A 56,131-nucleotide genomic window follows, 5' to 3' on the forward strand; every position below is an offset into this window, starting at 1 on the left:
GCAGGCGAGGTGCTTGCTGACCGTGGACTGGGCCAGGTGCAGGTGGTCGACCAGATCCCGCACCCGGTGCTCGCCGGTGGAGAGGTGCTGGAGCAGGGTGAGCCGGGTCGGCTCGGCCAGCGCGTGGAAGAGCGCGGCCTGGGACTCGTCCACGTCGAAGAGCGGGGGAGAGGATTCCATCGGCATCGCCATGCGGCGATCATATCGTCAAATGGCGATGAAAGGGAGGGGTGGGTGACGATGGAGACGCGCGGCGAACACCCCTTCCCTAATACCCCCTAGGGGTATACCGTCGAGGCATGAGTACCCATCATGAGGGCCACGTCGACCACCGGGATCATCACGGCCAGGACGAGCACCACGAACAGGGTGAACACCACGACCAGGGTGAGCACCACGAACAAGGCCACCACGAGCATGGTCACAGCGGTCACAGCGGTCACAGCGGTCACAGCGGTCACAGCGGTCACGGTGATCATGTCGCCCAGTTCCGCCGGCTGTTCTGGATCATGCTGGTGTTCGCGGTGCCGGTCGTCGGGCTCTCGCCGATGTTCGCGGACCTGATCGGCTACACGATCCCGGACGTGCCGGGCCTCGGCTGGATCGCACCGATCCTCGGCACCGTCATGTACGTCTGGGGCGGGAAGCCGTTCCTCAGCGGCGGGCTCTCCGAGCTCCGCTCCCGCGCACCGGGGATGATGCTGCTGATCAGCCTCGGCATCACCGTCGCGTTCCTCGCCTCCTGGGGCTCCCGGCTGGGACTGCTCGATCGCGAGCTCGAGTTCTGGTGGGAGCTCGCGCTGCTGATCGTGATCATGCTGCTGGGGCACTGGATCGAGATGCGTTCGCTCGCGCAGACCTCCTCCGCGCTGGACTCGCTGGCCGCGCTGCTGCCCGATGAGGCCGAGCGGATCGAGGGGGACCAGCTGGTCACCGTCGCCCCCGCGGACCTGCGCGCCGGAGACCTCGTGCTGGTGCGCCCCGGCGCCTCCGTCCCCGCGGACGGCACCATCGTGGAGGGCAGCGCGGACGTCGACGAGTCGATGATCACCGGCGAGTCCCGCCCCGTGACCCGCAGCGCGGATGACCGCGTGGTCGCCGGCACCGTCGCGACCGATTCGAGCCTGCGCGTCGAGGTCACCGCCACCGGGGAGGAGACCGCGCTCGCCGGGATCCAGCGCCTGGTCTCGGACGCCCAGAGCTCCTCCTCCCGCGCTCAGCGGATCGCCGACCGCGCCGCCGCCTGGCTGTTCTGGTTCGCTCTCGGCGCCGCGGTGCTCACCGCTCTGGTCTGGACGCTGCTGGGCATGCCCGACCAGGCCGTGGTCCGCACCGTGACCGTGCTGGTCATCGCCTGCCCCCACGCACTGGGGCTGGCGATCCCGCTGGTCGTCTCGATCGCGACCGAGCGCGCGGCCCGGGCCGGGGTGCTGGTCACCGACCGTCTCGCGCTCGAGGGCATGCGCACCGTGGACACCGTGCTGCTGGACAAGACCGGCACCCTCACCCGCGGCGAGCCGGAGCTCTCGCAGCTCGAGGTCGCCCCGGGCGCAGGTATCGGGGAGCAGGAGCTGCTGGGCCTCGCCGCCGCCGCGGAGTCCGAGAGCGAGCACCCTCTGGCCGGCGCGATCCGTCGGCGAGCGGAGGCCGACGGCGTGGACGTGCCCGGCGCCTCCGAGGTCTCCTCCTCCCCGGCGCTCGGCGTCAGCGCCCAGGTGGACGGCCGCGAGATCCGGGTGGGCGGGCCCCGCCTGCTCGAGGAGAGCGGGGCGGACGAGCTCGAGCAGGCCGCGACCTGGCGCGACGAGGGCGCGATCGTGCTGCACGTGCTGCGCGACGGCGAGGCCGTCGGCGTGCTGAAGCTGGCCGACGCCGTGCGGGAGGAGTCCCGCGAGGCGATCGACGCGATGCACGCGCGCGGCCTCCAGGTCGTCATGATCACCGGCGACGCGCAGAACGTCGCCGACCACGTCGCCGCCGAGCTCGGCATCGACCGGGTCTTCGCGCAAGTCCGTCCCGAGGACAAGTCCGCCCGAGTGGCCGATCTGCAGCAGGAGGGTCGACGGGTCGCGATGGTGGGTGACGGCGTCAACGACGCCCCCGCCCTCGCCCAGGCCGACGTGGGCCTCGCGATCGGCGCCGGCACCGACGTCGCGATCGGCTCCGCCGGCGTGGTGCTCGCTTCCTCGGATCCCCGCTCCGTGCTCTCGGTGATCGACCTCTCCCATGCCGCGTACCGCAAGATGCGGCAGAACCTGGGGTGGGCGGCCGGCTACAACCTGCTCTCCGTCCCGCTCGCGGCGGGCGTGCTCGCCCCGATCGGGTTCGTGATGCCGATGAGCGTGGGGGCGCTGCTGATGAGCGCCTCCACCGTGGTGGTGGCGCTGAACGCGCAGCTGCTGCGCCGCCTGGATCTGCGGCCGGAGGCGAGCGGCGACCGGCGCTGAGCCCTCGGTGCGCTCAGGCCCCCAGCTGCATCGTGGTGAGGCAGGTGGGGGCCTCCGCGTCGGTGCGCAGGGTCGTGGTCGCCTCGCCCGCCGTACCGGCCAGGCGGAGGGTGAGCTCCTCGTCCCGCGGCAGCCACAGGCCCAGGAACCCGTTCGGGGCGGTGGTGCGGGCTTCGTCGATCAGCACGGTGCCGGAGGCGTCCTCGACCCGCACCTCGAGCTCCTCGTCCGCCAGCTCGCCCCGGCACGTGGTGAGGCTGTGGAAGAAGCACTCGTGGGTGCCGGTCACGAAGGGCGCGACCGAGACGTACAGCTCCTCCGCGGGCAGCTCGAGGCTCGCCTCGCGCCCGGAGGCGTCGGTGAGGGTAAGCACCTCGGTGCCCACGGAGGCGAGCAGCTCCTGAGGCCGCTGCGCGAGCGGCAGTGCCTCGAGCGCGTCGATCACCTCGCGGGCCGAGCCGGCGGGCTGGCCGTGAGCGGCCAGCATCTCCTCCGCGGCCGCGGAGGGCCGGGAGCAGCCGGTGAGGACCAGCGGGGTCGCGGCGAGCGCGGCGAGAAGGGCGCGGCGCGGAAGGGCGGAGGGCATGAGGATCCTTCGGGACGACGGCGGGGCCGCCCCGACCGTACCCCAGCGGGGTATGCAGGGCCCGGGACAGGAGTCCCGGGCGGACCCTCCGGCCGCGGAGCGCGGGCACCGCGTCCGGGAGCCCGTGCGGCGGCGTAGTCTCTGCGCGTTCCCCACGTCCCGGGAGGCCCCGATGCAGATCCTCGACGCGACCGCGCAGCACGCCGGCGGCATCGCCGCGATCTACAACCACGCCGTCGAGCACACCACCGCGATCTGGAACGAGCGTCTCGTCGACGCCGCCGACCGCGCCGCCTGGCTCGCCGAGCGGCAGGGGAGCGGCTTCCCGGTGCTGGTCGCCCTCGAGGCCGACGGCACCGTGCTCGGCTACGCGACCTACGGCCCTTGGCGGCCGCACGACGGCTACCGCCACACCGTCGAGCACTCTCTCTATGTGCGCGAGGGACTGCGCGGCCGCGGCACCGGCTCGGCACTGCTCACTGCCCTGCTCGAGCGCGCCCGCGCGCAGGGGATCCACGTGATGGTCGCCGGGATCGACGCGAGCAACGAGGGGTCCGTGCGCCTGCACGAGCGGTTCGGCTTCACCCGTGTGGGCGTCCTGCCGCAGGTGGGCACCAAGTTCGGTCGCTGGCTCGACCTCGCCTTCCTCCAGCTGGTCCTCGATCAGGCCCCGCCCGCGGAGGAGGGCTCCGCCGGCCGCTGACGGTGGTCCGGGCCGGTGCGCCCCGGCCCGGACCCCGTCGGCCGATTCGCCGCCGGCCCGGTCACCGCAGGAGCACGAGCGCCTCGCCCTGCCCGCCTCCGCCGCAGAGGCCCACGGCGGCCGTGCCGGTGCCGCGTCGGGCCAGCTCATGTGCCATGTGCACCACGAGACGGGCTCCGGAGGCGCCGATCGGGTGGCCGAGCGCGATCCCGCCGCCGTGGACGTTCACGATCTCCTCGGAGACGCCGAGCGCGCGCTGCGAATGGGCGACGACGGCGCCGAAGGCCTCGTTGATCTCGACGACGTCGAGCTCCGCGGCGGTGATCTGCTGCTTCGTCAGCGCCCGGGCGATCGCGTCGGCCGGCTGGGCCTGCAGGGAGCTGTCCGGTCCCGCGGTCTGCCCGTTCGCGCCGATCCGGGCCATGACCTGCCATCCCTCCGCATCGGCTCGGGCCGAGGTGGTGAGCACGAGGGCGGCCGCGCCGTCGGAGATCTGCGAGGAGCTCCCGGCCGTGATCGTGCCGCCCTCGGCGAAGGCGGGGCGCAGGCGGGCGAGGGACTCCTCGGTGGTGTCGGGGCGGATGCCCTCGTCGGCCGTGACCTCGACCGACACCCCGCGGCGCTGCGGCGCCGAGACCGGCACGATCTCCTCTGCCAGCAGCTCGGCCGCGGCGGCCGCGCGCTGATGGGACAGCGCCGCGACCCGGTCCTGGTCCTCGCGCGTGACCTCGAAGCGCGGGTTGTGCCGCTCGGTGGATTCGCCCATGCTCACCTGGTCGTGGGCATCGGTGAGGCCGTCGTGCGCCATATGGTCCAGCGCCTCGACCGCCCCGTACTTCCACCCCGCGCGGGAGCCCATCAGCAGGTGCGGCGCCTGGGACATCGACTCCATGCCGCCGGCCACCACGACCTCCGCGTCCCCGGAGGCGATCATCCGCGACGCGTCGATCACGGCGGTCAGGCCCGAGAGGCACACCTTGTTCACGCTGCTGGCGGGGGTGGACCACGGGATGCCCGCGCCGAGCGCTGCCTGTCGGGCGGGGTTCTGGCCGGAGCCAGCCGGCAGCACCTGCCCCATGACCACGGCGTCGACCGCGGCGGGTTCCACGCCTCCGCGCTCGAGCGCCCCGGCGATCGCGGCGGAGCCGAGCTCCGGGGCGGAGAAGGAGGACAGCGCCCCCTGGAGCCGGCCCTGCGCGGTGCGGGCGGCGGCGACGATGACGATCTCGGACATGGGGTGCCTCCCGGCGGCGACGACGGTGTCTGCCGTCATTGTGTCGCACCGCACCGCACCGCACCGTGCCGCACCGCGTCGCGCGTCAGGGCCAGGGGGCTGTGAGGCGTCGCGCCTGCACGAGCACGCGCCCGGCGGGAATCGCGGAGACCGCGTCGATCAGGGGCCGTCGAGCCGGTCGGTGACCCGTTCGAGCAGGCCGGCCAGGGTGGTCAGCTCCTCGTCGGAGAGGTCGCCGAGGATCGTGTCGCGGGCGAGCGCGATGTGCGGAGGGGTGGCGCGGAGATAGGTGCGCAGTCCCTCGCGCGTGAGGCGGACGTTGATGGCGCGACCGTCGCCCGCGCAGGAGGTCCGTTCGACGAGTCCGCGCTTCTGCAGCCGCGTGACGGCCTTGGAGGTCCGGGGGGTGGACGACGACGCCCCGTCGGCGAGGGCTCCCATGCGCAGCGTCGAGTCCGGGGCGGCGGCGAGGGCGCCGAGGATCGCGTACTCGATGTTGATGATCCCGGCGTCGTCCGTGAGCTGGGCGTCGAGCCGGGCGGGGAGCTGCTGGCCGACGGTCACCAGCGCCCGCCACGCACGGGCGTGCACGGGATCCATCCGGGGGACGCGGGGTGCTGCGGATTCGTCGGCGGACATGCCTCCATCCTAGGGGTTGTTTCCCAGGCAACTATGTGTGTATGATGTAGTTGAACGGGCAACAAGATCGGTGTCCCGCCCACCACGACCGCAAGGAGAACCCCATGAGCACCACCGTCACCGTCATCGGATCCGGCAACGTCGGCTCCGCCGTCGCCGCGCTCGCCGCCAAGGGTGGGGCGCAGGTCCAGGTCCTGGGCCGCGACCAGGACAAGGCCGCCGCGCTCGCCGCCGAGGTCTCCGGCACCGCCGGCGCCATCGGCGAGGCGATCACCGGCGAGATCGTCGTCCTCGCCGTCCCGGTCACCGCCTTCGACGAGCTCGTCGCCGCCTACGGCGCTCAGCTCGAGGGCAAGGTCGTCGTCGACGTCACCAACCCCGTCGACTTCGCGACCTTCGACTCCCTCACCGTCCCCGCGGACTCCTCCGCCGCCGCCGAGCTGCAGGCGAAGCTCCCCGGCGCCAAGGTCGTCAAGGCCTTCAACACGCTGTTCGCAGGCGTCCTCGCCGCGGGTCAGGTGGGCGGCGACGTCCCCGCCGTCGTGCTGGTCGCCGGCGACGACGAGTCCGCGAAGTCCGCACTCATCGAGCTGGTCACCGCCGGCGGCGTGAAGGGCGTCGACGCGGGCTCCCTCAAGCGCGCCCGCGAGATGGAGGCCGTCGGCTTCCTGCAGATGACCCTCGCCGCCCGCGAGATCATCGGCTGGACCGGCGGGTTCGCGCTGCGCGGGTGACGCAGGCCTGAGCAGCCGGCCGCCTCGGCCGTGCCGAGATCTCGACGCTGCCCGGGTCCCCGTGTGGGGAGCCGGGCAGTGCCGCGTCAGGACCGGACCGGGCGCCGCTGCCCTCCTGTCGCCGCGTAGAGCAGCGACATCACCGCGAGGAACCCGACGCCCACCAGCAGGGCCGTGTGGTACTCGGACTGCCACACCATGATCCCGAAGGTGAACAGGATGAACGCGATCGCGAACGCCTGCCCGTAGGGCCAGAAGGGGACCGGGAACTGCAGCGCGTCCCGCTCCTGCCGGCTCATCCCGCGGCGGGAGGCGACCTGCGCGAGCAGGATCATCAGCCACACGAAGACGGTCGCGAAGGTCGCCAGCGACGCGACGATCGTGAACACCTCGTCCGGCAGGATCCAGTTCACCGCCACGCCGACGACGAGCACGCCCAGCATCGCGAGCGTGGTCACGACCGGCACCCCGCGCAGGGTGCGGGACAGGGCCGACGGGGCCAGGCGCTGACGGGCCATGCCGGCGACGACGCGGCCGGCGCCGAAGAGGTCGGCGTTGATCGCGGAGAGCGCCGCGGTGATCACCACGATGTTCAGCAGCGCCGCCGCCCAGTTCACGCCGAGGGTGTCGAAGATCTGCACGAAGGGGGACTCTTCGCCGGTGATCTGCTGCCACGGGGTGAGCAGCAGGATCACGCCGATCGCGAGGACGTAGAACAGCAGGATCCGCACCGGGACCGTGTTCACGGCCTTCGGGATGGCCTGGGCGGGATCGTCTGCCTCGGTGCCGGCCACGCCGATGATCTCGGTGCCGCCGAAGGCGAAGAGCACCAGGATGAACGCGCTGATCATCCCGCCGGGCCCGTTGGGGAAGAAGCCCCCGTCGGCCGTGAGGTTCGCGGGTCCCGTCGGCGTCGTGGGATCCCCGAGCCCGAAGGCGAGGATCGCCGCGCCGCCGACGATCATCGCGACCACCGCGGCGACCTTCACGATCGTGAAGACGAACTCGAGCTCGCCGAACCAGCGCACGCTGGCGAGGTTCGCGGCGCCCACGATCAGCAGCGTGAGGGCCACCCAGATCCACTGGGCGGTGTCCGGGAACCAGAAGCGCATGTAGATCGCGATCGCGGTGAGGTCCGCGAGGCACACGATCAGCATCTCGAAGGCGAACATCCAGCCGGTGATGTACCCGGCCCAGGGGCCCAGGAAGCGTCGCGTGTACTCGGCGAAGGAGCCGGAGATCGGCATCCGCACCGCCATCTCGCCGAGCGCGCGGAGCATGAAGTACACGACCGCGCCGCCGAGGAGGTACACCAGCAGCACCGAGGGCCCCGCGGCCTGGATCGCGCCGGCCGAGCCGTAGAACAGGCCCGTCCCGATCGCGGAGCCGAGGGCGATGAAGTGGAGGTGTCGCGCCGAGAGCCCGGGGCGGCGACGCGTGGTCGCGGGGGTGTCGGTCGGCTGCGTGGACGTGCTGATCGAGGGGTGGCTCCGAGGGGGCGGGGAGGGAGGCGGCGCAGGCGGGCAGGCGCTTCTTGTGCTTCTGACACGGTACGGGGCGGGGTGGCGCGCGGCCACGTGTGTCCGGCCACGTCCGGCGGAGTGCGGGGCCGGACGACGGGGGTGCCACCGCGGCCGGCCGGGGAGCTGCGCGCCCGGTGTCGGCCCGGTCGGTCATGCTGTCCTGATGACCACCGATGCCCGCCTGCAGCTCGACCCTCCCCGGGAGAGCGACCTCGAGGACCTCCACCGGATCTACTCCGACGCCCGCACGTGGACGCACCTGCCCAGCGCCTGGTCTTCGCTGACCGCGCCCTGAGCGAGTCGGAGCTCGCCGCGACCATGCGGTGAGGACTGCTCAGGAGGCGGCGACCGAGGCGACCTCGGGGTCGACGAGCTCGTCCTCCACCGCGTCGGCCGTCGGCGTCGGGAGCGGGCGGCGCAGACCCCAGGCGACGGTCGCGAGGCACAGCACGCACACCGCCGCGACGATCACGAGACCTCCCGTGTAGGGCAGGACCGGGGTGAGGGCGGCGAGGATCGTCGGCAGCAGGAACCCGAGATAGGCGAGGGAGTAGTACACGCCGGTCATCCCGGCGAGCTCCCGCGGGGAGGCGAGGGACTGCGCGATGACGAGGCCCGCCACCACGCACACCCCGTAGGACGCGCCGAGCAGTGCCGCGACGCCTACAACCAGCACCGGGCGGCGCAGATCCGCGGCGACGGCGGCGAGGATCATCCCCGCGCTCATGCCGCTCAGGCCCACGACCAGCGCGCGGCCGCGGGTGAGGCGGTCGATCAGGCCCACGGTGCCCTGGGTGATCGCGCCGACGCCCAGGGTGAGCACCGTCAGGCCCGTCGCGTAGATCGTCGCGGAGTCCCCGATCTGCGCCTCGACCGTCGCAGGCAGGATGGCGTAGGCGACCCCGGCGGCGGCGAACACCCACGGCGCGGCCGGCAGCACGATCCGCGCGAAGACGGGATGCCTTACCGAGGAGACCCTCAGGTCATCGCGCAGCGCGCCGCGGGCCCGCAGCTCGCGCGGCAGGCTCTCCGGCGCCGCGAGCAGCGCGATCCCGGCCAGCAGGCACAGCCCGAGATGGACGAGGAAGGGAAGCTGCCCCGGCAGCGGCGCCCACTGGGCGAGCGAGCCCGTCGCGCCCGCGCCGAGCGCGAAGCCGAGGGTGAGGATCATCGAGGAGCGTCGCGCCCCGGCGGTCGGCGTCGCGCGCGGGTCGTGCGGGGCGGAGGAGAGCTCCTTGATCCAGGTCGAGCAGACCGACATGCCGACCCCCACGCCGATCCCGGCGAGGACGCGGCCGGCGCACAGCAGCACGAAGCTCGACATGCTCGCTCCGAGCACCACGCTGCCGAGCGCCCCGGCGAGCAGGCCCGCGATCGCGATCGGCCGACGGCCGTGATGGTCCGAGAGCCCTGCGGCCAGCAGCATCCCGGGGACGAGGCCGGCGACGTACATCCCCAGCAGCAGGTTCGCCTGCCAGGGCGCATAGCCGCCGACGGTCTCGTACACGTGCAGCAGCGGCGTGAAGTGGTTGCCGCCCCAGGCGAGGAGGAAGCCGGTCGGGGCGACGGCGAGCCAGGCCGGGATCCGTGCGCGCATCACTCGGACACCACCGAGTAGGCGTCGTGGCCGGTGTGCAGGTGGCCCTCGATCATCTCGCGGAAGCCGGCGACGTCCCCGCGCGCCACCGCATCGGTGAGCTCGATGTGCTCGCGGTGCAGGGCGGGCAGGCCCGCGGTGGGGGAGAGGACGGCCAGGTGCGTGAGGCGGAACAGTCGCGGTCCGAGCGCGCGCAGCACCTCCTCGACCACGCGGTTGCCATCGTGGGAGGCGAGGGTGAGGTGGAAAGCGTAGTCGTGGACGGCGAAGTCCGCGGGACGATCGGTCGCGGCCTCCTGCGCCGCAAGCACTGGCGCGAGCGCCTCGACGAGGGAGGTGCGACGGGTCTCGTCGGGCGCGATGCGGGAGACGGCGTGCCCCTCGAGCATCGCGCGGACAGAGAGCAGCTCCTCCCGCTCCCGGGCGGTCGGGGTCGTGACCTGGGCGCCCTTCTTCGGCAGGAGGCGCACCAGCCCCCAGGTCTCCAGCTGCAGCATCGCCTCGCGCGCCGGGGTGCGGCTCGCGCCGTGCTCCTCGGCGACGTCGACCTCACGCAGCAGGGCGCCCGGGTCGATCGCGCCCTCGGCGATCCGGCGGGCGGTTGCGGCGGCGATCTGCGTCGCGATCGGACGGTTCTCGCGGTCATCGAGCCAGGGGAGGGTGGGGGAAGGCATGCCGCACAGGCTAATGCATGCATCAATGGATGCAAATCGTGTCCGCGGCGCGGTTCTCACCTGCCCCGGCTGCCCGAAGCGCCACGTCGTCGACGAGCTTCACCACCCCGTCGTCGCAGGCAGCGGAGTCGCGCGAGCGCGGCGTGCCAGGAAGGGCGGTGCCCTGGGCAGGGTGCCGTGCCGTGTGGCGAGAGAGTCAGTCCAGTCGATCCTCGCGCCTCGGCTCCGTCTCCCGCTGCGCTCGTCGGACGCCGGAGGCGGCGGCCGCCCGGACGACCGCGAAGAGCACGGCGAGGACCAGCACCGCGGCGGCGACCGCCGCGAGCAGCATGATGATCTCCCAGCCCCCGAGCCCCAACACTCCCGTGATTCCCATGGTTCGACCCTACGCGTCAGCGGATCACCGGGGCAGGAGACAGAAATCTTCGGCGGTGGAACTGCGGGGGAGCCGACGGGACGGATCGGAATACCCGCCGATCGGCACACAGCTGCTGGCTCGATGCCGCCTCCGGCGGGCTGATCGTGCTCGTACAGGGGTTGCTGTTCGCGCTGGTCCACCTGTTCGCGCCCCGCTACGCGCTGGCGGCCCGGCGCCGGGAACGGCGCGGCGACGGACCGGCTCAGCCCGCGGGGGAGGATGCGGCCGACGCCCAGATCGACTCGGTCGACCCCCGTGGCAACAGCCTGGCCATCCTTGTTCGGGTCTGGTCGCACCGAGCATCATGGGGCCATGAGCCAGACGACGACGGCGACCCAGCTGCCCACGATCCACCCGATCCCCGAGGGCCTGGCCGAACGGGCCGCCCTCCTCGGCGGCCCGGGAGGCAACCTCACCGACGAGCAGGTCGCCGGTTTCGTCGCCGAGCAGCTCGCCGCCGCCGACCTCGACGGCAAGAGCGTCTGCCTGATCATCCCGGACGGCACCCGCTCCGTCCCCCTCCCGAAGGTGCTCCCCGCGATCCACGACGCGCTCGCCGGCCGCGCCTCCTCCGTCACTGTGCTCATCGCGCTCGGCACCCATGCCGCGATGAGCGAGCAGGCGATCGATCAGCTGCTCGGCTCCACCGAGCGCGGGGCGAAGGCGACCTACCCGGAGTGGACCGTCCTGAACCATGCCTGGGACGACCCCTCCCAGATCGCGGACCTCGGCGTCATCCCCGCCGAGCAGATCGCCGAGCTCACGGGCGGCCTGCTCACCGACGTGCCCATGCACGTGCAGATCAACAGGCTCTGCGTCGAGTCCGACGTGAACCTGATCGTCGGCCCCGTCTTTCCCCACGAGGTCGTCGGCTTCTCCGGCGGCAACAAGTACTTCTTCCCCGGCTGCTCGGTGCACGACGTCATCGACATCTCCCACTGGGTGGGTGCGCTGATCACCGCCAGCCGCATCATCGGCACCCTCGGCATCACCCCCGTGCGCCAGCTCATCGACGCCGCGAGCGAGCTCATCCCCACCGAGAAGCTCGCCTTCACCATGGACGTCGCCGAGGGCGGAGCGGACCTCGGCGCGATCGCGTTCGGCGACCCGCAGGCCGCCTGGGCGGCGATGGCGAGGATCTCCGCACAGACCCACATCACCTACGTCGAGAAGCCCTATAAGCGGATCGTCGCCCTCGTCCCGGAGATGTACGAGGACATGTGGACCGGGGCGAAGGGCTTCTACAAGTCCGAGCCCGTCTGCGCCGACGGCGGCGACGTGATCATCTACGCCCCGCACATCACCGCGGTCGCCGAGATGCATCCCGGCATCCGCGAGATCGGGTACCACAACATCGAGTACTTCACAAAGCAGTGGGACCGCTTCAAGGACCACCCCTGGGGCGAGCTCGCCCACTCCACCCACGTCACGGGCCTCGGCACCTACGACCCCGAGACGGGCGAGGAGAAGCAGCGCGTGAACCGCTACTTCGCCACCTCCATCTCCAAGGAGGAGACCGAGGCGTACAACGTGCTGTACATGGACCCCGCCTCCCTCGACCTCGAGGCGCTGCGCGATGACCCCGACACCCTGGTGATCGACCACGCGGGCGAGGTCCTCTTCCGCCTCGCCTCCGAGCGCGACGGCGCCGCGGAGCAGGTCAAGTGACCAGCCTCCGCCAGCCCGTCCCGCTCACGCTCGGGACCGCCCCGCAGGCCCCCACCTCGCTCTTCGCGCCCGGCCACCCCGGCTTCGAGGCCGAGGAGATGACGCCCGACGCCCTGCAGGGCGAGGCGCTCGAGCTCGCCGACGCGGTCTCCGCCGAGCTCGCGGGCGTGAAGAAGCTCGGCGTCGCCTACTCCGGCGGCGTCGACTCCGCGACCCTGCTCGCGCTCGCCGTGCGCGCGCTCGGCGCCGAGAACGTGGTCGCGCTGCTGGGCGTCTCCCCGTCCCTCGCCCGGCGCGAGCGGCGCCTCGCCCACCAGGTCGCGCGCGTGATCGGCGCGGACGTCGTCGAGGTCCCCACCCACGAGGGCGAGAACCCCGACTACCAGAAGAACGACGCTGCCAGGTGTTTTCATTGCAAGGACGAGCTGTTCACCCGCATCGGCGAGGACGTCGTCGGCGAGCAGCAGCTCGACGCGGTCGCCTACGGGGAGAACGCCGACGACGCGACCCGCCACGACCGCCCCGGCGCCTTCGCCGCTACCCGGCACCAGGTGCTGCGGCCGCTGTCCGTCGTCGGCATGACGAAGTCTCAGGTCCGCGAGGTGGCGCGGCAGCTGTCCCTGCCCGTCGCGGACAAGCCCGCCGCCCCCTGCCTCGCCTCCCGCATCCCCTTCGGGCAGGAGGTCACCCCGGAGAAGCTGCGCCAGATCGACGACCTCGAGGACGCCGTCTACGAGCAGGGCTTCAGCGACTGCCGGGTGCGCCACCACGGCAGCGTCGGCCGGATCGAGCTGCCCACCGATGAGCTGGCGCGCGCGATGGAGCCCGAGATCCGCGAGGCGCTCGTCGCCGCCGGCAAGGAGACCGGCTTCCAGCACGTCACCATCGACCTCGACGGGATCCGCTCGGGCCTGTTCTCCCTGCAGATCGCCGGGAGGGACGCGCGTGGCTGAGGCACCGGGAGCGGCCGACGGGGCAGGAACGGCCGGCGGGGCCGGCAGGATCGAGGGCTTCCTCGACCTTGACCTCGACCGCGCCTCCCGCCGCGGCGCGCCCGAGGCCGTGCTCTGCGACGCGAAGTCCGTCGAGCAGGTCGGCCAGATCGCTGCGACCTATGTGCGCCTCGCCGCCGAGGGCCGCGAGGACCTCGGCCCGGTGCTGTTCACCCGCGCCGACGAGGCCCGCGCCGAGGCCGTGCTCGCCGCCCTGCCGGACGCCTCGCACGATCCGTCGGCCCGCTTCCTCGCCTGGCCCGCCGAACCGCCCGCGCCGAGCGGCGGCCTCGTGATCGTGGCCTGCGCCGGCACCAGCGACCTGCCCGTAGCCCGCGAGGCCGAGCTCACCGCCCGCCACCTCGGCCGGCCCACCAAGCTCATCGCCGACATCGGCATCGCGGGGCTGCACCGCCTGCAATCCCGACTGCCCGAGCTGCGGGAGGCGGCCTGTGTGGTCGTCGCCGCCGGGATGGACGGTGCGCTGCCCACCGTGATCGCCGGGCAGATCCCCGCGCCCGTCGTCGCGCTGCCCACCTCCGTCGGCTACGGAGTCGCCGCCGGCGGCGTCACCGCGGCGCTCACGATGCTCTCCGCCTGCGCGCCGGGCATCGGCGTGGTCAACATCGACAACGGCTACGGCGCCGGGCACCTCGCCGCGCAGATCGCCCGCTGGGCCCCTGCGCCGGGGGAGTAGCAGGGGGAGAAGCGGCTCATGCAGGAGGTGACTCAGGCTTGTGTTACTTGGCCATCCGGTTGGTAAAGTAACGAGTGCTCCCTCGGACTCGGAGGTTCCATGCCACCCGCACGCTCCACACCACCCGCACGCTCCACACCGCCCGCACGCCCCGCGCACCGCCCCTCGGCCCGCGAGGCGATGCTCGACGCCGCCGAGGCCCATCTCGGCGAGGGTGGCACGCTCACCCTCGACTCCGCCGCCCGCGCCGCCGGCGTCACCAAGCCGGGGCTGATGTACCACTTCGCCACCAAGGAGCAGCTGCTCGGCGCGATCCTCGACCGGATGACTGCGCGCTACGAGCGCGAGATGCTCGCCCTGGTCGCCGCGCGCCACGGCGCCGAGATCGAGGACTTCGCCGAGGCGCCCGCCGAGCATCGCGTGCTCGCCTATCTCGACTGGGCCTGCACCGGCGCGCTGGATGCTGCCGACCTCGTGATCTTCGCCGACCCGAACCTGCGCGTCGCCCTCACCGAGCGCTGGGAGGACCAGCTCTCCCGCTGGCTCGGCCTCCCCGTCGGGGTCGACGCCGGCCGCAGCGCACGCCTCCTGGCCGTGCGGCTGATGGCCGACGGCCTCTGGTTCGACCGCGCCAGCGGAATGGACGCCGGCTCCGAGGAGCAGCTGGACCAGGCGCGCGAGCTCGCCCGCGACCTGCTCGGAGGTGACGCATGACCGCCTGGCTGCTGCTCATCGGCGCGATCCTCAGCGAGGTCACCGCCACGCTCGCCCTGCGCGGAGCGCTCGACAACCCTGCGCTGTACGTGCTCGTCGTCGCCGGCTACGTCCTCGCCTTCACCCTGCTGGGCCAGGTGCTGCGGCGAGGCATGTCCCTCGGCGTCGCCTACGGCATCTGGGGCGCCTCCGGGGTGGTCCTCGCCGCCGCCGGCTCCGCGATCCTGTTCGGGGAGGTGCTCACCGTCCTCAAGATCGTCGGCTTCGTGCTGGTCGCCGCCGGCGTGGTCGTCGTCGAGATCGGCTCCCAGCGCGCCCACCAGGCAACCGCCGACGCGGCCGCGCCCGACACCGCGACGGGCGCCGACGCCGTCCCCGCCACCGGAGAGGAGTCCCGATGACCTGGCTGCTGCTCGCCGGAGCCGTCCTCGCCGAGGTCGGCGGGACGCTGTCCCTCCGGATGGCCTCGACCGGCGGCGACCGCCGCTGGTACGTGCCGCTCGTGTTCGGCTACGTGCTCGCCTTCTCCCTGATCTCCGGCGCTCTCTCGCTCGGCATGCCCCTCGGCGTCGCCTACGGCGTCTGGGTGGCGGTCGGCATCGTCCTGACCGCCGTGCTCTCCCGGATCCTGTTCCGCGAGCCGCTCACGCCGATGATGCTCGGCGGTATGGGGCTGATCGTCGCGGGCGTCCTGCTCGTCGAGCTCGGAGGGGTGCACTGACGGAGGGGTGCACTGACGGGGTGCGGCTCCCGGACCGCGGGCCTGGGAGACTGGTCCCCATGACTCGCACCCCGGATGAAGCCGCCCCGGCGATGACCGAGCTCGAGAAGCTCGACGCCGGGCTCGAGTACTGCTTCGACGACCCGGAGGTCGCGGCCCGCAAGCAGGCCGCGCTGCTGGCCTGCCGGGAGCTCGACGCGATCGACCCGCGCGATGCCCAGGCGCGCGATGCGGCGCTGCGCGCCCTGCTCGGCTCCTGCGGCGAGGTCGTCGACGTCCAGCCCGGCTTTCGCTGCGACCACGGCGCGAACATCCACGTCGGCGAGAACTTCCTGGCGAACTACGACGTGACCATCCTCGACATCGCCCCCGTGCGCATCGGCGACCACTGCATGATCGGTCCAGGCACCGTGATCTCCACCGTCGGCCACCCGCTGACCGCCGCCGGCCGACGCGCCCACCTCGGACTCGGCGAGCCCGTCACCCTGGGCGACGACGTCTGGATCGGCGCGCACTGCACGATCCTGCCCGGCGTCACGATCGGCAGCGACGTCGTCATCGCCGCCGGCGCCGTCGTCACCAGGGACATCCCCGACTACTGCGTCGTCGGCGGCGTGCCTGCGACCGTGATCAAGCAGCTGGACCCCTCAGAGTGACGGGCGGACGGTTGCCGCCGGTTGCCTTCGGCTCGGGATAAGCTCTGCCGATGACAGCGGGTGGCAGCGCCCGCGAGGACAGCGCCCGGTGGGTGCGGGACGGAGCCGGCCGAGTGGCGGACGCGCGCGTGACGATCTACGACGTCGCCAAGGAGGCAGGTGTCGCCCCCTCCACCGTCTCGCGCGCCTTCTCCCGCCCCGGCCGGGTCAGCGCCGCGACCCATGCCAAGGTGATGGCGGCTGCGAAGGTCCTGGACTACCGCACCTCCGCCCCGCCCTCGCAGGAGCGCGGCCACCGACACCAGCGCCTCGGCATCGAGGTCCCGGACCTCACCAACCCCTACTTCGCCGAGCTCGTCTCCGGCATGCAGGAGGCCGCCCAGGAGCAGGGCTTCCTGCTGCTCCTGCTGGACGCCGTCGAGGACGAGGCGCGCGAGCGCGCGAGCCTCGAGAGCGCCGTCGACGTCGTCGACGGGATCGTGCTCTCGGGCACCCGGCAGTCCGACGCGATGCTCAACCACCTCTCGAAGCGCATCCCCGTCGTCGTGATGAACCGGCGCGTGGCAGGCCTGGATTCCGTCACCCCCGAGTTCGAGGACGGCATGGGCCAGGCGATCGCCCACCTGGCCGAGAACGGCCTGCGCACCGTCACCTACGTGGCCGGGCCCGTGAACTCGTGGTCGGACGGGGAGCGCTGGCGAGCCGTCCGCGTCGCCGCCCGCCGGCACGGGATGCAGATCCAGCGCCACGGCCCCTTCGCCCCCACCATCGCGGGCGGCGAGCAGGCCTTCGAGGAGATGCGCGACTCCCTGCCCCACGCGGTGATCTGCTACAACGACCTGGTGGCCTTCGGCTTCCTGGTCTCCGCCCTGCGCGCCGGCATCCGCGTACCCGAGGAGCTGTCGGTGATGGGGCACGATGACATCCAGCTCTCCCGGCTCGTCGGCGGCGGGCTCACCACCGTCGTCAGCCCCAAGCGCGCGCAGGGCCGTGCCGCCGTCGAGCGCCTCATCCGCCGCATCGAGAACCCTTCCGCCCACCGCACCCCGGTCGAGGGCTCGCTGCCCGTGCGGCTCGTGCCCCGCGGCAGCACGGGACCGCGCGAGACCCCCTGAGGCGGCGCGCCCGTCGCGGTCCCCGGCCACTCGCCGGGGAGCCGATCAACCTGATGGAGGGCGCTTTCCCCGGCAACCCGTGACAACCGTCCGACGCTCCGGCGAAAGGTTGCGAGGATGGCCGCATGAGCAACGACGCCTTCGTCCCGCACCCCGACCGCCTCCTGCCCGCGGACCCGGCCGTCCGCGAGATCGCGCGCAGCCTCTACGAGCTCGAGAAGGACCAGCCGATCGTCTCGCCCCACGGGCACGTCGATCCTCGCCTTCTGCTCGACGACGAGCCCTTCCGCGATCCGACCTCGCTGTTCATCACCCCGGACCACTACGTCAACCGCCTGATGCACGCGCGCGGCGTGGACCTCGCCGACCTGGGCGTGGGACAGGGGCCCCTGGACGAGAAGGCCTCCCGCACGGCCTGGCACCTGCTGGCCGAGCACTGGCACGCCTACGCCGGCACCCCCTCGCGCTACTGGATGGAGCACGAGTTCTCCGAGGTCTTCGGCCTGGAGACCGTGCTGAACCCGCGCACGGCCGACGCGATGTACGACGAGATCGCGGACAGGCTCACCCGCCCCGAGTTCCGTCCCCGCGCCCTGTTCGACCAGTTCAGGATCGAGGTCATGGCGACCACGGACGACCCGGTCGATGACCTCTCGCCGCACGACGCGCTCGCCGCCGACGCCTCCTTCACCGGCCGCGTGATCCCCACCTTCCGGCCCGACAAGTACCTCGAGCCCGCCCGCGCCGACTTCCCCGAGCTGGTCGCCGCCCTCGGCGAGTCCGCCGGCGTCGACACCGGCACCTACGACGGTCACCTCGAGGCGATGCGCACCCGCCGCCTCTACTTCCGCGACCACGGCGCCGTCTCCTCCGACCACGCCCACATCGACCCCGGCACCGAGCGGCTCGCGCTCGAGGACGCTCGCCGCCTCTACTCCGCCGCGCTCGAGGGCACGATCGGGGCCGACGAGGCCGTGGCGCTGCGCCGCCACCTGCTCGCCGATCAGGCCGGTCTGGCCGCCGAGGACGGGCTCGTGATGACTCTCCACCCGGCCGTCTCCCGCAACCACTCCGATGCGATGTTCGAGCAGTTCGGGGCGGACGTCGGCTTCGACATCCCCGTCGCCGTCGACTTCGTCCACCACCTCCGCCCCATGCTCAACGACGTGGGCCACGCGGAGGGCTTCCGCACCGTGCTGTTCACGATCGACGAGACCGTGTTCTCCCGCGAGATCGCGCCGCTGGCCGGCGTGTACCCCTCGGTCTACGCAGGCGCGCCGTGGTGGTTCATCGACTCGCCCGATGCGATCCTGCGCTTCCGCCGCGCCGTCTCCGAGACGCTCGGCTATACGCGCACCAGTGGATTCATCGACGACACCCGCGCCTTCTGCTCGATCCCGGCGCGCCACGACATGTCGCGCCGCATCGACGCGAGCCACCTGGCCGGCCTGGTCGCCGAGCACCGGATGCGTCTCGAGGACGCCGAGGCGCTCGTCGCCACCCTGCCCACCCAGCAGCCTCGCGAGGTATTCCGCCTCGGCGAGTCCGCGTGAGAGGAACCGCCCCGATGAACGCCCCCGCCCCCTCCGACGTCGGCCGCCTGGTCCACCTCGGGATCGGCAACTTCGCCCGCGCCCATACCCTGCCCGCCACCGCCGTGGCCGGCGGCTGGTCCGTGGTCGCCTTCACCGGCCGCTCCGCCGCGATGGCCGACGCGCTGAACGCCCAGGGCGGGAAGTACGGCCTGATCGTGCGCGGCCCTGAGGCCGACGAGGTCAGCGTCCTGGACGTGATCGACGAGGTCCACCCCGTCGCCGACGTCGACGCGCTGGTCCAGCTGCTCGCCGACCCCTTCACCGCCGTGGTCACCCTGACCATCACCGAGAAGGGCTACGCCGCCGGGTCGGATCTGGCCACCTCCGCCCCCGCCCGCATCGCGCTGGGGCTGAAGGCCCGCCGCGAGGCCGGCGTCGACGAGCCGATCGCGCTGGTCTCCTGCGACAACCTCACCGGCAACGGCGAGGTGCTCGGGAAGGCCGTCCGCGCCGAGCTCGACGAGGAGACCGCCGCCTGGTTCGAGGACCACGTCGACGTCATCTCCTCCATGGTCGACCGCATCACCCCGTCGGCCGACGAGGGCGCCGCGGACACGGTGCGCGAGCAGACCGGCTTCGCCGACGCCGTCTCGGTGGTCACCGAGCCCTTCACCGAGTGGGTCATCGAGGACCGCTTCCGCGGCCGTCGCCCCGAGTGGGAGAAGGCCGGGGTGCAGTTCAGCGACGACATCGAGGTGCACGAGCGCCGCAAGCTGCGCCTGCTCAACGGCGCCCACACCCTGATGGCCTACGCCGGCCAGGTCGCCGGTGTGGAGCGCGTGGACGAGGCGATCGGCCACCGCGAGGTGCGGGCCCTGGTCGAACAGCTTTGGAGCGAGGCGCGGGAGACGCTGCCGCTGCCGGCCGACGAGCTCGACGCCTACACCGCCGCCCTCGAGGAGCGCTTCCGCAACCCGCGTCTCGCGGACAACCTGATCCGCATCGCCGCCGACGGCACCGCGAAGCTGCCGGTGCGCGCGCTGCCCGTGATCGCCGATCTCGGCGGCCCGGACAAGGCCCCCGGTGAGGTCTCGGCCGTCGCCGCCTGGACCGCCTGGGTCACCGACCGCGTGCAGGGCGGCCACGAGGTGCAGGACCCGAAGAGCTCCGAGATCGCCGAGGCGGCCGGGCTCGGAGAGGCTTCCGAGCGGGTCACCGCCTTGCTCGCCCTGCTCGACGTGGCCGCCGGCGACCCGCTGGTCGCTGCCGTCGTCGCCGAGGAGCAGCGCCTGCCCCGGCCCTGAGGCCCGGTGCCTATATAGGCACAGAGGCACACCATGCGCCATCTGCAGACCATGCACCGCGGGCAGCGCATGCGGTGCTCGTGGGAGCGAGCCGCCTCGCCTCAGGCCAGGTCGGCGAGCTTCTCGAAGCGCTCGAGGCGTTCGCGGTAATAGTCCTGGTGGGCGAGCACCGGCTCGACCCGGGCGAGCACCGGCGCCTCCGCGACAGGGATCTCGGGTGCGGCCTGCTCGAGGGCCATCACGGCCGCGCCGCGCATTGTCGAGCGGGAGACGGCGACGTGGTCGATCGGCATGGCGAGCGCGTCGGAGAGCAGGTGCAGCCAGCCGGGGATCGCGCCGGTCATCCCGCCCGAGAGCACGATCCGCTCGGGCTCGCCGCCGGCCTCGCGCATCTGGTCGGCGATGCGCAGGAACGACACAGCCACGCCCTCCATCGCGCCGAGCAGCATGTCCTTCCAGGTCGTGGAGGCGCCGACGTTCGTGAACATCGCCCGGGAGCTGCCGCGCCACTTGGTGCCGCGCTCGCCGGAGAAGAAGGGGACCACCAGCGGCGTGCCCTGGGAGGGCGGGCCGGAGAACAGGGTCGCGGTGTCGGTCGCGTCGATGTCGAAGGGCATCGCGAGCTCGTTGCGGCACCAGTCCAGCACGCGCCCGCAGTCACTCATGGCGGAGCCGACGAGGGTGCGGCGCTGGTCCACGCGGTACGCCCACAGCCCCGAGGGGAGGGCGGGGATGTCGGTGTCCAGGAGCTGGCGGATCGCACCGGAGGTGGCGGTGGAGATGCCCCAGGTGCCGGTCCCGAGCGCGCCGATGCCGAGGTTCGCGGCGAGGCCGTCGCCGATCACGGGCAGCCACACGGCCTCTGCCAGCTGCGGGAACTCGGAGGCCAGCGGGGTGCCGGCGACGGGCAGGGCGTCGTCGGGGTCGATCGCGGGGCCCATCGCGGCCTCGTCCACGCCCACGGCGTCGAGCAGCTCGGGCACGTACTGCCCGGTGCGCCTGTCGATCATGCCGGACCAGGCGGCGGAGGCGGTGCCGAGCGCGGGCGTGCCCAGCAGCTTGAAGGCCACGTACTCGCCGAGCGCCATGAACCGCTCCGTGCGGGCGAAGACCTCGGGGTGCTCCTTGCGCAGCCACAGCAGCCGCGGCGCGGTGTAGGAGGAGTGGAGGCGGGCGCCGGTGCGCTCGTGCAGGTCCTCGACGTCGATCCGGGAGGCGAGCTCGCCCACCTGGGCGTGGCAGCGGGTATCTGCGTAGGTGATGCACGGGGTCAGCGCGTTGCCGCTCGTGTCGACCGCGATCAGCGAGGAGGCGAAGGTGTCGAAGCCGATCGCGCGCACGTCGCCGGGCAGCTCGCCATGGCCGAGCACGGCGGAGAGGGCGGTGCGGATCTCCGCGACGATCTGGTCGGCGTCGATCGTGCTGGTGCCGTCGTCGTCGACCGTGAAGGCATGGATCTCCTTGTGCTGGAGCTTGCCGACCTCGCGGCCCGAGACGTCGTACACGGCGGCGCGGGTGCCGCCCGAGCCGATGTCGATCCCGACGACCAGGGGTCCCTGGGCGTCCTCGGCCGGGATGTTGAAGCGGGGCATGGATGATCTCCTGCGGTCGTCGGGGCCTGCGCGTGCGAGCACGACGGTCCGGGCGGTCGTGCCGGGGCGCAGGGGGTTCCGGCCAGCATACGAGGCCCTCGCGCAAGGCCGACGGGCTCGCCACGGGTTGCCACCTGCCGGCTGTCGATCTCCCGCACTCGCCGCCCTCCTCGTCGGTTCGTCGCGGAGGGCCCGGCAGAAGGGGACTCCAGCGGCACGGTGAGGAGCTCAGCTCCGCACCGTGCCGCTGGAGTCCCTTCTGTGCTGACGGCGCTCGGTCGCGGCCGGACGGGCCGGCGGCGGCTCGGCTACTCCAGCACGGACTGCCCCAGGAACTCGCCCTCGGCGCAGCCGGGCGGGATCGCGAACACGGCCGAGCCGATCGGTGTCGTCCACTGGTTCAGCAGGTCCAGCTCGTCCAGGCGGCGCTGGATCGGCAGGAACTGCGCGAGCGGATCGGCCTGGAAGGACACGAACACCTCCCCCGCCTCGGACAGCAGCCCCGAGCCTGGCGCCGGCGCGTGCTCGTAGTTGTACGGCCGGCGGTAGATCTCCTGGTGCTCGCCGTCGTCGACCCCGCGGGCCCGACGCATGTGCGAGAACTCCCCGATCACCGGGAAGCCGTTCGCGGAGACCTTCTCGAAGTCCGGCGGGGTGCTCTCGTCCCCGCCCGACAGCGGCGCGCCGTCGTCCTGCCGGGTGCCGGTCGCGGCGTCCCGCGCGCCGCGGTCGGCCTCGTCCCAGCCGTCGAGGTCCATACGGATCCGACGCACCACCATCGAGGTGCCGCCCGCGAAGGGGCCGTCCTCGATCCAGACCACCTTCGCGAAGTGCTCGCTGCCGGGGGCGGGGTTCGCGGTGCCGTCGAGCTGGCCGAAGAGGTTCCGCAGGGGCCTGCCGGGTCTCACGACGCCGGGGGAGCGGCGGAATCCCGTCTGCCCCCACCGGAGGGTCGTGAAGGCGCGGGCGTCCTTCAGCAGCATCCGTGCGGCGTGGGAGACCGTCAGCGGATCGTCGGCCGCGACCTGCAGCAGCAGGTCCCCGCCCGACCACTGCTCCTCGAGCTCGTCGATGCCGAAGGCGGGCAGGGGCGCGAGCCAGTCCGGCGCCGGGCGCTCGGCCCGGGACATCAGCCCCGGGCCGAAGCCGACGGTGACCGTGAGGGAGGCGGGCTCGGTCGCGAGCTCCGGCTCGGTGTCCGCGAGCGCGGGCTCGCCCTGGGTGAGGCGGGCGGCGTCGTCGGTGAGCAGGCGCAGCATCCGCAGCACCCCGTCGCGGTCCACGTCCTCACGCAGGTCCAGGGCCAGGAGCTTGGCCGACGCCGGGGCGGGCGTCTCGATCCCGGCCTGGTGCGCGCCGTGGAAGGGGACGGTCGGGGCGCCGTAGGGCGCCTGGTGGGTCGAAGCCTCCTCCGCGGAGTCAGCAGGGGCGGCGGGGTCGCCGAGGGAGCGGCCGAGCCCGACCCCCGCGGCGCCGATGCCGAGCGCTCCGGCACCGAGGGTGCCGGCCCGCAGCAGGTGGCGACGGCCGGGGCGGGCGGGGGTGCGGTCGTCGGGGGCGGTCACTCGGCGCCGTCCTCGGCCTCGGAGCCCTCCGCGGGCTCGTCGGCGCTGTGGCCGCCGTGGTCGCCGTGTCCGTCGGCGTCGTGCTCGCCGCCGTCGTCGGAGGCACCGGAGCCGGCCGAGCCCTCGGGCTCGTAGTGCTCCTGCGCGCCGGCGAAGTCCTTCACCGTGGCGGTGACGACCAGCTCGGTGCCGTCCTCGCACTGCAGCGTCAGCTCCACCTCGTCGCCGGGCCGCAGCGGGGCGGCGAGGTCCATGAGCATGAGGTGGTCCCCGCCGGGCTCGAGCACGAGCTCGCCGCCGTCGGGGACGGGGAAGCCGCCCTCCTTCTCCTGCATGCTCATGCCGCCGGAGCCGTCGCCCATGGTCTCGTGCAGCTCGACCGTCCCCGCCGACGGGGTGCTCGCCGCGATCAGCTGCAGATCGCGGCCGGTCGCATTGGTGAGGGTGCCGAAGGCGGAGGTCATGCCCTCCTCGGCGGCCTTCACCCACGGGTCGACGAGGGTGAGCCCCTCGGCGCTCATGCCGCCGCCGTCCGAGGCGGCGCCACCCGTCTCGGAGCCGTCGGAGGGGTCGGAGCCGCAGGCGGCGAGCGGCAGGAGCAGGGCTGCGGCCAGGGCGGCCCGGCGGGTGGGGCGGGCGGCAGAGGGCAGGAAGGAACGCTGGGTCGTGGAACGCTGAGACATCGAAGGTCCTCTCGAAGGGCCGACGGTCCGCGGCGCAGGGGCGCGCGGGCAGCGGTCGGCGCGGACCCGTGCGGCAGGGATGCCGGACGGGTGATGGTCGATCGGGGAGGGTCTGAGCGGGCGCGTCGTCCCTGCTCAGGCCGCGAGGACCTCCGGAGGGCCCCGGCGCAGCTGCGGGGTGAGGACGGCACGCTGGGCGTGCAGGAGATGGGGCGCCGCGGGCAGGGGCCGGGCCGGCCGCTCGGGCACCAGCAGCGTGATCAGCAGGAGAAGCGGCGGATGCGCGAGCACCGCGAGGACGCTCAGCGCCAGGCGCGCGCAGCGCATCAGCACCGACTCGCCGTGCTGCAGCAGCACCGCGGTCACCGTCGCGGCGAGCACGTGCAGCAGGAGCATCCGCAGGTCGGAATGGCTGCCGTGCAGGGCATGGTCGGCGACCGACGCGACGCCCTCGCCACCGCTGCCCAGGGCGCCGTGCCCGGCGACGCCCCCGTTGCCGTGCCCTGCGTGGCCCGCGCCGTGGCCCAGATGGGAGCCCGGCGGGTCCACGAGGGCCCGCCCGGGGTCACCGGGCGTACCCGCGCTGAACAGTCCGTGGAACAGCGCCTGGCTGGCCAGCACCGCGACGCCCATGCGGGCCAGGGAGAACTGCGTGCCCGCCAGCAGCGTGCACACGGCGACCGCGAGCCACCAGGGCACGAGGATCCCGAGCCAGGCCGGCATCGCCCCGCCGCCCGCGAGGTGGCCGCCGAGCGCGACGGCGGTCGCGATCGAGGCGGCGGTGCCTCCGCGCACGAGGCGCAGCGGCGAGCGGGAGGCGGACATGTCCCCATTCTGCCCCGTCGGGCCGCGCGGCGCGGCGCGAGATGCCCCTCGTCGGCGCGACCGGCCGGGGCCCGCGCGCACTACGTGGCGTGGGACGGCACCACCATCACCGGCCCCTCGGCGTGCTGGAGCAGGCCGCGGGAGACCGAGCCGAGCAGAGTGCTCATCACGCGCCCGTGCCCGCGGGTGCCGACCACGGTGAGCTGCGCATCGACCGACTCCGCGAGCAGCAGCCGTACGGGGTCGCCGAACAGGACCTCGCTGGTGATCGTCAGCTCTGGCTGCTTCCGGCGACGCTGCTCCAGGCCTCGTTCGAGCCGGGCCGCGGCCCGTGAGCGATGGGTCCGGACCACGTCGGGGTCCGGGCGCCAGGCCGCATAGGAGCCGCCCCAGTCCTCCAGGGACGGGAGCACCATCAGCACGCGCAGCGAGGTGCCGCGGGACAGCGCCGCCTGCGCGGCCGCGTCCAGCGCCGCCTCGGCCCGGGCGGAGCCGTCGGTGCCCACGGTCACGGGGGCGTCCTCCTCGAGCGGCTCGAAGCGGTGCGCACCCTCGCCGAGCTCGTAGCCGCGATGCACCACGACCGTGGGGCAGTGCGCATGGGCGGGGAGCGCCGCGGAGACCGAGCCGAGCAGCCGGCCCATGAAGCCGCCGCGTCCGCGCGCTCCGACGACGGCCACAGCGGCCTGGGCCGACAGCTTCACGAGCACGCCTGCGGCATCGCCCCACTCGGCGCGCAGGTCGACGGCTCCGCTGTAGTCGCGCAGGTGCTCCCGCGCCTCCTCGAGCAGCTCGTTGGCGGCGTTCAGCCGCGCGACCTCGGCCGGGACGACCGGGGTGAGGGCCGCCTCGGCGTAGGCCATGGTCGGCACGGTGTAGGCGGTGACCACGGTGAGCGGCAGGTCCTGGCGCAGCGCGGCGCGGGCGGCGTAGTGCAGCGCCTGGACGGCCTGCCCGGAGCCGTCGTAGCCGATCAGCACGCCGAGCGGCCGCTCCCCGTCCGGCGAGGTGCCAGGAGCGTGGGAGACACTGGGTGCCGGGGCGCGACCGGTCGGTGCGGAGGTGCCGGCGGGGCTGGTCCGGGCGGGCTGGGCGGTGACGTCGTCGGGCATCTCGACCTCCTGGGTCGGGGGCTCCCTGGGCCGACGGAGCCGCCCCCGTGGGTCTCCTCCGCCGGTCCGTCGATCGTAGTCACGGCCGGACCGGCCCGCGCGGGGCCGAGGTCCCGCGGCGGGGGCGAGCGCCGCGGTCGGGCGTCGCCGGGTCCGCCGTCGGCGGAGCGGGACGGCCGGACGTCTCGACCGATCAGAACCCTCGTTGCCGCGCACCCGGGACGGGACGACAATGCAGGGCGGACTCGTGGTCGCGAGCCCGCCCGCCGGTCCGAAGGAGCGCTACGCCATGTCCGAGCTCCCCGTCCTCGCCAGCCCGAGCCGCTATGTCCAGGGGAAGGGGGCGCTCGACGCGCTGGGCACCCATCTCGCCGCCCTCGGGAGCAGCCCGCTGCTCGTCGCCGACGACATCGTCTGGGGGCTCTTCTCCGAGCAGGTCGGTGCCTCCTTCGCCGCGGCGGGTCTGCCCCTCGAGCGCGTCGGCTTCGAGCGCTTCGCGACGACGGATGCTGTCGACGCGCTGGTCGCCGCGATCGCCGCCGGCGGCCATGACGTGGTCGTGGGCTTCGGCGGCGGATCGAGCATCGACGCCGCGAAGGCGGCCGGGCACCTCGCCGGGATCCGCTGGGCGAGCGTGCCCACGGCGGCCTCCTCCGATGCGCCGACCTCCGCGCTCGCGGTGATCTACACGGCCGAGGGCGAGTTCCACGAGTACCGCTTCTTCCCCCGCAACCCGGACCTCGTCCTCATCGACACCCAGGTGGTTGCCGAGGCGCCGGTGCGCTTCCTCGCCGCCGGGATCGGCGACGCGCTGGCCACCTGGCTCGAGGCGCGCGCCACCCGCCGCGGCACCGGCACGGCGATGGCCGGCGGTCGCCCCACCCTTGCCGGCACCGCGCTGGCGGAGCTGAGCTGGGACATCCTGTGGGAGAACGCGCTGCCGGCGCTCGACGCGGTCGCCGCGCGCGTGGTGACCCCGGCCCTGGAGGCCGTGGTCGAGGCGAACACGCTGCTGTCCGGGCTGGGCTTCGAGTCCGGGGGCCTCGCCGCCGCGCACGCGATCCACAACGGGCTGACTGCCGCCCCGCAGACGCACGGGCTCACCCATGGCCAGAAGGTCAACATCGGCTCCCTCGCCCAGCTCGTCCTCGAGGGTGCCCCCGCTCAGGAGATCGAGGACTTCATCGTGTTCACGACGAAGGTGGGCCTGCCGAACACCCTCACCGAGATCGGGCTGACCCCCGAGGACCGGAAGGAGCTCCGCGCGGTCGCCGAGGCCGCGACGGTGGAGGGCGAGACGATCCACTCGATGCCCTTCCCGGTGACGGCCGACGACGTCCTGGCCGCGCTCACGGCCCTCGAAGGGCTGTCGCGCCGCGTGCGCCGGGAGCATGGCCTGCCCGAGCCCGAGCTCTACACCGGCGGAGGCCACTGACCCCGGCTCAGCGGGGGCGCCGACGGTCGCGGCCGATACGCGAGATGTCCAGGTCCGGCACCACCATCACCGGGCCCTGCGCCCGCTCCAGGAGGCCGCGGGAGACCGAGCCGAGCAGGGCGCTGATCGTGCGGCCCCGTCCACGGGTCCCCACCACCGTCAGCCGCGCGTCGCGCGAGCGCTCCACGAGCAGAGCGACGGGATCGCCGACCTCGACCGAGGCGGTGACCGCCACCTCGGGGTTCCGGTCGCGCAGCGCCCGGGCCTCCCCCTCGAGCAGGGCCAGGAGCTCCTCGAGCTGCCGGTCCAGGAACTGCTGGTCGGGCACCGTGGCGAGCGCGGAGGCGGACCAGGTGTCCAGCGGCGGGACCGCCTGCAGCAGATGCAGCGGCGCCCCGGCAGCCGCCGCCGCCCGCTGCGCGAGGGTGGTCAGCGTGCTGTCCTCGCTGCCGTCCAGCCCCACCACCACGGGCTCCGTGCCCGGCACCTCGGTGAAGCGCTCGCGACCGGTGGTCTCGGGCACCTCGTAGTTCGAGGGGACCACGACCGTCGGGCAGTGCGCGTGGGCGGGCAGTGCCTCGGAGACCGAGCCCAGCAGGCGCCCCAGGAAGCCGCCCCGGCCGCGGGAGCCGACGACGGCGAGGCGGGCGAGCGCGGAGAGCTCGACGAGCACGCCGGCCGCGTCGCCCTGGACGGACTCGAGCTCGACCTCGCCCGGATAGCCCTCCAGGTGCGGGAGGGCGCCCGCGGCGACCTGTCGGGACGCGGCCGCACGGGCCTCGTCCTCGCGCACCGGCGGCAGCGAGGCCAGGTTCGGGTAGACCATCACGGGCACCGTGAACGCGGAGACCACCGTGAGGCGGCAGCCGATCCCCAGCGCCATCGTCGCGGCGTAGTGGAGGGCCTGGATCGCCTGGTCGGAGCCGTCGTAGCCGACGAGCACCCCGACCGGTCGGGACTCGGGATCGAAGAGCGGGGGAGTGGAGCTGTCGTCGTCGGCGCGCATCGGGGTCTCCGTTCCGGGGGCGCGGTGCGACCGTCGACGGGATGCCCCCATCGGTCGCGCCCGCCGTCGGTACCTCCGAGGGTACGACCGTCCGGCATGCGCGGCCAGGGCCGAAGTCCCTGGCCCTGACCCGGACGCGCCCTGACCTCGCCCCGGCCGCACACCGCCCGGCCGCGGAGGCGCGCGGCCGGGCGAGACGCCGCGGAGCGACCGCCGGGAGGCTCAGCCCCTCGGCGTCCCGAAGCGCGGGGCGGGCAGGGGCGGCGCGACCGCGGCCGGGGCCTTCTCCAGCAGCGCGAGCGCCTCGGTGACGCCGCGGGCGAGCTGCGGGTCGTCGCCCGCCACCCACGCGTTCGGTGGCAGCGGCACCTCGATGTCGGGCTCGACGCCGTAGTTCTCGATCGCCCAGTCCTCGCCCTCGAACCAGCTCGCGTACTTCGGCTGGGTGACGCCGGTGCCGTCGACCAGGTCGTAGCGGCCGTCGATCCCGATCACACCGCCCCAGGTGCGGGTGCCGATGATCGGCCCGACCTCCAGGGCGCGGGAGACGGCGTTCACGATGTCACCGTCGGAGCCGGCCTCCTGGTTCGTCACCAGCACCACCGCGCCGCGCGGTGCGAAGGCGGGGTAGGTGCCCGGCCGCTCGTGGCGCGGGTAGTCCCAGGACAGCACCCGACGCGCGATCCGGTCGGTGACCAGCTGCGAGGTGTGGCCGCCGCTGTTGTAGCGCACGTCCACGACCAGGCCCTCCTTCGTCGTCGCCTCGCGCAGGTCGCGGTGCATCTGCGCCCAGCCGGAGGAGACCATGTCGGGGATGTGCAGATAGCCGAGCCGGCCGCCGGAGAGCTCGGCGACCAGGGCGCGGCGCGACTCGACCCACGCCTGGTAGCGCAGCTCCGAGTCGTCGCCGAGCGGCGTGACCGCCACCCGGTGCTCGGCGCCGTCGCGCCCGAGGACCAGCTCGGTCGCCTTCCCGGCGGAGCCGACGAGCGCCGCCTCGATCCCCTCGGGGCCGACGTCCCGGCCGTCCACGCGCAGCACCGCATCGCCCACGCGCGCATCGACGCCCGGCGTGAGCAGCGGGGAGCGGGCGTCCGGGTCGGAGGAGTCGCCCGGCAGGATCCGGGTGATCACCCAGCGCCCGTCCCGGCGCTCGATGTCCGCGCCGAGATGGGCCGGCAGCATCGGCGGATCGGCCTTGTACACCCCGCCCTGCACGTAGGCGTGCGAGGTGCCGAGCTCGCCCTGGACCTCCCACATCATGTCCTGGAAGTCGTCCTCGGTGACCAGGCGCTCGATGACCGGGTCGTACCAGGAGGTCATCGCGTGCCAGTCCATGCCGTCCATGTCCGCGCGCCAGTACTGCTGGGCCATGATCCGGTAGTTGTCCCAGAGCATGCCGCGCCGCTCCTTGACCGGGTCTACGGTCAGGCGCAGGCGCCCCGTGTCGATGACGATCCGGGCGGGGTCCTCGTCCTCGGCCTTGCGAGTCGCGGGGACCTGCACCCAGTGCTCGCCCTGCCGGATCACCAGGGTCTCGCCGTCCCCGGAGACGGACAGGTCGGTGACGTCCTCGGCGAGGACAGTGAGCTTGCGGTCCACGAGCGACCAGTGCTCGAGGGTCGGCGAGGGGGCCTCGCCCTCGACACCGGCGCGGGCCGAGCCCAGCACCCCCTGCTGGGGGTGGCGGAGCCAGACGAAGCCGCCGGTCACGGCGGTGAGATGCGAGTAATAGCCGGAGACGACGGGGAAGGGCACCAGGCGCGACTCGACCTGCTCGAGGTCGATGCGGGTGGCCGGCGCGCGGTGCGCGTCCTCCGCCCCGGCGGCGGAGTGCGAGGTCGCGGGGCGGGAGGAGGCCTCGGCCGCGGCGGTCGCGGCGGCGCTCGCCGAGGTTCCGGCGGCCGCGCCCGACGGGGCCCCCGATCCTTCGCCGCCCGCCGTGCCGCGGCCGGTGCCGGCGTCCGCGGAGCCGGAGGCGCCGTCGGCCGCAGGCTTCTCCGGGGCGGGGCCCCAGCCGTCGGGGTGCGGGCCGAAGGGGTCGGGGGTGGTGCGCTCGAGCGGCAGCAGGAAGGGCCGCTCGGCGTTGACGAACCCGAGGTCGAAGACCATGTCGTCGTAGACCGTCTCGAAGGTGCGCAGGCTCAGCAGCGCCAGGTGCTTGCCGTCGGCGCTGAACGCGGGGGCGGAGTCCTGGAACTTCCCGGAGGTGAGGGCGCGGCCCGTCGGTTCCTGGGCCTCGGTGTCCGAGATCATCAGGCGCGAGAGCTGCCAGGAGTTCGGCTCGGCCCACACCAGCCAGCGGCCGTCCGGCGACCATGCCAGGTCGCTGACCTCGCCGCCGCTGCTGCGGCCGATCTCGCGCACGTGGTCCAGGCGCGGCGCCGCGACGGAGCGGTCGGCGTCGGCCTCCCAGCCGGCGTCGACGCCCGGCGCGGTGTGCGCGCCCTTCCCGTGCGTCTCCTTGGCCGGGTCCTCGAGGCCGCGCAGGGTCACCAGGCGCACCACGTTGTCGTGGCTGACGATCGCGATGCGGGAGCCGTCGGGCGAGGGGATGGCGTGCAGGATCCGGCCCACCTCGCCCACGGCCAGGCGGATCTCCTCGCCGCCGCCGTCCAGCCGTGCCAGCGCCAGCACGTCGGAGCCGACGCCGCCCAGCTCACGATCGGAGAGGGCCTCCGCATCGGAGACGAACAGGGCGAAGGGCGAGCGGCCGAGCGGCCGCACCTCGCGCAGCCGCAGCCCGCAGGCCCCGACGAGCAGCCGCGCCGGACCGCCGCGATGGGTGAGGGCGTGCGCGGAGCCGCGCCACTCGACGACGCTCGCGCGCGCGTCGTGGAGCGGCCGCATGGCCAGCAGGTTCTCGCTCGCCGAGGCGGGGCGCGGCAGTCGGGCGGCGCCGACGCCGGAGGCGAGCACCTCGATCTCCCGCGGCGCGGCCTCGAGGGAGTCCATCGCGAACAGGCGCCCGCGGGAGCTGAACACGATCGCGCTTCCGTCGGTCGCGGGTTCGCGCAGGTAGCCCTCCTCGGAGGTGAGGGAGGTGTGGGAGCGCAGGTCCGTGCCGTCGGCGGCGACCGACCACAGGTTCGCCGAGGCGCGATCGGTGAGCGCCGCGCCGGGGCCGGGGGTGTCGGAGGCGAACAGCAGCCGGTCCCCGTACCAGGCGATCCGCAGCTTCGAGGCGAGGATCTCGTCGAGCAGCGGCTCCCAGGTGCGGGCCGCATGCGCCTCGGTGGGTGCGTCCAGCGGCACGTCCTCGCGCGAGAGCCACAGCTTCACGGCCGTGCCTCCCTGGTAGTGCTTCCAGGAGGCCTGGTCGCGGCGCCAGGGCGTCGCGACGACGGTGGTGCCCGACGGATGGATCGCGACCTCGCCGCTGCGGCCCAGCGGCAGCAGCGTGGTGGTGCCCTCGAGGTCGACGGCCCACAGCTGGGCATCGCGTGCGACCGGCGCGGCATAGCTGGTGGTCGCGACGATGCGGCCGTCGGGCAGCCAGCCGACGACCTTCGTGGCGGGGCGGCCCCAGAAGGTCAGGCGCCGCGGTGCGGACTCGCCGGCGACATCCGCGACCCACACCTCCGGCCCGCCCGAGGCGCGGGAGGTGAAGGCGATGCTGGCGCCGTCGGGGGAGAAGCGCGGGTACGAGACGGGCGCACCCTCGTCGGTGAGGCGCCAGGCGCGGCCTCCCTCGAGCGGGGCGAGCCATACGTCGTTCGCGGCGGTGAAGGTGATCAGCTCGCCCCGGACGTCGGGGTGGCGGAGATAAGCGGCATGAGCAGGCGTCGTCGGCATGGTTTCCACCTTATGCCTCGGGGCCGACGTCGCCGGGCGGGAGCGCTCGGCGCGGGTGGGTCGCTCAGCCGAGCGCGCCGGCGATGACGCCGTCCGCGCGGTGCAGCACGGCCGCGAGCTCGGCGCGGGTCACCGCCTGCTCGCCCTGCCAGTGCGTCGACCCGTCGGGAGCCATCCCGGCGCTGGTCAGCCAGGCCGCGTCCGGCGAGATTCCCCCAGGGATGTCCTTCCCCTCGGCCGCGCCGGACCCGTCGGCCCCGCCGGAGGGCCAGACCGCGCCGATCCCCGCGAGCGCGGGACGCAGCAGCGCGGCGAGCATCCCCGAGGCGCCCTCCCGGCTCGCGGGATCCTCGGGATGGACCTTCAGCTCGGCATCGCCCCAGAGCGCACCGCGGCCGTGCAGCCACAGCAGCGCGGAGGCCTGCGCCGGGTCCTCGCCGAGGTCGACGATGAGCACCGGCACGTCCTCGAGCGGCACCGCCGGGGTGCCCGCGAAGCGGTGCAGGGCCGCGGCGACCTCGCCCCGGGTCACGACCGCCTCCGGCGAGAAGGCGCCGCCGGCCGCGGGCAGCACGCCGGTCTCCTCCGCCCAGACCATCGCCTCGAGCCCGGCATCGCCGTCGGCCACATCGGAGAACGGGCTGGTGGCAGGGCCGAGCACCCGCGGGAGCGCGACCCCCGCGGAGATCGCGCCGACCACGGCGGCGGCCGCGGCGCCCGCGAGCAGCAGGGTGCGGCGCGGCGGCACGGACCTGGCAGGGGCGGGGCCGACGGGGCGCGGCTCCGGCGCTCGCGCGACGGTCCGCGGCGCGGCCGGGAAGGCGCCTGGCTGCACCTCCGGCAGGGCCGGTGCGGCGGCGGGGGAGGGCGGCTGCACGGTCGTCGGGGCCTCGACCGGCGCCGGTGCGGGTGCCGTGGGGGTCACGAGCACGGCGCGGGCGGCGGCCGGGGTGGGGGCACCGGGCCGGTCGGGGCGCACGCGAGGCGCCGCAGGTCGTCTCAGAGCCACCGCAGCTCCTGCATCCGTCGCACGATCGCCCAGCTCAGCACCAGGTTCCCCCAGCCGTTGAGGTGGATGCCGTCGGAGGCGATCAGCAGCGGCGGCACCACGGCTCGGGCGAGGGCGTCGTGGGTGGTGCCCTGCTCGAGCAGCTGCAGCGGCGCGAGCGGGGAGCTGGCCAGGCCCTCCTCCCCGGTCAGCAGCTGCTGCACGTCCAGGAAGTGATCGCGATGAGCTTCCGCGAGCCCGGCGTTGACCTCCGCGACCGCCGCTCCCGTCGCCGAGCCGGCCTCGTCGTGCTCCGTGCACCAGTGGCCGAGGACGAGCGTGTCACCGGGCGCGGCGGCCTCGGCCATCCGGGCGGTGTGCTCGAGCACCCCCTCGACGTCGCGGATGTTGTTCTTCCCCATCCACAGCACCTGCCGCGATCCCTCCGCGATCTCGGCGAGCGAGGAGACGAACACGCCGCCGGTGACCGGCTCCGCCGGGTCCGTGGGGGTGAAGTACCAGGTCCCCGAGCTGCCGTCGAGGATCCCGTCGACCCCGTCCACCCGGCCCGGCACCCGGATCGGGCCGGACGGGACGAGGTCGGAGTCGAGCGTGACCTCGAGGCGGGAGGTGTCCGGCTCGGGATCGCCCCGGCCGATCAGCGTCGGGGTGTCCAAGCCGCGCTGGAGCAGGGTGTGCCAGGACCGGGTCGCGCCCACGCCGAAGGGATGCACGGGAGCGGGGGCCGCCGCGAGCGCGAGGTGCTCGTGGATGCGCACCGGCACGGCGGTCGCCTCGTCGCCGCCCTCGGAGCTCATCGAGGAGGAGCCCCACAGCGTCAGCGCAGGGGCCTCGGACTCCGGATGCAGCAGGCGGCGCGCGGCCTCGGTGCCGGTCAGGGTGGAGGACGGGGAGACGGGTGCAGCAGGCGCGGCCGGGGCGGCGGCATGCTGCGGCATCACGGTCCTCCGTGCTGGTCTGTGGGGCGAGCGCCCCACCGACGCTCACGGCGCCCAGCTTACTCGACGGGAACTTCAGCGGAAGGGGCGCGGAGACGGACCACCGGGTCTCGTGGCGGGCCCGCGGGGCCCGGCCCGTCGGCCGACGGACGGCCTGCGGGCGGCGGCGTGCGTTTCCGTCCTGACCGGGTGCAGGGTCAGCCCAGCTCGTAGTCGACGACGACGGGGGAGTGGTCCGACAGGCGCGTGCCCTCGTGCTCCCGGTCCACGGCCGCGCGCACCGCCGAACGCGCCAGGCGCGGCGTGGCCAGGTGGTAGTCGATCCGCCAGCCGGCGTCGTTCGCGAAGGACTGCCCGAGCCAGGACCACCACGAGTAGGGGCCGTCCTCGTCGGGGTGCAGGCGGCGCACCACGTCCACGAGCGTGCGCGGGGAGAGCTGCTGTCCGAGCCACTCCCGCTCCTCGGGCAGGAATCCGTCGGTCTGCTGGTTGCGGCGCCAGGCGGCGAGGTCCTGCCGGGTGTGGGCGATGTTCAGGTCGCCCATCAGCAGGAACTCTCGCCCCGCGGCCGCGGCGGCACGGCGCGTGCGGGTCAGGTAGCGGGCGAAGCCGTCCATGAACTGCATCTTCCGCGCGTACTTCGCACCGCCGTCGGGCGCCTCCCGCATCCGCTCGGGCCGCTGCAGGTGCGCGGGCAGCCCGCCCTTGGGCAGGTAGAGGCAGGCGATCGTGACCGGAGTGTCCGCGAGGTCCACCTCGAGGTAGCGACCCTCGGCGACGAAGCGCGAGAGTCCGCGGGCGAGCGGCACCCGGTCCTCGGCGGGGATCGGGGTGAGCGCCTCGTCGGGCGCGCCGAGCAGCGCCGCCCCGGACCAGGTGCGCACCGCCGCGGGCGGCCGACGGGTCAGCACCGCGACCCCGTTCCGACCCGGCAGCGTCCCGGTCTCCAGGGCGACGTGGAAGTCGCCGAAGGCCCCCTCGGGCAGCTTCGACGCCTGTGCCCGCACCTCCTGCAGCGCGACCACGTCGCAGCCGCGCGCGGCGAGCCAGTCGCCGAAGCCCCGACGATGGGCGGCGCGGATCCCGTTGACGTTGGCCGAGGCGATGCGGAGCATCCCCGCAGGCTACGCGGTGCCGTGCCGCCTCGGGCTCGTCGTCGCAGGATGGTCTGCGCGGGCGTTATACGGCACGTCGTGGCGATATCGCCATTGCGTGCCGTATAGCGCCGGTACGTGCTGGGGCCGCCCGGCCGCTCGTCCGCCGGGGCCGCCCGTCCGCCGGGGCCGCTCGTCCGCCGCGGCCGCTCGTCCGCCGGGGCCGCCCGTCCGCCGGGGCCGCTCGTCCGCCGGGTCCGCCCGTCCGCGCCGAGTCTGCTCGGTCGCCGGACCGTCGCCTCAGGCGGTGACGGGGTCGCCGACGACGGGGCCCTCGGTGTTCGGCTTCCAGCCGAGCGCCGGCGCGACGTGCGTCGCGAAGTTCTCGAGGATCTCGAGGTTCAGGTCGACCCCGGCCTGGCTCGGGATCGTCAGCAGCAGGGTGTCGGCGGACATCACGGCGGCGTCGGCCTTCAGCTCCTCGATCAGCCGGTCGGGCTCGCCCACGTAGGTGCGGCCGAAGGTGGAGCGGGTCCCGTCGATGATCCCGATCTGGTCGCCGCCGCTGCCGCCGCCGGAGCCGAACAGCACCCGGTCGCGGTCCGAGAGGATCGGGAAGACGCTGCGGGAGACGGAGACGCGCGGGACGTGGGTGTGCCCGGCCTCGCGGAACGCCTCGCGGAAGACGTCGATCTGCTCGGCCTGGAGGTCGCCGAAGGCCGAGCCGTTCGCCTCGGTGAGCAGGGTCGAGCTCATCATGTTCAGGCCCTGCTGCCCGGTGCGCTCGGCGGTCGCTCGGGAGCCGGAGCCCCACCAGATGTGGCGGATGAGCTCCTCGGACTGCGGCTCGATCGCGAGCGGGGCGTGCGGGGCGGCATCGGACATGTAGGGCTGCGCCGCCGCACGGGTCATCGGGTGGCCCTGGATGGCCTGCAGGAAGGTCTCGAACTTCGCCGCGGCGATGTCCGCGCCGCGCGGGTCGGTCGAGCCGGTGTAGCCGAAGGACTCCCAGCCGCGGTCCGCCGCCTCGGGCGCGCCGCGGGAGATGCCGAGCGCCACCCGCCCGTCGGCGATGTGGTCGAGGGCCGCGGCCTCCTCGGCGAGGTAGAGCGGGTTCTCGTAGCGCATGTCGATCACGCCCGTTCCCACCTCGATCCGCTGCGTGCGCGCGGCGACCGCCGACAGCAGCGGCATCGGTGCGGCGGACTGGCGGGCGTAGTGGTGGACGCGGAAGTAGGCGCCGTTCACGCCGAGCTCGTCGGCGCCGACCGAGATGTCGATCGCGTCGTGGAGCATCTGGCGGGCGGTGATCCCGCCCTGGGCGGGGTTGCCGCCGTAGTGGCCGAAGCTGAGGAATCCGAAGGCACGCATGGCCGCACCCTATCAACTAGTTGAAAACAGAACCAGCGGTGAGGGAAGGGGGCCGCCATGACCGTGAGCGCCCCGAGAAGGCTCTCGTGCTGGCCGACTCCTCCGCCTGGCACGACTGGCTCCTCGCGCACGAGGGCCGTGGCGACGGCGAATGGCTCCTGCGCGCGCTGAGGGGGCACCGCGAGGTGCCGACGCGCATCGTGCCCGGCGCGCCCGCGGGGCGCCGCGACCGTCGTGCGGCCGCGAGGGGCGCTCGCCTTCGAGTCGAGCGCCCGACGACGCCCTGCGATCAGCTCTGCGTCGAGCTGCCGCCCACGACCAGCGCGAACATCACGCCGAAGCGGTCGACGACCTGGCCGTAGTGGTCGCCCCAGGGTGCGAGCTCGAAGGGCATCGCGACCTTCCCGCCGCCCTCGGCGATCCGTGCGAACAGGGACTTCGCCGACTCCACGTCCTCGAGCCCGATGAGGAAGGAGTAGACGTCCGAGCCCAGCGGCGGCAGCTCGTCACCGGGCCCGCCGATCGCGTCGCCGCCCGAGACGGTGAAGAGGCCGCCGGTGAGGGTGGCGTGGGCGACCGCGCCGCGAGGCGGGGTGAAGGGGAAGCCCGAGAGATCCGGGATCTCGTCGTAGGTCATCATCTCCAGCTCGCCGCCGAACAGCTCCTGCCAGTGGGTGAGGACCTCCTGGCCATTGCCGGGGAAGGCGATGTAGGGCGAGTTCTGCGGCTGCGGCATCCTGACCTCCGGGTTCGTCGGCGGGCGGCGACGTCGCGGCCCGGGGCGTCAGTCTTCCACGCCCCGGGCCGCGAGGGGAGGCTCAGTCCTCGTGGGCCTCGGTGGACTCGGTGGGACGGGCGCCGAGCTCGGCGTCCAGGCGCAGCAGGCCGGAGCCGTCCTCGCCGATCAGCTTCACGCGCCCGATGATCTCGGAGACGGTGGCCTCCTCCTCGATCTGTTCGTCGACGAACCAGTTCAGCAGCGGGCGGGAGTCGTAGTCGCCCTCCTTGTCAGCGCTGCGGTAGAGCTCGCGGATCGCCTCGGAGACCTTCTCCTCGTGGGCGAGGGCGGCCTCGAAGATCTCCAGCACCGAGAGGCCGGGCTTCACACCGGGCTCGGAGAGGGCGCCGATCGCGGCGTGGTTGCCGCGGTCCGAGACGTGCTGGATGAACTTGTTGGCGTGGACGATCTCCTCGTCGGCCTGGTGGCGCAGCCACGCGGCGATGCCGGGGAGGTCCTGCTCATCGGCCTCGATGGCGAGCTGGCGGTAGGTGATCGATGCGGCGAACTCCAGGGTGATCTGGTCCTGGAACTTCTTCTCGAGATCGTTGCTCATCTTCATGAGGGCGACGGTAGTCCTCCGACCGGTCGTTGTCACCCCTGGCAAGCCTTCCCTGACCTGCAGTGATGTACTTCGGGCAGGCTTTCCTGACCGTGCGCGGCCAGCTCAGCTCCGCAGGTGAGCGGGCACGGGTCCGAGGGTGGGTCCGGGCACGAGCTCCCCCTCGACGAGCGTGTGCTGCGCGGGCGGCGGGGCGACGGCGAGCGGGCCCTCGGGGTCGTCCTGCGCGGCGACGAGCAGCTCCTCCATCCGCTCGACCGCCCGGGCGGCGACCTCCTCGACGGGCAGGCGCACCGTCGCGAGCCCCACCAGGTCCAGGCCGTCGCCGAGCCCGTCGAAGCCGAGGGTGCTGACGTCCTCGGGGATGCGCACGCCCCGCTCGGCGGCGGCTCGCAGCAGGTCGAGGGCGACGTAGTCCACGGGGCAGACGATGCAGCTCGCGCGCTCCTCGCGCGCGGTGTCCAGGGCGCGCACCACGCCCTGCTCCACCGGCAGCAGGTCCACGGGGAGGGTAGCGATGCCGAGCTCCGCGCACCGCTCCACCAGGCTGCGGATCCGCAGGTCGAACACGCGCGAGTAGAGCAGCGGCGCGGTGAGCACGACGACCCGTCGGTGCCCGTGCACGGCGATCTCGTCGGCGACCGCGCGGCCGTGGGCGCGCTCGTCGTAGCTGATGGACTCGATGCGGGGGTGGTCGTTGGGGCGGCCGACGATCATCAGCGGCACCGAGGTCACGGTCTCCACGAGGTCCTCGGCGGCGGTCACGCCGGTGCCGACGAACACCCCGGCGACGCGCTGACCGAGCAGGCGCCGCAGCCCGGCCACCTCGGCGGTGCCGTAGTCGTGGCGGGAGGCGGTCACGGAGATGAGGGTGCGCCCCGCGCGCTCGACCGCCCGGTTCGTCTCGGAGAGCAGATGCCCGTAGGCGGGGTTCGTGCTGTCGCGGATCAGCAGGCCCAGCTGGCGTCCGTGGCGCATGGCGAGTCCGCTGGCGACGAGGTTGTGCACGTAGCCCAGGCGCGTGGCGGCCTCGTGCACGGCGATGAGGGTGTCGGGGGAGACCCGCTCCCCGTCGTTCTGGAAGACCCGCGAGACCGTGGAGCGGGAGACTCCGGCCGCGCGGGCGACGTCCTCCATGGTGGGCTGGCGCGGCATGGCGGCTCCTCCCGGTCCCGAATGCCTCGGGGTGCTGCACGAGCGCTCCGGTGCGCGTCGCGTCGGCGGCTGGTCCGGGGCAGGATAGCCCGGCCGGAAAGGCGCCGCGGACCGCCCAGGTGACCTGCAGGTGAAGACCGGGGGAAGGGGGCCGGAGCGCGACCGGGCCGACGGCGAACAATCGGCACCGGGACGATGAACTTCCGGTGGACGCGCGGCGGACCGACGGTGCTCAGGAGTACCCGGAGACCGGATGAGCACGGCATGGGAGCGCTCCCACCTGCAAGGTCAGGCGCTGTTCACGGTCGGTTCACCGAGCTCGACGGCTCCTTGGCGGATCGTCCCGCACCTTCCTACGGTGGCCTCGTCGAGGACGCCGGCGCCCGCCCCCGTGGTCGCAGGGATCCTCGATGTGCCCGCTCCCGGATCCCGGTCCTGCGCAGCGGGCGAGGCGGACCCGCGGGTCCGCCGACGGCCGCCCGCCCTGGGCAGGGCGCGTCCGTCGCGCAGCCCGTCGTCCCCCGACAGCCCTCCGGGCCGTCCCGACCAGGAAGCTGGGAGCGCTCCCATGACAACCCCCGTCCGCACCCACGGCCCGGACCGCACGGCCGCCGCCGCTGCCGGTGAGTCGCCGAGCGAGGCGACCACCGAGTCCGCGCCCGCCGGCGCGACCCCCGCCGCGCAGCGGCCCGCCCGTCGGCGCTCCCCCCAGCGCCGCCGCCGCGCCCGTCGCGACGCGCTGCTCTTCCTCGCGCTGATCGCCCCGAACTTCCTCGCGATCATCGTCTTCTCGTACTACCCGGCGCTGTACAACATCGGGCTGAGCTTCTTCGAGTGGGACTTCGTCGAGCCCGTCCCCGAGTGGGTGGGCGCGCAGAACTACGTCGACCTGTTCACCTCGGCGAGCTTCGGCCAGGTCCTGATGAACACGCTGATCTTCACCGGGGTCAGCGTGATCGGCTCCCTCGTGCTCGGCCTGCTGCTGGGCAGCCTGCTGGCCACGAAGGTCCCGTTCACGGGCTTCGCGCAGACCATGGCGTTCGCGCCGCACATGCTGCCCGGCGCCGCCGTCGGCATCCTGTGGCTGTTCATGTTCGACCCGAACTACGGCCTCTCCCGCTGGGCGTTCTCGCTGTTCGGCGCGGACTCCCCGGCGTGGACCACGACATCGGACTGGTCGCTGTGGTCGATCACCATCGCCTACACCTGGCAGCGCCTCGGCTTCGTCACGGTCATCTGCTACACCGCGATCCTCGACCTGCCGAAGGACCTCTACGAGGCCGCGGCCCTCGACGGCGCGCACGGCTGGAAGCTCTTCCGCCACCTGACCCTGCCGCTGCTGAGCCCGATCACGTTCTTCCTCTCGATCACAGGCATCATCTCCGCCGCACAGGCCTTCGACATCATCTCGATCATGACCGACGGCGGCCCCGGGACCTCTTCCAGCACGCTGAGCTGGATGGTCTACGAGGAGGCCTTCCAGAAGTTCGACATCGGCAGCGCCTCGGCCGCCGCGACCGTGCTGCTCGCGATCCTCCTGGTCATCACCTACGTGCAGGTCCGCTACGGCGAGAAGAAGGTGAACTACGACTCATGAGCACCCTGAGCTCCGCCCCCTCCGCCCAGCTCCCCGACGGGACGGCCGCCCCCGCGGGCACCTCCGTGCCGCGCAACACCGGCCGACGCCGCGGCCCCCGCCGTCGACCCTGGGTCACCGCGCTGCTGATCGCCGGCGTCCTCGCCACGATCGCGGTATTCCTGGTGCCGCTGTACTGGCTGTTCTCCTCGGCCCTGAAGCCGCACCAGGACATCTACAGCTGGCCGCTGCAGTGGATCCCCACCGAGCTGACGTTCTCGAACTTCGTCGGCGCCTGGGAGGCCGCGGCGTTCGACCGCTTCTTCCTGAACTCGATCATCACCACCGGCGTCGGCACCGTGCTCGAGATCGTGCTCGCGATCCTGTGCGCCTACGCCTTCGTGTTCGTCGAGTTCCGGTTCAAGAAGATCGTGTTCGGCCTGATCGTCGCCTCGCTGATGCTGCCGGGCCACGTGACGCTGATCGTCAACTACATCACCGTGGCGAACCTCGGCTGGCTGAACACCTACGCCGGGATCATCCTGCCCGGCATCGCCAGCGCCTTCGCGATGTTCCTGATCTACCAGCACATGCGCATGATCGACAAGGACATCCTGCAGGCCGCGGAGATCGACGGCGCCGGCCACATCCGCCGCATGCTCACCATCGTGGTGCCGCTGTCGAGCCCCATGATCCTCACCGCCACCCTGATCGTCATGGTCGGGAAGTGGAACGAGTACGTGTGGCCGCTGATCGTCACCTCGACCGAGGACATGCGCACCCTCCCCATCGGGCTGCTGTTCCTGCGCAGCCAGGAGGGCTACAGCAACTGGGGCGTGATCATGGCCGGCGCCGTGTTCGTCTCCCTGCCGATGCTGATCCTCTTCTTCCTCGCCCAGAAGCGCATCATCGGCGGCCTCGCCGCCGGCGCCATGAAGTGAGGCCGACGGGACGGCTCCGCGCCGTCTAGACCGTCCCGGGCCACTCCGGCCCGACCCCCGAACCCGCCGGACCGGGCGCACGAGCGCCCGGCCCCGGTCCCGCACGACCCGACGACCCCACCCGACCGCACCGGAGCCCTCCGGTCCGGCCCGTCTCCAAGGAGCGATGCACATGTCCCGCAGCCCGCTGAACCTCTCCCGCCGCACGATGATGGCGGCCCTCGGCCTGGGTGCCGGCGCCGCCGGCCTCGCCGCCTGCGGCGCCCCGAACGGCGGGGGCGGCGGTGGTGACTCCGAGAGCAACATCCGTGACGGCTTCTCGCAGGCCGATCTCACCGTCCCCTCCGAGTACGAGGGCCGCACCCCGATCCTGTTCTGGGCGCCCTTCACCGGCGTGAACTACGAGGTCCTCGCCAAGCAGTTCGCGGCCTTCAACGAGTCCCAGGACGAGATCGTCGCGATCGCCGAGTCCGTCGGCGGCTACGCCGACCTCAACCAGAAGTTCACCGCGGCCCTCCAGGCCCGCACCGTCCCGGACATCGTCTGCTTCCCCGAGATGCAGTGGCTCCAGTTCCACAACTCCGACGCGCTCGCCCCGCTGGACAGCTACTTCGACGACGAGTGGAACCTCGACGTCTACATCGACAACTACGTCGCCGAGGGCAAGGCCGCCGGCGAGACCTTCGTGGTGCCCTTCGCCCGCTCCACCCCGCTCTTCTACTACAACAAGACCCGCTACATCGAGGCGGGCCTGCCCGAGGAGGGCCCCGAGACCTGGGAGGACCTCGCCGAGTTCGCGCCCGAGCTGGCGAAGATCGAGGTCGAGGGCCGCCCGCTGGCGGCGCTCGCGGTCGGGGCCGACGACGCCTGGCACGCGCAGGCCGACATCTGGGGCTTCGGCGGCGCGAACGCGAACGAGGACTTCGCGGTCACGATCAACGAGGACGCCGGCGTGGAGTGGCTGGAGTGGCAGCGCAAGTTCATCCACGAGGACAAGTTCGGCTACATGGCGCAGGCCGCCGGGACCGACTTCGCCTCCGGCATCACCGCCGGGATGCGCGGCTCGACCGCCGGGCTGACCGGCACCACCGCCGCCACCGAGGGCGTCTTCGAGGTGGGCACCGCGTTCATGCTCTCCAAGGAGGGCCAGGAGAAGCAGGTCCCGACCGGCGGCTCCGGCCTCTCGATCGTGCGCAGCGACTCCCAGGACCGCCAGGACGCCTGCGCCGAGCTGTTCCGCTTCCTCGCCCAGCCGGAGAAGTCCGCCGAGTGGCATGCGGGCACCGGCTACGTCCCGATCGTGAAGGCCGCGGCCGACACCCAGACGGTCAAGGACCTCGTCGCGGAGAACCCCAACTACGGCGTCGCGCTCGCCCAGCTCGAGAACGCCCGCACCGCGGACTACACCAACTGGGACCAGGGCTCCGTCACCGAGATCGGCGCCGCGCAGGCGCAGGTCTACGGCGACGGCGCCGATCCGAAGAAGGTGCTCGACGCGCTCGCGACCACCCTCCAGGAGACCCTCGACGACAACCGCGAGGACTACGAGGCCGTCGAGTTCGAGGGCTGGAACTGAGCCCCCGGACCTGAGCGGGCCCCGGCCGCCGCGGCGGCCGGGACCCCGCCCTCCCGGGGCGGGTCGTGCCGGCCCGCCCCGAGGCCACCCGGCCCGCACGACCCGTCGGCCCACCCGGCCGCCTGCACGCGACGGCCCCCGGCCGTTCGCCCGGCCGACCATCCCACCCAGGAGAACCACCCCTCATGACCCCCACGCAGCCCGCCCTCGTCGGACACCGGGGCGCCGCCGCCCTCGACCCCGAGAACACCGTGCGCTCCTTCCGGCGCGGCGTCGCCGAGGGCTCGACGCTGCTCGAGTGCGACGTCCACCTCAGCGCCGACGGCCAGGACGTGATCCTCCACGACGCGACCCTGGACCGCACCGCGCAGGCCGATTCTCCGCTGCGCACCGGCGCGGTCGCCGACCTGCCCCGTGCCCAGCTGGACCGTGTGCTGGTGGGGGAGGGCGAGCACATCCCGACCCTTTCCGAGGTGCTCGAGGCGGCGGTGCGCGAGGACGGCACCCGGGTGCCGCTGCTGGTGGAGATCAAGGCGCCGGGCGCCGTGGAGCGGGTGCTCGAGATCCTCGCCGAGGAGTTCGGCGACGGCGGCGCGGAGGCCTGGACGGATCCGACGGCCGCCCCGGCGGTGCTGCTGTCCTTCCATGAGGAGCCGCTGCGCCGTGCGCAGGAGGTCGCGCCGTGGATCCCGCGGATGCGCACCACGACCGCGACCAGCCCCGAGTGGTGGGACTCGTGCCGAGAGCTCGGCGTCGTCCACGTCGGCGTGCGGATCGCCGACGCCCGCCAGGCGGACGTCGAGCGTGCGGCCGAGCTGGGCGCGGCACTGAACCTGTGGACCGCACGCACCGAGGAGGAGCTCGAGCGGGCCCTCGAGCTCGGCTGCGACACCCTCACCGTCGACGACCCGGTCTGGGCGGCGGCGCTGATCGCGAAGCCGCTCCCGGCCTGAGCGGGGCAGACTGTCCCCATCGACCGCCTCCGCTCGTCCCTCTCCTCCGACAGGAGCACCATGACCCCGCAGCATCCCGCCCGTCCCGCGATCGTCGGCCACCGCGGTGCCAGCGCGCACGCCCCCGAGAACTCGCTCGCCGCGTTCCGCCGCGCGATCGAGGACGGCGCCCAGCTGCTCGAGTGCGACGTCCATCTCAGCGCCGACGACGAGGTGATCGTCATGCACGACGAGACCATCGATCGCACCGCCGCGGCGGACTCGCCCCTGCGCAGCGGCGCGATCGGCGACCTGACCCGCGGCGAGCTCGACACGGTGCTGCTCGAGGAGGGGGAGAAGGTCCCCTCGCTCGCCGAGCTGCTGGAGACGACCACCGTGCCCCTGTTCATCGAGGTCAAGGTCGCCGGTGCCGGCGAGGCAGTGGCCGCGCAGCTCGCCGCGCTCCCGGAGGACTCCCCGGCGAAGGCCTCGACCGTCATCTCCTTCCATGCCGAGGCGCTCGAGACGATCCGTCGGGGCAGCCCTGCCACACCGGTCTCGTATCTCGTCGAGCAGATCACCGAGCAGACGATCCGGACCGCGAAGGACCTCGGCGCCGCGGGGATCGGCCCGGCGATCGACGGGCTCGCCCTCCGCGCCGCCCGCGCCGCGCACGAGGCCGGTCTGCGCCTGAACCCGTGGACCGTGAACAGCGCCGCGCAGCTCGAGGTGGCCCTCGCCTGCGGCGTCGACACGATCACCACCGACGACCCGGCCTGGGTGCAGCGCGAGCTCGATGTGCGGAGCTGACGTCCGGGGCGCCTCCTGCGCCGCCCCGGCCTCGCCGCCCGAGGCATCGCCGAGCCCGGCAGCCTAATGGAGCTCCTGCGGCCGGTGGAGGTCGTGATCGCGCGCGTCCCGCGGGAATACGGGGAGGGCGCCGCGCGTTGCACACCCGCATGAAGGCCATCACCTACAGTAGCTACGGGGGCCCCGAGGTCCTCACCCTCTCCGAGCTCGAGGACCCGAAGGTCGGCCCTGGCGAGATCCTGGTCGACGTACGCGCCGCGGGAGTGAATCCCGTCGATTGGAAGGTCCTCTCCGGCGGCCTCGACCCGCTGATGACCACCATCTTCCCCGTGATCCCCGGCTGGGACGTCGCGGGCGTCGTCACGGCGGTGGGCCTGGACGTCCCGGAGTTCTCCGTCGGCGACGAGGTCATGGCCTACGCCCGCAAGGACTGGGTCCAGGCCGGCTCCTTCGCCGAGAAGATGATGGTCCCGGTGCGCGCCGCCGCTCGCAAGCCCGACTCCCTCTCCTTCGCCCAGGCCGGCGCGCTGCCTCTCGCCGGCCTCACCGCCTACCAGTCCCTGCACCGTCTCGGCCTCACCGCCGGGCAGACGGTGCTGGTCCACGGCGCGAACGGCGGCGTGGGCTCCTTCGCCGTGCAGATCGCCGCCGCGGCCGGCGCCCGCGTGATCGGCACCGCCTCCGAGCGCAGTCACGAGCGGATCCGCGGCCTCGGCGCCGAGCCGGTGACCTACGGGGACGGGCTCGAGGAGCGGGTCCGCGCAATGGCCCCCGGGGGCGCCGACCTCGTCGTGGACTACGTGGGCGGCGTGCTCGAGCAGACCCTCGCCGTGCTCGCCCCCGGCGGTCGCCACGCCTCGATCGCCGACGACTCCGTCGCCGAGGCGGGCGGCGCCTACCTGTGGGTGCGGCCCGACGCCGGGGACCTCGCCGCGCTCGCCGAGCTGGTCGAGGCCGGCTCGCTGCGCGTCGACGTCGAGCGCACCTTCGACCTCGCCGACGCCGCCGATGCGTTCCGCGCGAGCATGGAGGGGCACACGAGCGGGAAGATCGTGGTGACCGTCGGGGAGTGAGGTATCCGCGGCGGGCCGTCGCGGGCGCGGGCGGATCGCGGGACTCGATGACTCCCTCGCCGGCATTGCCGAGCCCGACACGCTGAGGAGGAATGCCATGACGACCGTCGACGGATCCTCGCTGATCAGCCTGCGTCGCGGCGACATCACCCAGGTGGACGACGTCGACGCGATCGTCAACGCCGCGAACTCCACCCTGCTCGGCGGCGGCGGGGTTGACGGCGCGATCCACCGCGCCGCCGGCCCCGGCCTGCTCGCCGAATGCCGCACCCTGGGCGGCTGCGAGACCGGGGACGCGAAGCTCACCGGCGGGCACGACCTGCCTGTCCCGTACGTCCTGCACACTGTCGGCCCCATCTGGTCCGCCCGCGCCGACGAGGCCGGTCGCGCCCGCCGCGACGCCGAGCTCGCCTCCTGCTACCGACGCTGCCTCGAGGTCGCGCACGAGCACGATCTGCACCGTCTCGCCTTCCCCTCGATCTCCACCGGCGCCTACCGCTTCCCCCTCGACCGCGCCGCGCGCATCGCGATCGCGAGCCTGCGCGAGAGGGCGGCGCGGCTCGGCGGGCGCTGGGAGCTGCGCCTGGTGCTCTTCGACGACGAGACCCTCGCCGCCTACGAGAGGGCCCTCGAGGGTCGTCGCGACGACGCTCGGCTGTGACCCCCGTCTCGCCGATGCATGGCGAGACAGGCACGTGCATGTTCACTCACTGAACGTCCCGTGACCGCCCGACTCCGTACGCGTACGCTGTCCCCGCTCCGCCCTCCGACCCCGAGGGCCCCGCGACATCGGGCCTCCGGGCCCCTGAAAGGACTGCGATGCTCGACTCGACGCTCCAGGACACCTTCGACCGCGTGCTTCGCCGCAACCCCGGCGAGCCCGAGTTCCACCAGGCCGTCCGGGAGGTGTTCGAGTCCCTCGAGGTCGTGCAGTCCCGGCACCCCGAGTACCAGGACCACGAGATCCTGATGCGGCTGTGCGAGCCCGAGCGCCAGATCATCTTCCGCGTCCCGTGGGTCGATGACGAGGGTGTCGTGCAGGTCAACCGTGGCTTCCGCGTCGAGTACAACTCCGCGCTCGGCCCGTACAAGGGCGGTCTGCGCTTCCACCCGAGCGTCAACCTCGGCATCGTGAAGTTCCTCGGCTTCGAGCAGATCTTCAAGAACTCCCTGACCGGTCTGCCCATCGGCGGCGGCAAGGGCGGCTCGGACTTCGATCCGCACGGCCGCTCCGACGGCGAGGTCATGCGCTTCTGCCAGTCCTTCATGACCGAGCTGCACCGCCACATGGGCGAGTACACCGACGTCCCCGCCGGCGACATCGGCGTGGGCGCCCGCGAGATCGGCTACCTCTTCGGTCAGTACAAGCGCCTGACCAACAAGTACGAGGCGGGTGTGCTCACGGGCAAGGGCCTGGACTGGGGCGGCTCTCTCGTGCGCAAGGAGGCCACCGGCTACGGCGCGGCCATCTTCGCCGACGAGATGCTCAAGGCCCGCGGGAAGTCCTTCGAGGGCCGTCGCGTCGCCGTCTCCGGTTCCGGCAACGTCGCGCTCTACGCGATCGAGAAGTCCCGCCAGCTCGGCGGCATCCCCATCACCGCCTCCGACTCCTCCGGCTACGTCGTGGACGAGAACGGCATCGACCTCGAGCTGCTCCAGCAGATCAAGGAGGTCGAGCGCGGTCGCATCCACGAGTATGCCGACCGTCGCGGCGAGGGCGCCCGCTTCGTCAAGGGCGGCGGCGTCTGGGACGTCCCGGCCGACATCGCCCTGCCCAGCGCCACCCAGAACGAGCTCGACGCGGACGCCGCTCGGACCCTCGTGAAGAACGGCGTGCTCGCCGTCTCCGAGGGCGCGAACATGCCCTGCACCCCCGAGGCCGTCACCGTGTTCCGCGAGGCCGAGGTCGCCTTCGGCCCCGGCAAGGCCGCGAACGCCGGCGGCGTCGCGACCAGCGCGCTCGAGATGCAGCAGAATGCGAGCCGCGATGCGTGGAGCTTCGAGCACACCGAGGAGCGCCTCACGCAGATCATGAAGAACATCCACACCACCTGCCTCGAGACTGCCGAGGACATGGGTCGCCCCGGCGACTACGTGCTCGGCGCGAACGTCGCCGGCTTCCGCAAGGTGGCCGATGCGATGATCGCCTTCGGCGTGATCTGAGCCCCGCCGGGCCTGGCCCCACGGAGGCTCCTGCCCGCCGGGCAGAGTTGGGAGCCGATACCTGGTGGTCCGTCGGAGCCGCCTTGCACATCGATGGAGCGCCGGCGACCGCGGTCGCCGGCGCTCGGTCGATGCCGCCTTGGCGACCGACGGGTGTCGACGCTGTTTTCCGGCGTTTCCATCACCGTCGTCGTGATGCGGCCTCCTAGCGGTCTTGGAAGCAGCCGGCCCGCATCGCTGAGCGCACCATCACAGATGCCCTGGTCGAGGACAAGATCCGCGACCTCGCCTGGAGGGCCAACCCCGTCACCGGGAAGGTTCAGATGACGCCCGAGGGCCTGTATGGACGTCGGAAGTGGGTCGCGCTGCTCCGCCGCCGGGAAGGCCTCGCGAGCACGTCCCGCGGGGCGGTGGACCGGGCGATGCGGACCCTCGGCCTCGAAGATCTCCGGCGGGCGAAGAAGCTGCGCACCACCCCGAAGCCTGATGGGAAACGGGCGGGTGACCTGCTCAATCGCGACTCCACGGCCCCGGCTCCGAACCTGGTCTGGGTCACCGATTTCACTTACGTGCGCACCTGGGCTCGGTTCGTGTACGTCGCGTTCGTCGTCGACGTGTTCGCTCAGCGGATCGTGGACCGGCACGCGTCCTCGAGCATGCGCAGCGATCTCGTCATGACGCCACTGCGGATCGCGCTGTGGCAGCGGGAACGCGAGGGAAACCAGGTATCACCAGGCTCTTTGGTGGCGCACAGCGATGCCGGATCGCAGTACCCGTCGATCCGGTGCACCGAGCACCTCGCCCTCGAGGGCATCGCTTCGTCGATCGGCACCGTCGGCGATGCCTTCGACAACGCCCTCATGAAGAGTGTCAACGGCCTGTTCACGACCGAGTGCATCCGCACCACCGTCTTCCACGCCGGGCCGTTCCGGACCCTCTCAGACGTCGAGTTCGCGACTGCCGGCTGGGTCGACTGGTACAACAACCGACGCCGCCACGGCTCCCTCGAGATGCTCACCCCGATAGAGTTCGAGACGCTGCACAACGAGGCCCTCACCCGAGAGCCCGCACCCACGAAGTAGCGGCAGAGAACCCGGGACGATTCACTGACAACGCGGAAGGAGTCGACTTTTGACGACTCACAAGAGTGAACCCATCGGGACGACGCAAAGCCCGACGGGGGAGGTAGTGGTCGGAGTGGTGGCCGATCCGGTCGCCACCGCCCTGACCGTCGCGAAGCATCTCGAACGGGAACTGCCTGGCCTACTCGCCGAGCAGCTCTCTGACGGTCCCTGGAGAGTGGAGGTGCACCGAGAGAGGCTGCCTCCCAGTGACGAGAAGCGGTACGAGATGATGGACCTGGCAGCCGAGCGTAAGCGGGAACATGGCTGGGACCTCGCGGTATGCGTGACCGACCTCCCACTGATGATCGACCGGCGCCCCGTCGTCGCTGACGCCGACCACACTCGGAACGTGGCGGTGGTTTCACTGCCGGCCTTCGGGGCCATGCGCCTGCGAAGGCGAGTTTCAGAGGTGGTGACACAGCTCATTGGGGACATGCGCGGCGGGACCATTCCGGAGGACGGGTCCCAGGCGCATCGGCGGTCACGGGTCCCGGCTCTGGGCGGCGCCTTCGAGCGGACGACCCCAGACCAAGACGGGGTCGACGTCAGTATCTTCGCGAACCGCGGGCGTCTGCGGCTGCTCGTGGGAATGGTCCGGGATAATCGTCCGTGGCGGCTGGTCTCCGGTCTCCGAGGGGCGTTGGTGGGAGCGTTCGCGTTCAGCGCGTTCTATCTGTTGAACACCACGCTGTGGGAACTAGCACTCACCATGGCTGCGTGGCAGCTGGTCGCCGTCGTCGTCGCCTCAATTGCGGTGATGATCACTTGGCTCATCGTCTATCACCGCCTCTGGGAACGAGCCAAAGATCTGCCGCCGCAGGAACGTGAGCGAACGGCGCTGTTCAACGCGTCGACTGTCTTGACCCTCGCTATTGGGCTGACGTGCGGCTATGCGGGGCTGTTCGTCCTGAACCTGACTGCCGCGCTGATCGTTTTCACTCCGGAGGTGTTCAGCCAGTACGCCGGAGACGAATACGGACTGGGCGAGTATCTCCTGGTGACCCTGTTCGCGACCGCTGCTGCGACGATCGCGGGTGCGATTGGGTCTGGCTTCGAAAGTGAAGAGTCGGTGCACGAGGCCGCCTATAGCTACCGGGAGCGTGCACGGCGCGAGGCGCGGCGCCGCTCACGCAGCGCAGAGAACAATAACAGCGCGGTCCACGACGCGGCGCAGAACGACGACACATCTCGTGCAGAGGACTCCGATGCAGGCCCGGACCACTGAGGAGGCAATAGGTCGGCGGTGGATGGTGGGGCTGAAGCTCTTGGCGTACGTAAGCCCTGCCCGAATGAATGCCCGCTGAGGGATCCGTCAACGAGCTACTACTTTCGTTTTTGGTACGACATAGAAGCGATCACCATAGCCATAGGGACTGACGCACGTGTAGGTGTCACATGATCTGTGGCGCTGGCGGTGCCGATGCAGGGGCGTGAGGCCTCGGCGCACTGAGTCCCGGGGTGGAGTCGGGTCGGAGGTCCAGGGCCGGAGCGGACGGGCGGGCAGGTCGCCGAGCTCGCGACCACGGGGTGACGCCCGGCTCTGGGTGGCCCGCGCCATCCGTCCCCAATTGCGAAAGATTCTCATTCGCTGGTAGCTTCCTGGCATGCACCTGATGAGAAGCATTGTCATGAAGCGGCGCGCTGCCGCCCTCCTCGGCGCGGGCGTGCTCGCGCTCGCCGCCTGCGGCTCGGGCGTCGACGGGGGAGCCTCCGACGGCGGCGGTGACGACACCGGCGCGACCGAGGCCCCGTCCTCGGACCGCACCGAGGTCGGCGCGCTCAGCCCCCGGATCGTCCTGGCCCATGAGGGCGGCGTCGTCACCCTCGACTCGGCCGACGGCTCCGTGCTGAACGAGACCCCCGTCGAGGGCTACGTGCGGCTGAACCCGGCCGGCGACGGTCGCCACGTCGCGGTCAGCGCGTCCGACGCCGTGACCATGTACGACACCGGCCTGCTCGCCCAGGGGCACGGCGACCACTTCCACTACTACGTCCAGGACCCGGCGCTCACCGACTTCTCCGTCGAGGCGCCGATGCCCGGCCACGTCGTCTCTCACGGCGACCGCACTGCGATCTTCGCCGACGGCAGCGGCGAGATCACCCTGTTCGACCCGACCGCCCTCGACGAGGGCGAGCTCGGCGTGCTCGAGGAGACCGCGACCGAGGACCCGCACCATGGCGTCGCCGTGCCGTTGTCCGACGACGGGCTGCTCACCACACAGGGCACCGAGGATGCGCGCAGCACCGTGCAGGTTCTCGACTCCGACGGGAAGGTCGTCGCCGAGACCGACGACTGCCCCGGCGTGCACGGCGAGGCCGCCGCGCAGCCCACCGAGTCCGGCAACGTGATCTCGCTGGGCTGCGAGAACGGCTCGGTGATCTACCGCGACGGCGAGTTCCACAAGGTCGCGATCGACGGCGACTACCAGCGCTCCGGCAACCAGAAGGGCCACGAGGACTCCCCGATCGTGCTCGCGGACCACAAGGTCGAGGCCGAGCCCGCCGGCGGCATCGAGCGCCCCACCGAGATCGCGCTGATCGACACGCGCGACGCGACCCAGCAGCTCATCGACCTCGGTTCCACGTACTGGTTCCGCAGCCTCGACCGCGGCCCCGACGGCGAGGCGCTCGTGCTCACCTACGACGGGGAGCTGAACATCCTGGACCCCGAGAGCGGCGAGATCCTCCACGAGGTCCCCGTGACCGGTGAGTGGGAGGAGGGCGAGAACTGGCAGGAGGCCGGCCCGATGCTCTCGGTCGCCGACGGCACCGCCTTCGTCGTCGACCCCGAGGCGAAGAAGCTCAGCATGGTCGACGTCGCCAGCGGCGAGGTCTACCGTGAGCTCGACCTGCCCGTCGTCCCGCACGAGATCCAGGTGACCACCGGCACCGCCTCCGGCGAGTACGAGGTCTCCCCGGGCGCGAGCGAGTCGAAGGGCGAGGAGGGCCATGAGGGCCACGACCACGCCGACGAGGGCCACGACCACGGCGCCAGCGATGCCGGGGGCGCCGAGGAGGGTCACGAGGGCCACGACCACTGAGCCCACGCCGCTGAACCGCGACCACCGGGCCGGGGGCGATGCCCCGGACCACCACCGATACGTGGCCCTGCGCTGGAACGACGACTCATTCCGGCACAGGGCCACGTTTCGATCGCGTGGTGAGGTGCTCCGCCCGGCAAGCGGGTCAGGACTCTTCCTCGCCGCTCAGAACCCCAGCTCGTCCGCCCGGGCGATGATCGCCCCGGCGGTGGAGATCGCCTGGTCCACGTACGCCTCGCCGAAGAGGTGCACGTGGGCGAGCAGGCCGAAGAAGAGGTGCGCGGGCAGGTCCTGCTCCCAGTCGCCGGGCAGCGGGTGCTCCTCGGTGTAACCCTCGAAGATCTCCTCGAGGTGCGGGGCGTCGAAGAGGGAGAGCATCGCGAGGTCCTCGAGGCGGTGGCCGCCGTGCGCGGAGGGGTCGATAAGGGTCACCCCGTCGGCCGTCCACATAAGGTTCCCGGACCACAGGTCGCCGTGCACGCGGCTCGGCTCCTCCGTGCCCTGGCCGCTGATGCCGTCGTAGGCGCCGTCGGCGATCACGTCGATCGCCTCGTCGACGGTGTCGTGCCCGTCGGCGCCGAGGCTGCGGGTGACCTTGTCGGCCAGGGGGCGCAGGCGCTCCTCGGCCCAGTACACCGCGAACTCCTCCTCGACGCGGGTCGAGACGGGGAAGGGGTTCTCCGGCGGGCCGAAGAAGGCGGGGTCGGCGGGGGACCAGCCGAAGCCGGGCGCGCCGGCGTCGTGCAGGCGGGCGAGGCGTCGGCCGAACTCGCGGGCCGCCTCGGGGGTCGGGCCGACGGGCTCCAGGCGTGCCAGGCGCAGGGAGTCCTTCTCCTCCTCGAGCACCTCGACCACGGGGACGGCACCGGGCTCGGCGAGCCAGCGCAGGCCCGCGGCCTCGGCCGCGATGTGCCCCTTGGGGGCGTTCGGTGCGTTCTTCACGAAGTCGCTCATGGGCCCACCGTAAGCAGAGGGTGACGTGATCGCGCCACTGTGCAGGTGGGCGATGTGGTGGGGAGGACAGCCGCAGGGCGCGGCGGGCGGCTCAGCCGTCCAGGCCGAGCTCCGCGGCGAGGGTGCTCTGCAGCACCGGCAGCACCTGGCGGTGGGAGGCGCGGGTCGCGGCGCGCGAGGCGACGTGCACGAGCATCGCGGTGCGCTCGTAGGCGGTCCACGCCCGCATCCGCTCGCGCAGCGCACCGACGTCGGCGATCCCCGCGGGCACCTCGCCGAGCTCGCCGCGCGCCCGCACGTACTCGTCGACGAAGGCCGTCACCTGCTCCTCCGCGAGCGGCACGTACCAGGGCCCGCCGTGCACGGGTCCGCCGATGATCGCGAGATCGCGGGCGGGGTCGTCGCCCTGCGCCCACTCGTAGTCGATGTACTGCACGCGCGGCAGGCCGGTCGACGGGTCGATGCCGTCCCACAGGATGTTCGTCGAGCACAGGTCGCCGTGGCAGAGCGCGAAGCCGTCCAGCTGCGCGATCTGGTCCTCGATGCCGGCGATGCGGGCGAGCGCCGCCTCGAGGAAGGGCTCGAGCCCGTGCTCGGCGAGCAGCGCGCCGTGCCGGGCGCGCCAGGACTCGACCTCGGCCTCCACCTCGGGCAGCAGCGCCTGGGGGCCGACGGGGACCGCCGCCCACGGGTCCTCCCCGAAGCTCACCGGCCCGCGGCCCGGGGCGGGCACGGCGTGGAGGCGGGCGAGGAGCCGGGCATGGGAGCGCAGGTGCGCGCCCGTCCAGGCCTCGGGCGCGGCGGCCACGCCCGGGATCTCGGTGGTGACGACGCAGGGGTGGCCGAGCGGGCTGGTCGCGGCGTCGTCGTGCACGGCGATCGGAGCGGGGCCGGCCTCCGGCGGGATCAGGGTCAGCGCCGCAATCTCGTGGCCCAGGTCCTGGTGCAGCTCCTCGGGAGCGACATGCGCGATCCGCACGATGACCGGCGCGTTCTCCTGCGGGGTCACGCGCCAGGCGGCGAAGCGCTCGCCCACCCCGGCCAGCGACACCCGCGCCTGGCCCGAGAGGGAGGGAGGCAGGGCGGACCTGTGCAGGCCGGGCAGGCGCAGGGGAGTGGCGTCGTCCTCCCCGAGCGGGAGCACGAGCGCGCCGCGCCGCCACGCCTCCACGATCCGCTCGCCCATCGCGGGCGAGGCAGGGTCCAGCGGCGCCGGGGTGCCGGTGCGCGGGTCCGGGATCATGTCCGCTCCTCTCCGAGGGGTGGTGCGAGTCTATCGCCGCAGGCCCGCGCCCTGCCCCTCCCCGCGGATACGATGAGCCGGCCCGCGCCCCCGCCCGAAGGAGACCCCCGATGGAGCTCGTCCTGCTCGCGATCGGCGTCGGCCTCGGGGTCGGGATCGTGGTCGGGGCGCTCGGTGCGGGCGGGGGGATCCTCGCGGTGCCGGTGCTGGTGTTCCTGCTGGGCATGCCGCCGCATGCCGCGACCGCCTCGAGCCTCGTGATCGTGCTGATCACGGCGCTGGCGAGCCTGCCCCACCATGCGCGGCAGCGGAACGTGGAGTGGCGGGCGGGGCTCGTGTTCGCGGGGGTGTCGGTGGTCGGCGCCGTCCTCGGCTCGCGGCTGTCGGCCCTGGTCCCGCCCGATGTGCTGCTGACCCTGTTCGGGGTCATGCTCGCGGTCGTCGCCGCGGCGATGCTGCGCCGAGGCCTGCGCACCCGTCGGACGGAGGACGCGGAGGCCGCCGCGCTCGGCACCGTCCCGCTCGCCGACGCGGACGCCCCCATCGCCTCCCACGACGACCCCGTCCTGGACCAGCCCGGCCCCGACACGGTCGAGACGGCCGACGGGCTGCAGCACCATCACGGCGAGCTCGACCTGCCGTTCGCACCGGCCGCGTCGCCCTCCCCGCGGTGGGGATCCGTGATCGCCGCCGCCTCGCTCACCGGCTTCCTCACCGGTTTCTTCGGCGTTGGCGGCGGGTTCATCGTCGTGCCCATGCTGGTGATCGCGCTGGGGCTCGCGATGCGCCGTGCCTCCGGCACGAGCCTGCTGGTCATGATCATCGCGACGACCGTGAGCCTGCTGGCCCGCCTCGGCACCGACGTGCAGGTCGCCTGGGCGACCACCCTGATCTTCGCGGCCGGCTCCGCCGTCGGCGGCGTGCTCGGCGGGCCGCTCTCGGCGAGGGCGCGCCCCTCGACGCTGACCCTGCTGTTCGCGGCGCTGCTCGCGGGCGTCGCCGCGGTGACGCTGGTCGGGACGCTGCTGCTCTGAGTTTGCGCCGGCGGTGCCGCCGTCGGGGCTGAGATCCCGGCCCGACCGCCCCGCACGGAGCGGAGGGCGCTGCGTCGTCAGGCGCGTCGTCCGACGGGGCGCCGTGAGAGGGTGCGCCCATGACGGACACCCCCGCCGACGCCCGCATCGAGCCGCCCCTCCTCGCCGCCGAGCGCGAGTCCCTCGACGCCTGGCTCGAGTTCCATCGCGCGACCGTGCTGCAGAAGATCGAGGGGCTGGACGCCGAGCAGCTGTGCCGCCGCTCCGTGCCGCCCTCGACCCTCAGCCCGCTGGGCGTCGTGCGCCACCTCGGCGTCGTCGAGGAGTACTGGCTGGGGGAGGTGCTGCTCGGCGAGGAGCGTCCCGACCCGTACTGCACGCCGGAGAACCCCGACGGCGACCTGCTGGACGGCACCCCGGAGACCGCGCTCGCCGACGTCGCCGTCTACCGGGAGCGGGTCGCCGCGGCCCGCGACGCGCAGGCGGGCTGGACCGATCTCGACGCTCCCGTGCGCGGGCTCCTCGGACGTCGCGAGCTGAACCTCCGCTGGATCCTCACGCACCTGATCGACGAGTACGCCCGGCACGCCGGCCACCTCGACCTCCTGCGCGAGGCGATCGACGGGAGGACCGGGGAGTGAGCGAGGCCGACGTGGAGGTCAGTGCCGGGGTGCCGGCGCTCGCCGAGGCACTGGCCCTGTACGACGCCGTGGGCTGGGGCGCCTACACGCAGGAGCCGGCGATCCTCGAGCAGGCGCTCGCCGGCAGCCGGCACGTCGTCACCGCC

General features: G+C 73.1%; 52 protein-coding genes and 1 pseudogene (2 of these 53 cut by a window edge). 29 read left to right on the forward strand and 24 right to left on the reverse strand.

Translation table 11 applies throughout. The features are described from left to right. Positions 1-192, reverse strand: partial view of an ArsR/SmtB family transcription factor gene (locus tag RBL05_RS10625; protein WP_308739518.1) — the 5' portion only. It extends 255 nt beyond the left edge of the window; only the first 192 of its 447 coding nucleotides appear in the window; the start codon lies at positions 190-192; the stop codon falls past the left edge of the window. A gap of 107 nt (positions 193-299) precedes the next feature. Between RBL05_RS10625 and RBL05_RS10630 the strand changes: the two genes are divergently transcribed. Continuing rightward, positions 300-2,447, forward strand: coding sequence for a heavy metal translocating P-type ATPase (locus RBL05_RS10630; protein ID WP_308739517.1), 2,148 nt, complete (start codon positions 300-302; stop codon positions 2,445-2,447). 13 nt (positions 2,448-2,460) lie between these two features. Here the strand turns inward: RBL05_RS10630 and RBL05_RS10635 are convergent, their stop codons facing one another. After that, positions 2,461-3,033 (reverse strand): CueP family metal-binding protein, encoded by a 573-nt coding sequence (locus tag RBL05_RS10635; RefSeq protein WP_308739516.1) that lies wholly within the window; start codon positions 3,031-3,033, stop codon positions 2,461-2,463. 172 nt (positions 3,034-3,205) lie between these two features. On the opposite strand from RBL05_RS10635, the gene RBL05_RS10640 reads away from it, so the two are divergent. Next, a complete protein-coding gene (locus RBL05_RS10640; protein WP_308739515.1) occupies positions 3,206-3,736 on the forward strand; it encodes a GNAT family N-acetyltransferase in 531 nt (176 codons plus the stop codon). Positions 3,737-3,797: 61 nt separating this feature from the next. On the opposite strand, the gene RBL05_RS10645 is transcribed toward RBL05_RS10640, so the two are convergent. Beyond that, on the reverse strand, positions 3,798-4,970 hold the full coding sequence (locus tag RBL05_RS10645) for an acetyl-CoA C-acyltransferase (protein ID WP_308739514.1): 1,173 nt from the start codon (positions 4,968-4,970) through the stop codon (positions 3,798-3,800). 159 nt (positions 4,971-5,129) lie between these two features. Continuing rightward, positions 5,130-5,609, reverse strand: a complete 480-nt coding sequence (locus RBL05_RS10650) for a MarR family winged helix-turn-helix transcriptional regulator (RefSeq protein ID WP_308739513.1) — start codon at positions 5,607-5,609, stop codon at positions 5,130-5,132. 104 nt (positions 5,610-5,713) lie between these two features. On the opposite strand from RBL05_RS10650, the gene RBL05_RS10655 reads away from it, so the two are divergent. Next, entirely contained in the window at positions 5,714-6,343 is a 630-nt protein-coding gene (locus RBL05_RS10655; protein ID WP_308739512.1) for an NADPH-dependent F420 reductase, read from the forward strand. Positions 6,344-6,429: 86 nt separating this feature from the next. Here RBL05_RS10655 and RBL05_RS10660 read toward each other — a convergent pair whose 3' ends face one another. Beyond that, positions 6,430-7,821: an amino acid permease gene (locus RBL05_RS10660; RefSeq protein WP_308741180.1), complete on the reverse strand. Its 1,392-nt coding sequence runs from the start codon at positions 7,819-7,821 to the stop codon at positions 6,430-6,432. A 208-nt stretch (positions 7,822-8,029) separates the two neighbouring features. Between RBL05_RS10660 and RBL05_RS10665 the strand changes: the two genes are divergently transcribed. Further along, a complete protein-coding gene (locus tag RBL05_RS10665) occupies positions 8,030-8,161 on the forward strand; it encodes a hypothetical protein (protein WP_308739511.1) in 132 nt (43 codons plus the stop codon). Between the two features lie 39 nt (positions 8,162-8,200). On the opposite strand, the gene RBL05_RS10670 is transcribed toward RBL05_RS10665, so the two are convergent. The 3 genes from RBL05_RS10670 to RBL05_RS10680 all read right to left on the reverse strand — a co-directional run bounded on the left by RBL05_RS10670 (position 8,201) and on the right by RBL05_RS10680 (position 10,513). After that, a complete protein-coding gene (locus RBL05_RS10670; RefSeq protein ID WP_308739510.1) occupies positions 8,201-9,463 on the reverse strand; it encodes an MFS transporter in 1,263 nt (420 codons plus the stop codon). Then, positions 9,463-10,137, reverse strand: a complete 675-nt coding sequence (locus tag RBL05_RS10675; protein ID WP_308739509.1) for a GntR family transcriptional regulator — start codon at positions 10,135-10,137, stop codon at positions 9,463-9,465. The genes RBL05_RS10670 and RBL05_RS10675 overlap by 1 nt, the downstream gene beginning before the upstream one ends. Before the next feature lie 196 nt (positions 10,138-10,333). Further along, entirely contained in the window at positions 10,334-10,513 is a 180-nt protein-coding gene (locus RBL05_RS10680; RefSeq protein ID WP_308739508.1) for a hypothetical protein, read from the reverse strand. Between the two features lie 354 nt (positions 10,514-10,867). Between RBL05_RS10680 and RBL05_RS10685 the strand changes: the two genes are divergently transcribed. The 10 genes from RBL05_RS10685 (at position 10,868) to RBL05_RS10730 (ending at position 19,957) form a co-directional block, all read left to right on the forward strand. Beyond that, positions 10,868-12,223 carry a lactate racemase domain-containing protein gene (locus RBL05_RS10685; protein ID WP_308739507.1) on the forward strand — a complete coding sequence of 452 codons (1,356 nt, stop codon included), beginning with the start codon at positions 10,868-10,870 and terminating at the stop codon, positions 12,221-12,223. Further along, complete coding sequence (gene larE, locus RBL05_RS10690) at positions 12,220-13,176, forward strand: ATP-dependent sacrificial sulfur transferase LarE (protein WP_308739506.1); 957 nt, start codon at positions 12,220-12,222, stop codon at positions 13,174-13,176. Before RBL05_RS10685 ends, larE begins: the two co-directional genes overlap by 4 nt. Then, a complete protein-coding gene (gene larB, locus RBL05_RS10695; protein ID WP_308739505.1) occupies positions 13,169-13,912 on the forward strand; it encodes a nickel pincer cofactor biosynthesis protein LarB in 744 nt (247 codons plus the stop codon). Before larE ends, larB begins: the two co-directional genes overlap by 8 nt. 99 nt (positions 13,913-14,011) lie before the next feature. Then, positions 14,012-14,626 (forward strand): TetR/AcrR family transcriptional regulator, encoded by a 615-nt coding sequence (locus RBL05_RS10700; RefSeq protein WP_308739504.1) that lies wholly within the window; start codon positions 14,012-14,014, stop codon positions 14,624-14,626. After that, on the forward strand, positions 14,623-15,027 hold the full coding sequence (locus RBL05_RS10705) for a DMT family transporter (protein ID WP_308739503.1): 405 nt from the start codon (positions 14,623-14,625) through the stop codon (positions 15,025-15,027). Before RBL05_RS10700 ends, RBL05_RS10705 begins: the two co-directional genes overlap by 4 nt. Further along, positions 15,024-15,347: a DMT family transporter gene (locus RBL05_RS10710; RefSeq protein WP_308739502.1), complete on the forward strand. Its 324-nt coding sequence runs from the start codon at positions 15,024-15,026 to the stop codon at positions 15,345-15,347. Before RBL05_RS10705 ends, RBL05_RS10710 begins: the two co-directional genes overlap by 4 nt. 59 nt (positions 15,348-15,406) lie before the next feature. Next, positions 15,407-16,003 carry a sugar O-acetyltransferase gene (locus tag RBL05_RS10715; RefSeq protein WP_308739501.1) on the forward strand — a complete coding sequence of 199 codons (597 nt, stop codon included), beginning with the start codon at positions 15,407-15,409 and terminating at the stop codon, positions 16,001-16,003. A gap of 128 nt (positions 16,004-16,131) precedes the next feature. After that, positions 16,132-17,118, forward strand: a complete 987-nt coding sequence (locus tag RBL05_RS10720) for a LacI family DNA-binding transcriptional regulator (RefSeq protein WP_308739500.1) — start codon at positions 16,132-16,134, stop codon at positions 17,116-17,118. A 125-nt stretch (positions 17,119-17,243) separates the two neighbouring features. Continuing rightward, on the forward strand, positions 17,244-18,671 hold the full coding sequence (gene uxaC / locus RBL05_RS10725; RefSeq protein WP_308739499.1) for a glucuronate isomerase: 1,428 nt from the start codon (positions 17,244-17,246) through the stop codon (positions 18,669-18,671). Positions 18,672-18,685: 14 nt separating this feature from the next. Then, positions 18,686-19,957, forward strand: coding sequence for a mannitol dehydrogenase family protein (locus RBL05_RS10730; RefSeq protein ID WP_308739498.1), 1,272 nt, complete (start codon positions 18,686-18,688; stop codon positions 19,955-19,957). A gap of 101 nt (positions 19,958-20,058) precedes the next feature. On the opposite strand, the gene RBL05_RS10735 is transcribed toward RBL05_RS10730, so the two are convergent. From RBL05_RS10735 to RBL05_RS10755, 5 genes are all read right to left on the reverse strand, one after another. Beyond that, on the reverse strand, positions 20,059-21,549 hold the full coding sequence (locus RBL05_RS10735; RefSeq protein ID WP_308739497.1) for a gluconokinase: 1,491 nt from the start codon (positions 21,547-21,549) through the stop codon (positions 20,059-20,061). 308 nt (positions 21,550-21,857) lie between these two features. After that, entirely contained in the window at positions 21,858-23,114 is a 1,257-nt protein-coding gene (locus RBL05_RS10740) for a Dyp-type peroxidase (RefSeq protein ID WP_308739496.1), read from the reverse strand. Beyond that, the gene (locus RBL05_RS10745) at positions 23,111-23,797 is read right to left on the reverse strand and encodes a copper chaperone PCu(A)C (RefSeq protein ID WP_308739495.1); all 687 of its coding nucleotides are present in this window, start codon (positions 23,795-23,797) and stop codon (positions 23,111-23,113) included. Before RBL05_RS10745 ends, RBL05_RS10740 begins: the two co-directional genes overlap by 4 nt. A 135-nt stretch (positions 23,798-23,932) precedes the next feature. Further along, positions 23,933-24,622 (reverse strand): hypothetical protein, encoded by a 690-nt coding sequence (locus RBL05_RS10750; protein WP_308739494.1) that lies wholly within the window; start codon positions 24,620-24,622, stop codon positions 23,933-23,935. An 80-nt stretch (positions 24,623-24,702) separates the two neighbouring features. Further along, positions 24,703-25,734, reverse strand: coding sequence for a universal stress protein (locus RBL05_RS10755; RefSeq protein WP_308739493.1), 1,032 nt, complete (start codon positions 25,732-25,734; stop codon positions 24,703-24,705). Between the two features lie 289 nt (positions 25,735-26,023). Between RBL05_RS10755 and RBL05_RS10760 the strand changes: the two genes are divergently transcribed. Then, positions 26,024-27,169 carry a glycerol dehydrogenase gene (locus RBL05_RS10760; RefSeq protein ID WP_308739492.1) on the forward strand — a complete coding sequence of 382 codons (1,146 nt, stop codon included), beginning with the start codon at positions 26,024-26,026 and terminating at the stop codon, positions 27,167-27,169. Between the two features lie 7 nt (positions 27,170-27,176). Here the strand turns inward: RBL05_RS10760 and RBL05_RS10765 are convergent, their stop codons facing one another. From RBL05_RS10765 to RBL05_RS10805, 9 genes are all read right to left on the reverse strand, one after another. Further along, complete coding sequence (locus RBL05_RS10765) at positions 27,177-28,175, reverse strand: universal stress protein (protein WP_318603639.1); 999 nt, start codon at positions 28,173-28,175, stop codon at positions 27,177-27,179. Between the two features lie 222 nt (positions 28,176-28,397). Beyond that, entirely contained in the window at positions 28,398-31,970 is a 3,573-nt protein-coding gene (locus RBL05_RS10770; protein WP_308739490.1) for a S41 family peptidase, read from the reverse strand. Positions 31,971-32,034: 64 nt separating this feature from the next. Then, positions 32,035-32,979 (reverse strand): S-layer homology domain-containing protein, encoded by a 945-nt coding sequence (locus RBL05_RS10775; protein ID WP_308739489.1) that lies wholly within the window; start codon positions 32,977-32,979, stop codon positions 32,035-32,037. Then, on the reverse strand, positions 32,970-33,917 hold the full coding sequence (locus RBL05_RS10780) for a hypothetical protein (RefSeq protein WP_318603640.1): 948 nt from the start codon (positions 33,915-33,917) through the stop codon (positions 32,970-32,972). Before RBL05_RS10780 ends, RBL05_RS10775 begins: the two co-directional genes overlap by 10 nt. 197 nt (positions 33,918-34,114) lie before the next feature. Beyond that, a complete protein-coding gene (locus tag RBL05_RS10785) occupies positions 34,115-35,032 on the reverse strand; it encodes an exodeoxyribonuclease III (protein WP_308739487.1) in 918 nt (305 codons plus the stop codon). A gap of 279 nt (positions 35,033-35,311) precedes the next feature. Further along, positions 35,312-36,382, reverse strand: coding sequence for an LLM class flavin-dependent oxidoreductase (locus RBL05_RS10790; RefSeq protein ID WP_308739486.1), 1,071 nt, complete (start codon positions 36,380-36,382; stop codon positions 35,312-35,314). A gap of 289 nt (positions 36,383-36,671) precedes the next feature. Continuing rightward, positions 36,672-37,118, reverse strand: coding sequence for a VOC family protein (locus RBL05_RS10795; protein WP_308739485.1), 447 nt, complete (start codon positions 37,116-37,118; stop codon positions 36,672-36,674). 82 nt (positions 37,119-37,200) lie between these two features. Further along, positions 37,201-37,722, reverse strand: coding sequence for a ferritin (locus RBL05_RS10800; protein ID WP_308739484.1), 522 nt, complete (start codon positions 37,720-37,722; stop codon positions 37,201-37,203). 105 nt (positions 37,723-37,827) lie between these two features. After that, entirely contained in the window at positions 37,828-38,877 is a 1,050-nt protein-coding gene (locus RBL05_RS10805) for a LacI family DNA-binding transcriptional regulator (protein WP_263312334.1), read from the reverse strand. 568 nt (positions 38,878-39,445) lie between these two features. On the opposite strand from RBL05_RS10805, the gene RBL05_RS10810 reads away from it, so the two are divergent. The 11 genes and pseudogenes from RBL05_RS10810 (at position 39,446) to RBL05_RS10860 (ending at position 52,113) form a co-directional block, all read left to right on the forward strand. Next, entirely contained in the window at positions 39,446-40,474 is a 1,029-nt protein-coding gene (locus RBL05_RS10810; RefSeq protein WP_308739483.1) for a carbohydrate ABC transporter permease, read from the forward strand. Beyond that, complete coding sequence (locus tag RBL05_RS10815; RefSeq protein ID WP_308739482.1) at positions 40,471-41,394, forward strand: carbohydrate ABC transporter permease; 924 nt, start codon at positions 40,471-40,473, stop codon at positions 41,392-41,394. The genes RBL05_RS10810 and RBL05_RS10815 overlap by 4 nt, the downstream gene beginning before the upstream one ends. A 172-nt stretch (positions 41,395-41,566) precedes the next feature. Next, positions 41,567-42,970, forward strand: coding sequence for an ABC transporter substrate-binding protein (locus RBL05_RS10820; RefSeq protein ID WP_308739481.1), 1,404 nt, complete (start codon positions 41,567-41,569; stop codon positions 42,968-42,970). A 185-nt stretch (positions 42,971-43,155) separates the two neighbouring features. Continuing rightward, positions 43,156-43,923, forward strand: a complete 768-nt coding sequence (locus RBL05_RS10825; RefSeq protein WP_308739480.1) for a glycerophosphodiester phosphodiesterase — start codon at positions 43,156-43,158, stop codon at positions 43,921-43,923. A 60-nt stretch (positions 43,924-43,983) separates the two neighbouring features. Next, the gene (locus RBL05_RS10830) at positions 43,984-44,712 is read left to right on the forward strand and encodes a glycerophosphodiester phosphodiesterase (protein WP_308739479.1); all 729 of its coding nucleotides are present in this window, start codon (positions 43,984-43,986) and stop codon (positions 44,710-44,712) included. A gap of 149 nt (positions 44,713-44,861) precedes the next feature. Next, the gene (locus RBL05_RS10835; RefSeq protein WP_263311162.1) at positions 44,862-45,785 is read left to right on the forward strand and encodes an NADP-dependent oxidoreductase; all 924 of its coding nucleotides are present in this window, start codon (positions 44,862-44,864) and stop codon (positions 45,783-45,785) included. 97 nt (positions 45,786-45,882) lie between these two features. Beyond that, on the forward strand, positions 45,883-46,446 hold the full coding sequence (locus RBL05_RS10840) for an O-acetyl-ADP-ribose deacetylase (RefSeq protein WP_308739478.1): 564 nt from the start codon (positions 45,883-45,885) through the stop codon (positions 46,444-46,446). Between the two features lie 158 nt (positions 46,447-46,604). Continuing rightward, a complete protein-coding gene (gene gdhA / locus RBL05_RS10845; RefSeq protein WP_308739477.1) occupies positions 46,605-47,948 on the forward strand; it encodes an NADP-specific glutamate dehydrogenase in 1,344 nt (447 codons plus the stop codon). A gap of 209 nt (positions 47,949-48,157) precedes the next feature. Then, positions 48,158-49,030, forward strand: a pseudogene (locus RBL05_RS10850) (IS3 family transposase); the annotation flags it as partial. Positions 49,031-49,079: 49 nt separating this feature from the next. Then, positions 49,080-50,297: a hypothetical protein gene (locus tag RBL05_RS10855; RefSeq protein WP_308739476.1), complete on the forward strand. Its 1,218-nt coding sequence runs from the start codon at positions 49,080-49,082 to the stop codon at positions 50,295-50,297. 403 nt (positions 50,298-50,700) lie between these two features. Further along, positions 50,701-52,113, forward strand: coding sequence for a WD40 repeat domain-containing protein (locus RBL05_RS10860; RefSeq protein ID WP_308739475.1), 1,413 nt, complete (start codon positions 50,701-50,703; stop codon positions 52,111-52,113). Between the two features lie 165 nt (positions 52,114-52,278). Here RBL05_RS10860 and RBL05_RS10865 read toward each other — a convergent pair whose 3' ends face one another. Both RBL05_RS10865 and RBL05_RS10870 read right to left on the reverse strand, forming a co-directional pair. Continuing rightward, positions 52,279-53,067, reverse strand: a complete 789-nt coding sequence (locus RBL05_RS10865) for a fructosamine kinase family protein (RefSeq protein ID WP_308739474.1) — start codon at positions 53,065-53,067, stop codon at positions 52,279-52,281. Positions 53,068-53,158: 91 nt separating this feature from the next. Next, positions 53,159-54,310 (reverse strand): phosphotransferase family protein, encoded by a 1,152-nt coding sequence (locus tag RBL05_RS10870; protein WP_308739473.1) that lies wholly within the window; start codon positions 54,308-54,310, stop codon positions 53,159-53,161. Between the two features lie 110 nt (positions 54,311-54,420). On the opposite strand from RBL05_RS10870, the gene RBL05_RS10875 reads away from it, so the two are divergent. The 3 genes from RBL05_RS10875 to RBL05_RS10885 form a co-directional block, all read left to right on the forward strand. Beyond that, positions 54,421-55,344, forward strand: coding sequence for a sulfite exporter TauE/SafE family protein (locus RBL05_RS10875; protein WP_308739472.1), 924 nt, complete (start codon positions 54,421-54,423; stop codon positions 55,342-55,344). Positions 55,345-55,463: 119 nt separating this feature from the next. Beyond that, a complete protein-coding gene (locus tag RBL05_RS10880) occupies positions 55,464-55,985 on the forward strand; it encodes a DinB family protein (protein WP_308739471.1) in 522 nt (173 codons plus the stop codon). Then, positions 55,982-56,131: the 5' end (the start) of a GNAT family N-acetyltransferase gene (locus RBL05_RS10885; protein ID WP_263311173.1), read on the forward strand. Its footprint extends 273 nt past the window's final position; the window shows 150 of its 423 coding nt (coding positions 1-150); the start codon lies at positions 55,982-55,984; its stop codon lies off the right edge, out of view. The genes RBL05_RS10880 and RBL05_RS10885 overlap by 4 nt, the downstream gene beginning before the upstream one ends.

Source organism: Brachybacterium sp. GU-2, from assembly GCF_030866705.2.
Lineage (GTDB): Bacteria > Actinomycetota > Actinomycetes > Actinomycetales > Dermabacteraceae > Brachybacterium > Brachybacterium conglomeratum.

Coding starts and splice junctions, on each gene's coding strand:
- RBL05_RS10630 (WP_308739517.1), top strand. CDS start 300: ATGAGTACCCATCATGAGGGCCACGTCGACCACCGGGATCATCACGGC.
- RBL05_RS10635 (WP_308739516.1), bottom strand. CDS start 3,033: ATGCCCTCCGCCCTTCCGCGCCGCGCCCTTCTCGCCGCGCTCGCCGCG.
- RBL05_RS10640 (WP_308739515.1), top strand. CDS start 3,206: ATGCAGATCCTCGACGCGACCGCGCAGCACGCCGGCGGCATCGCCGCG.
- RBL05_RS10645 (WP_308739514.1), bottom strand. CDS start 4,970: ATGTCCGAGATCGTCATCGTCGCCGCCGCCCGCACCGCGCAGGGCCGG.
- RBL05_RS10650 (WP_308739513.1), bottom strand. CDS start 5,609: ATGTCCGCCGACGAATCCGCAGCACCCCGCGTCCCCCGGATGGATCCC.
- RBL05_RS10655 (WP_308739512.1), top strand. CDS start 5,714: ATGAGCACCACCGTCACCGTCATCGGATCCGGCAACGTCGGCTCCGCC.
- RBL05_RS10665 (WP_308739511.1), top strand. CDS start 8,030: ATGACCACCGATGCCCGCCTGCAGCTCGACCCTCCCCGGGAGAGCGAC.
- RBL05_RS10670 (WP_308739510.1), bottom strand. CDS start 9,463: ATGCGCGCACGGATCCCGGCCTGGCTCGCCGTCGCCCCGACCGGCTTC.
- RBL05_RS10675 (WP_308739509.1), bottom strand. CDS start 10,137: ATGCCTTCCCCCACCCTCCCCTGGCTCGATGACCGCGAGAACCGTCCG.
- RBL05_RS10680 (WP_308739508.1), bottom strand. CDS start 10,513: ATGGGAATCACGGGAGTGTTGGGGCTCGGGGGCTGGGAGATCATCATG.
- RBL05_RS10685 (WP_308739507.1), top strand. CDS start 10,868: ATGAGCCAGACGACGACGGCGACCCAGCTGCCCACGATCCACCCGATC.
- RBL05_RS10700 (WP_308739504.1), top strand. CDS start 14,012: ATGCCACCCGCACGCTCCACACCACCCGCACGCTCCACACCGCCCGCA.
- RBL05_RS10705 (WP_308739503.1), top strand. CDS start 14,623: ATGACCGCCTGGCTGCTGCTCATCGGCGCGATCCTCAGCGAGGTCACC.
- RBL05_RS10710 (WP_308739502.1), top strand. CDS start 15,024: ATGACCTGGCTGCTGCTCGCCGGAGCCGTCCTCGCCGAGGTCGGCGGG.
- RBL05_RS10715 (WP_308739501.1), top strand. CDS start 15,407: ATGACTCGCACCCCGGATGAAGCCGCCCCGGCGATGACCGAGCTCGAG.
- uxaC (WP_308739499.1), top strand. CDS start 17,244: ATGAGCAACGACGCCTTCGTCCCGCACCCCGACCGCCTCCTGCCCGCG.
- RBL05_RS10730 (WP_308739498.1), top strand. CDS start 18,686: ATGAACGCCCCCGCCCCCTCCGACGTCGGCCGCCTGGTCCACCTCGGG.
- RBL05_RS10735 (WP_308739497.1), bottom strand. CDS start 21,549: ATGCCCCGCTTCAACATCCCGGCCGAGGACGCCCAGGGACCCCTGGTC.
- RBL05_RS10745 (WP_308739495.1), bottom strand. CDS start 23,797: ATGTCTCAGCGTTCCACGACCCAGCGTTCCTTCCTGCCCTCTGCCGCC.
- RBL05_RS10750 (WP_308739494.1), bottom strand. CDS start 24,622: ATGTCCGCCTCCCGCTCGCCGCTGCGCCTCGTGCGCGGAGGCACCGCC.
- RBL05_RS10755 (WP_308739493.1), bottom strand. CDS start 25,734: ATGCCCGACGACGTCACCGCCCAGCCCGCCCGGACCAGCCCCGCCGGC.
- RBL05_RS10760 (WP_308739492.1), top strand. CDS start 26,024: ATGTCCGAGCTCCCCGTCCTCGCCAGCCCGAGCCGCTATGTCCAGGGG.
- RBL05_RS10765 (WP_318603639.1), bottom strand. CDS start 28,175: ATGCGCGCCGACGACGACAGCTCCACTCCCCCGCTCTTCGATCCCGAG.
- RBL05_RS10770 (WP_308739490.1), bottom strand. CDS start 31,970: ATGCCGACGACGCCTGCTCATGCCGCTTATCTCCGCCACCCCGACGTC.
- RBL05_RS10780 (WP_318603640.1), bottom strand. CDS start 33,917: ATGCCGCAGCATGCCGCCGCCCCGGCCGCGCCTGCTGCACCCGTCTCC.
- RBL05_RS10785 (WP_308739487.1), bottom strand. CDS start 35,032: ATGCTCCGCATCGCCTCGGCCAACGTCAACGGGATCCGCGCCGCCCAT.
- RBL05_RS10790 (WP_308739486.1), bottom strand. CDS start 36,382: ATGCGTGCCTTCGGATTCCTCAGCTTCGGCCACTACGGCGGCAACCCC.
- RBL05_RS10795 (WP_308739485.1), bottom strand. CDS start 37,118: ATGCCGCAGCCGCAGAACTCGCCCTACATCGCCTTCCCCGGCAATGGC.
- RBL05_RS10800 (WP_308739484.1), bottom strand. CDS start 37,722: ATGAAGATGAGCAACGATCTCGAGAAGAAGTTCCAGGACCAGATCACC.
- RBL05_RS10805 (WP_263312334.1), bottom strand. CDS start 38,877: ATGCCGCGCCAGCCCACCATGGAGGACGTCGCCCGCGCGGCCGGAGTC.
- RBL05_RS10810 (WP_308739483.1), top strand. CDS start 39,446: ATGACAACCCCCGTCCGCACCCACGGCCCGGACCGCACGGCCGCCGCC.
- RBL05_RS10815 (WP_308739482.1), top strand. CDS start 40,471: ATGAGCACCCTGAGCTCCGCCCCCTCCGCCCAGCTCCCCGACGGGACG.
- RBL05_RS10820 (WP_308739481.1), top strand. CDS start 41,567: ATGTCCCGCAGCCCGCTGAACCTCTCCCGCCGCACGATGATGGCGGCC.
- RBL05_RS10825 (WP_308739480.1), top strand. CDS start 43,156: ATGACCCCCACGCAGCCCGCCCTCGTCGGACACCGGGGCGCCGCCGCC.
- RBL05_RS10830 (WP_308739479.1), top strand. CDS start 43,984: ATGACCCCGCAGCATCCCGCCCGTCCCGCGATCGTCGGCCACCGCGGT.
- RBL05_RS10835 (WP_263311162.1), top strand. CDS start 44,862: ATGAAGGCCATCACCTACAGTAGCTACGGGGGCCCCGAGGTCCTCACC.
- RBL05_RS10840 (WP_308739478.1), top strand. CDS start 45,883: ATGACGACCGTCGACGGATCCTCGCTGATCAGCCTGCGTCGCGGCGAC.
- gdhA (WP_308739477.1), top strand. CDS start 46,605: ATGCTCGACTCGACGCTCCAGGACACCTTCGACCGCGTGCTTCGCCGC.
- RBL05_RS10860 (WP_308739475.1), top strand. CDS start 50,701: ATGAAGCGGCGCGCTGCCGCCCTCCTCGGCGCGGGCGTGCTCGCGCTC.
- RBL05_RS10865 (WP_308739474.1), bottom strand. CDS start 53,067: ATGAGCGACTTCGTGAAGAACGCACCGAACGCCCCCAAGGGGCACATC.
- RBL05_RS10870 (WP_308739473.1), bottom strand. CDS start 54,310: ATGATCCCGGACCCGCGCACCGGCACCCCGGCGCCGCTGGACCCTGCC.
- RBL05_RS10875 (WP_308739472.1), top strand. CDS start 54,421: ATGGAGCTCGTCCTGCTCGCGATCGGCGTCGGCCTCGGGGTCGGGATC.
- RBL05_RS10880 (WP_308739471.1), top strand. CDS start 55,464: ATGACGGACACCCCCGCCGACGCCCGCATCGAGCCGCCCCTCCTCGCC.